44 protein-coding genes and 1 rRNA gene are annotated in these 52352 nt (G+C 38.7%); 20 read left to right on the top strand and 25 right to left on the bottom strand.

All coding sequences use genetic code 11. The features are described 5' to 3' along the window. Positions 1-18: 18 nt before the first annotated feature. Positions 19-130: ribosomal RNA gene (gene rrf / locus H7U17_RS12090) — 5S ribosomal RNA — on the top strand. A gap of 188 nt (positions 131-318) precedes the next feature. Here rrf and H7U17_RS12085 read toward each other — a convergent pair. Genes H7U17_RS12085 through H7U17_RS12075 form a run of 3 tightly spaced genes read right to left on the bottom strand, consistent with a single transcriptional unit; the run spans position 319 to position 3692 of the window. Beyond that, on the bottom strand, positions 319-897 hold the full coding sequence (locus H7U17_RS12085; protein ID WP_222439194.1) for a Maf family nucleotide pyrophosphatase: 579 nt from the start codon (positions 895-897) through the stop codon (positions 319-321). Position 898: 1 nt separating this feature from the next. Then, a complete protein-coding gene (locus H7U17_RS12080) occupies positions 899-2197 on the bottom strand; it encodes a DUF1015 domain-containing protein (RefSeq protein WP_186756980.1) in 1299 nt (432 codons plus the stop codon). Then, positions 2190-3692, bottom strand: a complete 1503-nt coding sequence (locus H7U17_RS12075) for an acetyl-CoA carboxylase biotin carboxylase subunit (RefSeq protein WP_186756979.1) — start codon at positions 3690-3692, stop codon at positions 2190-2192. Before H7U17_RS12075 ends, H7U17_RS12080 begins: the two co-directional genes overlap by 8 nt. Before the next feature lie 176 nt (positions 3693-3868). Here H7U17_RS12075 and H7U17_RS12070 point away from each other — a divergent pair, with 176 nt between their 5' ends. Together H7U17_RS12070 and H7U17_RS12065 are read left to right on the top strand one after the other, a co-directional pair. Beyond that, positions 3869-5119, top strand: coding sequence for an aminotransferase class I/II-fold pyridoxal phosphate-dependent enzyme (locus tag H7U17_RS12070; RefSeq protein WP_186756978.1), 1251 nt, complete (start codon positions 3869-3871; stop codon positions 5117-5119). A 97-nt stretch (positions 5120-5216) separates the two neighbouring features. Further along, positions 5217-5393: a histone H1 gene (locus tag H7U17_RS12065; RefSeq protein WP_186756977.1), complete on the top strand. Its 177-nt coding sequence runs from the start codon at positions 5217-5219 to the stop codon at positions 5391-5393. A gap of 51 nt (positions 5394-5444) precedes the next feature. Here H7U17_RS12065 and dapA read toward each other — a convergent pair whose 3' ends face one another. The 3 genes from dapA to ligA are packed head-to-tail and all read right to left on the bottom strand — an operon-like array spanning position 5445 to position 9279. Continuing rightward, on the bottom strand, positions 5445-6305 hold the full coding sequence (gene dapA, locus H7U17_RS12060) for a 4-hydroxy-tetrahydrodipicolinate synthase (RefSeq protein WP_186756976.1): 861 nt from the start codon (positions 6303-6305) through the stop codon (positions 5445-5447). Between the two features lie 2 nt (positions 6306-6307). Further along, positions 6308-6799, bottom strand: coding sequence for a DUF6913 domain-containing protein (locus H7U17_RS12055; RefSeq protein ID WP_186756975.1), 492 nt, complete (start codon positions 6797-6799; stop codon positions 6308-6310). A gap of 17 nt (positions 6800-6816) precedes the next feature. Then, entirely contained in the window at positions 6817-9279 is a 2463-nt protein-coding gene (gene ligA, locus H7U17_RS12050) for an NAD-dependent DNA ligase LigA (RefSeq protein WP_186756974.1), read from the bottom strand. Positions 9280-9437: 158 nt separating this feature from the next. On the opposite strand from ligA, the gene H7U17_RS12045 reads away from it, so the two are divergent. Further along, entirely contained in the window at positions 9438-10073 is a 636-nt protein-coding gene (locus H7U17_RS12045) for a TetR/AcrR family transcriptional regulator (RefSeq protein ID WP_186756973.1), read from the top strand. A gap of 156 nt (positions 10074-10229) precedes the next feature. Here H7U17_RS12045 and xseB read toward each other — a convergent pair whose 3' ends face one another. The 7 genes from xseB to serA all read right to left on the bottom strand — a co-directional run bounded on the left by xseB (position 10230) and on the right by serA (position 17065). After that, positions 10230-10433: an exodeoxyribonuclease VII small subunit gene (xseB, locus tag H7U17_RS12040; RefSeq protein WP_186756972.1), complete on the bottom strand. Its 204-nt coding sequence runs from the start codon at positions 10431-10433 to the stop codon at positions 10230-10232. Next, positions 10423-11739: an exodeoxyribonuclease VII large subunit gene (gene xseA, locus H7U17_RS12035; protein WP_186756971.1), complete on the bottom strand. Its 1317-nt coding sequence runs from the start codon at positions 11737-11739 to the stop codon at positions 10423-10425. Before xseA ends, xseB begins: the two co-directional genes overlap by 11 nt. 79 nt (positions 11740-11818) lie before the next feature. Next, positions 11819-12274 carry a Spy/CpxP family protein refolding chaperone gene (locus tag H7U17_RS12030; RefSeq protein WP_186756970.1) on the bottom strand — a complete coding sequence of 152 codons (456 nt, stop codon included), beginning with the start codon at positions 12272-12274 and terminating at the stop codon, positions 11819-11821. Between the two features lie 11 nt (positions 12275-12285). Beyond that, positions 12286-12663, bottom strand: a complete 378-nt coding sequence (locus H7U17_RS12025) for a hypothetical protein (RefSeq protein ID WP_186756969.1) — start codon at positions 12661-12663, stop codon at positions 12286-12288. Between the two features lie 35 nt (positions 12664-12698). Further along, positions 12699-13247 carry an RNA polymerase sigma factor gene (locus H7U17_RS12020; RefSeq protein WP_186756968.1) on the bottom strand — a complete coding sequence of 183 codons (549 nt, stop codon included), beginning with the start codon at positions 13245-13247 and terminating at the stop codon, positions 12699-12701. Between the two features lie 242 nt (positions 13248-13489). Next, complete coding sequence (locus H7U17_RS12015; RefSeq protein WP_186756967.1) at positions 13490-14416, bottom strand: universal stress protein; 927 nt, start codon at positions 14414-14416, stop codon at positions 13490-13492. A 756-nt stretch (positions 14417-15172) separates the two neighbouring features. Beyond that, a complete protein-coding gene (gene serA / locus H7U17_RS12010; RefSeq protein WP_186756966.1) occupies positions 15173-17065 on the bottom strand; it encodes a phosphoglycerate dehydrogenase in 1893 nt (630 codons plus the stop codon). Positions 17066-17427: 362 nt separating this feature from the next. On the opposite strand from serA, the gene H7U17_RS12005 reads away from it, so the two are divergent. From H7U17_RS12005 to H7U17_RS11990, 4 genes are all read left to right on the top strand, one after another. After that, entirely contained in the window at positions 17428-17631 is a 204-nt protein-coding gene (locus H7U17_RS12005; protein ID WP_186756965.1) for a hypothetical protein, read from the top strand. An 875-nt stretch (positions 17632-18506) separates the two neighbouring features. Next, positions 18507-19538: an efflux RND transporter periplasmic adaptor subunit gene (locus H7U17_RS12000; protein ID WP_230981378.1), complete on the top strand. Its 1032-nt coding sequence runs from the start codon at positions 18507-18509 to the stop codon at positions 19536-19538. Between the two features lie 32 nt (positions 19539-19570). Next, a complete protein-coding gene (locus tag H7U17_RS11995) occupies positions 19571-22720 on the top strand; it encodes an efflux RND transporter permease subunit (protein ID WP_186756963.1) in 3150 nt (1049 codons plus the stop codon). After that, positions 22717-24183 (top strand): TolC family protein, encoded by a 1467-nt coding sequence (locus H7U17_RS11990; protein WP_186756962.1) that lies wholly within the window; start codon positions 22717-22719, stop codon positions 24181-24183. The genes H7U17_RS11995 and H7U17_RS11990 overlap by 4 nt, the downstream gene beginning before the upstream one ends. Positions 24184-24525: 342 nt before the next feature. Here H7U17_RS11990 and sppA read toward each other — a convergent pair whose 3' ends face one another. Continuing rightward, positions 24526-26283 (bottom strand): signal peptide peptidase SppA, encoded by a 1758-nt coding sequence (sppA, locus tag H7U17_RS11985; protein WP_186756961.1) that lies wholly within the window; start codon positions 26281-26283, stop codon positions 24526-24528. Positions 26284-26363: 80 nt separating this feature from the next. Here sppA and folK point away from each other — a divergent pair, with 80 nt between their 5' ends. Both folK and H7U17_RS11975 read left to right on the top strand, forming a co-directional pair. Beyond that, positions 26364-26855, top strand: coding sequence for a 2-amino-4-hydroxy-6-hydroxymethyldihydropteridine diphosphokinase (folK, locus tag H7U17_RS11980; protein WP_186756960.1), 492 nt, complete (start codon positions 26364-26366; stop codon positions 26853-26855). 163 nt (positions 26856-27018) lie between these two features. Then, positions 27019-28410, top strand: coding sequence for an MATE family efflux transporter (locus tag H7U17_RS11975; RefSeq protein ID WP_186756959.1), 1392 nt, complete (start codon positions 27019-27021; stop codon positions 28408-28410). Between the two features lie 23 nt (positions 28411-28433). Here the strand turns inward: H7U17_RS11975 and H7U17_RS11970 are convergent, their stop codons facing one another. The 7 genes from H7U17_RS11970 to H7U17_RS11940 form a co-directional block, all read right to left on the bottom strand. Further along, the gene (locus tag H7U17_RS11970; RefSeq protein ID WP_186756958.1) at positions 28434-28886 is read right to left on the bottom strand and encodes a hypothetical protein; all 453 of its coding nucleotides are present in this window, start codon (positions 28884-28886) and stop codon (positions 28434-28436) included. A 14-nt stretch (positions 28887-28900) separates the two neighbouring features. Further along, positions 28901-30472: a hypothetical protein gene (locus tag H7U17_RS11965; RefSeq protein WP_186756957.1), complete on the bottom strand. Its 1572-nt coding sequence runs from the start codon at positions 30470-30472 to the stop codon at positions 28901-28903. Between the two features lie 156 nt (positions 30473-30628). Further along, positions 30629-30964, bottom strand: coding sequence for a HopJ type III effector protein (locus H7U17_RS11960; RefSeq protein WP_186756956.1), 336 nt, complete (start codon positions 30962-30964; stop codon positions 30629-30631). Positions 30965-31036: 72 nt separating this feature from the next. Then, positions 31037-32338 (bottom strand): adenosylmethionine--8-amino-7-oxononanoate transaminase, encoded by a 1302-nt coding sequence (gene bioA, locus H7U17_RS11955; protein WP_186756955.1) that lies wholly within the window; start codon positions 32336-32338, stop codon positions 31037-31039. A gap of 183 nt (positions 32339-32521) precedes the next feature. Then, positions 32522-33397: an ACP S-malonyltransferase gene (gene fabD / locus H7U17_RS11950; RefSeq protein WP_186756954.1), complete on the bottom strand. Its 876-nt coding sequence runs from the start codon at positions 33395-33397 to the stop codon at positions 32522-32524. Positions 33398-33591: 194 nt separating this feature from the next. Then, positions 33592-34026 carry a thiol-disulfide oxidoreductase DCC family protein gene (locus H7U17_RS11945; RefSeq protein ID WP_186756953.1) on the bottom strand — a complete coding sequence of 145 codons (435 nt, stop codon included), beginning with the start codon at positions 34024-34026 and terminating at the stop codon, positions 33592-33594. Beyond that, positions 34023-36809 carry a T9SS type B sorting domain-containing protein gene (locus H7U17_RS11940; RefSeq protein WP_186756952.1) on the bottom strand — a complete coding sequence of 929 codons (2787 nt, stop codon included), beginning with the start codon at positions 36807-36809 and terminating at the stop codon, positions 34023-34025. The genes H7U17_RS11945 and H7U17_RS11940 overlap by 4 nt, the downstream gene beginning before the upstream one ends. Positions 36810-37177: 368 nt before the next feature. Here H7U17_RS11940 and H7U17_RS11935 point away from each other — a divergent pair, with 368 nt between their 5' ends. The 10 genes from H7U17_RS11935 (at position 37178) to H7U17_RS11890 (ending at position 46603) form a co-directional block, all read left to right on the top strand. Then, on the top strand, positions 37178-37864 hold the full coding sequence (locus H7U17_RS11935) for a succinate dehydrogenase cytochrome b subunit (RefSeq protein ID WP_186756951.1): 687 nt from the start codon (positions 37178-37180) through the stop codon (positions 37862-37864). 12 nt (positions 37865-37876) lie between these two features. Next, complete coding sequence (locus H7U17_RS11930; protein ID WP_186756950.1) at positions 37877-39811, top strand: fumarate reductase/succinate dehydrogenase flavoprotein subunit; 1935 nt, start codon at positions 37877-37879, stop codon at positions 39809-39811. Positions 39812-39841: 30 nt separating this feature from the next. After that, positions 39842-40591, top strand: a complete 750-nt coding sequence (locus H7U17_RS11925; RefSeq protein WP_186756949.1) for a succinate dehydrogenase/fumarate reductase iron-sulfur subunit — start codon at positions 39842-39844, stop codon at positions 40589-40591. Positions 40592-40786: 195 nt separating this feature from the next. Then, the gene (locus H7U17_RS11920) at positions 40787-42193 is read left to right on the top strand and encodes a sodium:solute symporter family protein (protein WP_186756948.1); all 1407 of its coding nucleotides are present in this window, start codon (positions 40787-40789) and stop codon (positions 42191-42193) included. Between the two features lie 43 nt (positions 42194-42236). Next, positions 42237-42674 carry a GNAT family N-acetyltransferase gene (locus tag H7U17_RS11915; protein WP_186756947.1) on the top strand — a complete coding sequence of 146 codons (438 nt, stop codon included), beginning with the start codon at positions 42237-42239 and terminating at the stop codon, positions 42672-42674. Position 42675: 1 nt separating this feature from the next. Next, positions 42676-43746, top strand: coding sequence for an alanine racemase (locus tag H7U17_RS11910; protein ID WP_186756946.1), 1071 nt, complete (start codon positions 42676-42678; stop codon positions 43744-43746). A 116-nt stretch (positions 43747-43862) separates the two neighbouring features. Then, on the top strand, positions 43863-44468 hold the full coding sequence (locus H7U17_RS11905; protein WP_186756945.1) for a porin family protein: 606 nt from the start codon (positions 43863-43865) through the stop codon (positions 44466-44468). 31 nt (positions 44469-44499) lie between these two features. Further along, a complete protein-coding gene (locus H7U17_RS11900) occupies positions 44500-44751 on the top strand; it encodes a hypothetical protein (protein WP_186756944.1) in 252 nt (83 codons plus the stop codon). 134 nt (positions 44752-44885) lie between these two features. Continuing rightward, on the top strand, positions 44886-45434 hold the full coding sequence (locus H7U17_RS11895; RefSeq protein WP_186756943.1) for a porin family protein: 549 nt from the start codon (positions 44886-44888) through the stop codon (positions 45432-45434). Positions 45435-45529: 95 nt separating this feature from the next. Further along, entirely contained in the window at positions 45530-46603 is a 1074-nt protein-coding gene (locus H7U17_RS11890; RefSeq protein ID WP_186756942.1) for a Gfo/Idh/MocA family protein, read from the top strand. A 141-nt stretch (positions 46604-46744) separates the two neighbouring features. Here the strand turns inward: H7U17_RS11890 and H7U17_RS11885 are convergent, their stop codons facing one another. The 4 genes from H7U17_RS11885 to H7U17_RS11870 all read right to left on the bottom strand — a co-directional run bounded on the left by H7U17_RS11885 (position 46745) and on the right by H7U17_RS11870 (position 52296). Continuing rightward, positions 46745-47629 (bottom strand): carbohydrate kinase family protein, encoded by an 885-nt coding sequence (locus H7U17_RS11885; RefSeq protein ID WP_186756941.1) that lies wholly within the window; start codon positions 47627-47629, stop codon positions 46745-46747. Next, positions 47622-48965, bottom strand: a complete 1344-nt coding sequence (locus H7U17_RS11880; RefSeq protein ID WP_186756940.1) for a sugar porter family MFS transporter — start codon at positions 48963-48965, stop codon at positions 47622-47624. The genes H7U17_RS11885 and H7U17_RS11880 overlap by 8 nt, the downstream gene beginning before the upstream one ends. 81 nt (positions 48966-49046) lie before the next feature. Further along, positions 49047-50552 carry a glycoside hydrolase family 32 protein gene (locus H7U17_RS11875; RefSeq protein ID WP_186756939.1) on the bottom strand — a complete coding sequence of 502 codons (1506 nt, stop codon included), beginning with the start codon at positions 50550-50552 and terminating at the stop codon, positions 49047-49049. Positions 50553-50646: 94 nt separating this feature from the next. Next, entirely contained in the window at positions 50647-52296 is a 1650-nt protein-coding gene (locus H7U17_RS11870; RefSeq protein ID WP_230981377.1) for a glycoside hydrolase family 32 protein, read from the bottom strand. Positions 52297-52352 lie beyond the last annotated feature (56 nt).

Below are 52352 nucleotides of genomic sequence, written 5' to 3'. Positions count from 1 at the left end.
CGACCTAGCCAGAAGAATTTGGGCGGTACGGCGCAGGGGATCCACCTCTTCCCATCCCGAACAGAGAAGTTAAGCCCTGTCGCGCCGATGGTACTGGGGTTACACCCGGGAGAGTAGGTCGCCGCCCTCACTTATCATGGGCCCTTTCACATCACGTGGAAGGGCCTTTTTGCGTTTTATAGGGTTTAAGTTTTTACTGGGGGGGAAACTAGTGTGCAAAGGTCTTCCATGGAAGCAGTGTAACGTAGGTTTCAAAAGGGGGGAATAAAAGCCAATAACTAGCATTAACTAATGGCTTTGCTCATATGGTATCTTTGATTACCATTTTTTTAGCTCTTCATAGATTCTATGTACCGGAAGTCCCATAACGGTGTAGAAAGAACCCACGAGTTTGTGAACTGCAGCTAAGCCTATCCATTCTTGGACACCATAAGCTCCAGCCTTATCGAAAGGTTGGCATTTGTCAATATAGTATTCAATTTCCTGATCGTCCAGTGTATTAAAATGGACTTCTGTAATGTCCGAAAAGACTGTTTTTTTATTATTGTCCATCATACAAACTCCAGAGATAACTTGATGGGGTTTACCAGATAATAGTTTTAGCATACTAGTAGCCTCTTCCTTGTTCATCGGCTTATTAAGGACTTTGCCATTTACAAGAACAGTGGTATCCGATGTGATTAATAATTCATCAGGGGCCAAGTCTGATTCAAAGGCTTTTGCTTTTTTTTCTGCCAAATAGGCTGCGACCTCGTTGTCCTTTAAATTTTCAGGGAAATCCTCGTTGACATCCTTGGTACGTACTTCAAAGGGAATAAATAAGCCTTGCATTAATTCCTGTCTCCTTGGGGATTTGGAGGCTAGTATGATTCTTTTTGTCTTTAAGATGGGGAACAATTTACTGGAAATTATGATATGGTAATTTAAATTCTTTTTCTCTTATAGAACCAAATAATAGGCCTGATAAAAGTTTGGGATAAAAATAGGTTGATTTTTGTGGTAAGGTATATCCAGAATCACAAACATTTAATATTTCATCCATTTTTAGCGCTCTTGTAAGTATGGCTAAATTTACTTCATTAGTATTTAATTTTTCTTGGCAAATTTTTACATTGCTTTCGTATTCAATAGAACCTGAAAATCTTTGCTGCTCAAGAGGAATTCCTAATACTTTCTCAACAAAGAAAAAGTGTAATACGGATAAATCCAATTCTTTGACGATTTGCGGAATAGAATTAGCAAATTCATGAAAAAGTTCTGTTTTGAAGGTAAGATGATAAGCAGAATTTTTGGTGATTAGTATATATTGCCATTTGGATTTAATTAGTTCTACGTTAGCATCTTCATATTTATTAAGTTTACTAATATTAAAGTATTTTTTTGCCTGATTCAGTAAATCCTCTTTGTTGAGATTTAGATTTTTAAATAATCTATGCGTAGGTAATATCTTAATATTATCGGAGCTTGAATTACTGAAATACATCATATGATAATTGTAAGCCTCAGTTCCGTCATGGTTTGGGTTCTGTGATTTGCATAGGTTTTTATATTCAATGGCTGCTTGTAATCTATGGTGCCCATCAGCTAGAATTATGCTTTTTGAATCGATTAGGTTTATGAATTTGCTGATAATTTTATGATCTGTTATTCTGGTGAGGACTTCTCTTACACCTTGATAATCTTCTATATCGTATAGTGGTGTTTGGATAGCTTCATCCATGTAAGATTCTAATTGAAAACTATCATCATGATACAGTCCATGTGTTGGGCTAGATTGGATTTGGGTTTCTCTCAAAATTTTGATTCTGTCTTCTACTGAAGAAGCAATGGTGTCTTCATGTCTTAATATCGCTTTTTCTTTCCAATCATAGGCTTTTATTTGTGCGATAAAACCCTTTCTACAATATTCTTTATGGCTATTTTGGAGTTTAAAGAATTGATAATAAACATATATTCCAGGTTCTTCATCCTGAAGGATGATTTCTTTAATTTTCCAAGCATTCAAAACTTTACTTGGTTCAGTGCCTTCTAGTTCCTTTCCTGGTAATGTTAAGTGTATACTATTATAAGGTTTTAGATAAAGTTTCTTCAATTGATCTGGCTTAGCTACATCAAATAAAGGAGAAACCAACTCCTCCATGGGGATATTAAGTTTGTCACTATATCGCCAAGCACGCAGAGGTAAAATTTCAGCCACGTTTTTTTCTTTTATTCCAATTTGACTTTTTAATTAATTGATGGTTGGATTTAGAATGATTTTCAGGAGATGACTGTTTGAAAATGTACGAACTCAAAGCTGCCAATATATCTTTTTCATCCCTTGAAAAATCAGTTTTTAAGTTCTCTGGTTCAAAATATTTCTCTATAAACTTCGTGTCAAATTTTCCCGATCTAAAGGAATCGTGCTTCATTACGTACCTGGCAAACTGGAGAGTATTTTCAATTCCAGTGATATTATATCCATCGATTGCTCTTATCATTTTCTCGATACACTTTTTTCTATCTTCAGCAAAACAAATCAATTTAGCAATCATAGGGTCATAATATATGGGTATGTCCATTCCTTCTTCAAACCCATCATCTACCCTTATTCCGGGGCCTTGGGGTCTTTTATAAGTTTGTAGTTTTCCGATGTCAGGCAAGAAGTTGTTTTTAGGATCTTCTGCATATACCCTTGTCTCGATCGCATGTCCCAATATATTTAATTCTTCTTGTTTAAAGCTCAGGGGCTTACCTTCGGCGATAAGTACTTGTACACGGACTAGGTCTTTTCCAGTAATGAATTCGGTTACCGGATGTTCTACTTGGAGTCTGGTATTCATTTCTAGGAAATAGAAATTAAGCTTTTCATCCACAATAAACTCCACTGTTCCTGCTCCAAAATAATTACAGGCTTTGGCTACATTGATAGCTGCTTGACCCATTTCTTGACGCATCTGAGGGCTAACTACTGCAGAAGGGGCTTCTTCTATCACTTTTTGATGTCTTCTTTGTATTGAGCATTCCCTTTCAAAAAGGTGCACGATATTTCCATGTTGGTCTCCAAGGATTTGGATTTCTATGTGTCTTGGGGAATTGATATACTTCTCTATAAAGACTGCCCCATCTCCAAATGAACTTTGGGCTTCACTTACAGCTCTTTGTAATTGTTCATCAAATTGTTTTTCCTCTTCCACAATTCGCATACCTTTTCCTCCTCCTCCAGCACTGGCTTTGATAAGAATGGGGTAGCCTATTTCATGAGCTATATTTTTTGCTTCAGTTAAATCTGATATTGGCTCATCGGTACCAGGAACCAAGGGGATATTATATTTTCCTACTGCTTTTTTTGCGGCCAATTTACTGCCCATGACCTCTATAGAAGTAGGTGAGGGCCCTATGAATATAATTCCGTTTTCTTGGACTTTCCTTGCAAAATCTGCATTTTCCGATAAAAAACCGTAGCCAGGATGTATGGCATCTACCTTTAAAGTTTTGGAGAGTTCAATGATTTTATCTTGTAAAAGATAAGACTGCTTGGAAGGGGGAGGGCCGAGGTAAATGGCCTCTTTTGCAAAACTTACATGAGGCCCCCCCCTATCAGCATCACTGTAAATTGCAACAGTCATTATTCCCATTTCATGCAGGGTTCTCATAATCCTCAAGGCAATCTCTCCTCTGTTGGCAATTAGGATTTTATTAATCTTTGGCATTGGTTATTGGAGTTATTATGCTGTCTAAAAAAATGGTTTTTAATAATATAACAATTAATATAGGAATAGTGAAATGTGATAGGTTTTTTGCACATAACTTGAAAATATGCTATTTTTGGGGGTTTTAACGAATAATATAAGAAGTAAGCAGTAAGTACTCTAAACGATTATAAGTTTTGGATATATTTGAAAAACTACAAACAAATCTAGGACCACTTGGCAAGCACTCAGACTTGTCAGAAGGATATTTTATGTTCCCGAAATTGGAGGGTGAAATAGCTCCTAGAATGAAATTTAAGGGAAAGGAAGTTTTGACCTGGAGTTTGAATAACTACCTTGGTTTAGCTAACCACCCAGAGGTAAGAAAGGCTGATGCAGAGGCTGCAGAAAAGTGGGGAGCTGCATATCCTATGGGAGCAAGGATGATGTCCGGTAATACTGATTTACACGAGAAGTTGGAGAGAGAGCTGGCTGAGTTTGTTGGAAAAGAAAAAGCTTATTTGCTCAATTTCGGTTATCAGGGTATTATGTCTGTAATCGATTCATTGGTGGATCGTAAGGATGTAATTGTATATGATAGCGAATGTCATGCTTGTATTATTGATGCCTTGAGAATGCATATGGGTAAACGTTTTGTTTTCCCACATAATGACATGGAGAATTTCGAAAAGCAGTTGGTAAGGGCAGAAAAGCTGACCAATGAAACTGGCGGCGGGATCCTTGTGATTACTGAAGGTGTTTTCGGAATGACTGGTAATATGGGAGACTTGAAAGGCATTGTGAAGTTGAAGGAGAAATTCCAATTCAGGTTATTGGTGGATGATGCACATGGTTTTGGTACCATGGGGGCTACAGGTGCCGGAGCTGGAGAGGAGCAAGGCGTTCAGGATCAAATTGACCTTTACTTCTCTACTTTCGCTAAATCCATGGCCGGTATAGGTGCGTTTATTGCAGGAGATGAAAAGGCAGTTCATTACCTTAAATATAATATGCGTTCTCAGATCTTTGCCAAATCACTTCCTATGGTGTTTGTAGAGGGGGGATTGAAGAGACTGGAATTACTGAGAAGTAATCCTGAGCATAAGGCTAATCTTTGGAAAGTGGTTAATGCACTGCAAAATGGCCTAAAAGAAAAAGGGTTTAGCATTGGTACTACTACTACCCCAGTTACCCCAGTGGTATTGAACGGAACAGTAGGAGAGGCTGCGACCTTAAGTAAGGATCTTCGTGAGAATTATAATATTTTCTGCTCAGTAGTTATTTATCCAGTAGTGCCTAAAGGGATGATTATCTTAAGGTTGATACCTACTGCTGTCCATTCTTTGGAGGATGTGGCTGAAACCATTTCTGCTTTTGAAGCCATCAAGGATAAATTGTCCAGTGGCTACTATAAGACTACAGAACTAGCGACTTCATTTGGTGAATAAAGTTTCAAAAAATATGGCTGATCTGTTGTTTTATAAACATTTTGACTATATTGAATGAAAAATAAACTTATCATCAACCTAAAAATTAATTTTTACTATGAGTAAATTTAGTGAAATCAAAGATCTAGTGATGTCTTTGGAAGCTGACTTTGAAAAGTTTTATGAAAAGAAAAATTCAGCAGCTGGTACCAGAGTTAGAAAAGGTATGCAAGAGATGAAAAATATGGCCCAAGAAATTCGTAAAGAAGTTCAGGACATTAAAAATAAAGGTTAATATAAGCTTTAAAAACAAAAAAGCTGGCCAACTTAGTTGGCCAGCTTTTTTTTATACTGTTTGAGCAACCTCTTTGATTTTTGCATCTAAGCTTTCTGTAGCTCGAAGTAGTGGGAGCCTTACTTGGTCTCCACAGATACCCAAATGTTTTAAAAGGTTTTTAACCCCCACGGGATTGCTTTCTGCGTACATTAAAGGATTGATCTCCAATAAACGGAAAGCAGCATTCTTGGCCTCTAAAGGACTTCCGTGACATATGGTTTTAAAGATATCTGGATAGCAATTGGCTAGAACTGAAATAGCTCCTTCACATCCAATGGCAATCATGGAAGCAGTAAGCATGTCATCACCTGAAATCAATAGAAAATCTTCAGGTTTGTTCTTGCAAATTTCCATGCACTGTACCAAATCACCACTAGCCTCTTTTACACCAATAATATTGGCATGTTTGGAAAGGGCTAAGGTCGTCTGTGAAGCCATATTGGACATGGTCCTTCCTGGTACATTATAAAGAATTACGGGTACCGGGCAAGCATCGGCAATTTTTTCGAAGTGAATTTGGATACCTGTTTGGGTAGGCTTGTTATAATAGGGGCTTACAGAGAGGATAGCATCTACATTGCTAAGGTCAGTGTCGTTGATTTCATCAATGGCAGCCTGTGTGTTATTAGCCCCGATTCCATAAACAATGGGTAGTCTTCCGCTATTAATTTTAATGGCTTCAGCAAGGACAGAACGTTTTTCCTCTCTGGATAAGGTTGATGCTTCTCCAGTAGTTCCTTGTACGACTAGATAATCAGCACCACCTTTGATAACATGTTCAACAACCTTTTCTAACCCACCAAAATCAACGTTTCCTTCTTCATCAAAAGGCGTAACCAAAGCTACTCCCGTCCCAATAAATTTTTTCATTTCTAAATTATCTTCTTTAGGTACTTAAGTAAATTTTTAATGTTAAGATCCAAATCCGTATTTTCCTTAGCTAACATTAAATCGAATTGATTAGAAGCAGATTGATCATAAAAACCAATTTTGCAACGTGCAACTTTTTGATTAACGACCAATTTTTGGAAGTCATTAAAATCAGTAAGCGTAGATATAAACAAATCTGCAGGGCTTTTTAAGAAATCTTGTAAGTGATCTTTGGGCTTGCCAAACAAAGAAAACCCTTTGCTTGAAAAACCTTTCTCCTCAGACGATTTATCTGTATAAAATACGGTTTGAATTTCCAGCTTTGCTGGCCATTCATTTTGGATAGTTTTTTCAGCTATTTCCAACTCTTCATAAGAATCTGCTAAAATATGAATTGATTTAATATCATCCATTGATTTTAACCAATTCTCTTCGGTAATGCCTTTATTTTTTTTGAGTTGAAGGGAAACGAAGAATTTTTTAATCCATTTCATGTCTTTTTCGAAGCGGGTTAATCCTGAATCATTTGAATAAATTCTTCTTCAGAAATAAGTTTAACACCTAATTTCTCTGCTTTTTGTTTTTTGCTAGGTCCCATATCAGCTCCCTCAATGATAAAGTCCAGACTTTTAGAAACCGATTTAACATAGGTTCCTCCATGGGCATTTATGGTATCTATTATTTCATCTCTTTTAAAATGCAAAAGTTTGCCAGAAGCCAAGATTTTCAATCCTTCCAAGGCGTTACTTTTTTGACTTGGCATATCTTCCTCTTTGATCTCAAAATGCAAACCTTGGGCTTTTAATCTGTCAATAATATGAAGATGCTCTTCCTGTTTGAAAAAGTCTTTTAGGCTATATACTAAGGTTTCTCCAATGCCATTGATTTCCAATAGTTTTTCGGTTGAGCTCTTCATGAGCTGATCAATATTGCCAAAGTGCTGGGCTAAAATTTGGGCCGTATTTTCCCCTATGTTTCTTATGCCCAACGCAAAGAGTACTTTCTCGAAGGGCTGATCTTTGGAAGCTTCTATTCCTTGAAACATGTTTGATATTACTCCTTCTTGGAAGGTGTTGCCTTTCAGTCTTTTGATTTTGTCTTCCTGTTCTGAAGTCAACTCAAAGTCAAAGGCTAATACAATGTCGTGGACGGTGTTTTTCTCCTGAGAAAGCTGATGAAGTTTGTCCAAGCTGATCTGTTTGCCTACAAAAAGGGATAAGACTACTGAGCACGGCAAAAAGTCCTCAATTTGGTCATGAGGAAGTTCATCCAGTCGCTCCAGTAGGATCTCAAGCGAACCTAAGTTTTGAGCTTTATTGGATTTTTGGCTTTCAATGAAGCTCTTGAATTTCTTTAATTTTGGCTGTAGCTCGAGTGTTTCATTATCCTGAAGAAATTGGTTTATGGCAGTAAGAGAAATGCCATGAGTAATGGAAAAAAGAGCTTTTTTAAGGGTAACATATAAATATCCCTCACTGCTCTTGTCATATTGGTCATTATTGATTTCAAGACCAAGTAGCATTTCCTTTTGCCCGTGAAGTTCATAAAGGTCCGCTGGATTGGCCACATAGCCTTGGTTGATCAGGGCCCTTATCCTTTCTGTTCCCAATGAGTCAATATTCATGGCCCGCTTAGATACGAAATGTTCTATTCTTCCTAATATTTGAGGGGGGCATGATTGGGAGTTTGGACAGAAATGCTTGGCTTCACCTTCTTTTCTTTCCAACAAGGTACCACATTCTGGACAGTGGGTAATGTATTGTACTGGTTGAGCAGTGGGCTTTCTCTTTTCTATAGCAACTCCAGTGATTTTAGGGATGATTTCACCACCTTTCTCCACAAAGACCGTGTCACCATTATGCAATCCCAATCTTTCAATTTCATTGGCATTATGCAATGAGGCCCGTTTGACTGTTGTACCGGCTAGTGAGACAGGGGAGAGGTTAGCGACAGGAGTGATTGCTCCCGTCCTTCCTACCTGATAGGTGACAGACATTAGCTCACTTTCAGCACTTTCAGCTTTGTACTTATAGGCAATGGCCCAACGGGGAATTTTGGCTGTGAAACCTAACTCTTCCCTTTGTGCATAATCATTGATCTTTAAAACTACACCATCAGTTTCCAAGGGGAGTTCGTGACGTTTTTCCCTCCAGGATTCGATATAGTCCAATACAGAGTTGATGTCTGTACAGTTTTTATAGGTGGGAGAAATATTAAAGCCCCATTTCTCCAGTAACTTAATGGCATCAAAATGATTTTCTACTTCTAGCTCGTCTCCAAGAAGCTGATAGCAGTAGCAATTGAGCCTTCTTTTGGCTACGATACTACTATCTTGCATTTTAAGGGTACCAGAAGCCGTGTTTCTTGGATTGGCCAATAAAGCTTCATCATTGGCAGCCCTTTCTGCATTGATCTTTTCAAATTCTTTGATTCCCAAAAATATTTCACCCCTGACTTCAAACTTGGCAGGAACATCTTTTCCTTCCAGAAATAAGGGAATACTTTGGATGGTCTTTACATTTTCAGTGACATTATCACCTCTGAATCCATCTCCACGAGTAACCGCTCTAACCAGTTTTCCTTGTTCGTAAACTAAGCTAATGGCAACACCATCGAATTTTAGCTCACAAAAATAGGAATAGTTCTTATGCCCCAGTCCTTTGACCACACGCTCATCAAAAGCTTCTAAATCTTCCTTGGAATAGGTGTTCCCCAAAGAGAGCATTCTTGTTTCATGCTCAACAGTCTCAAATTCCTTGGTGATCGTTCCTCCTACACGTAGGCTAGGGCTGTTTTTGTCCTGAAATTCAGGGTATTCATTTTCTAATTCGGTAAGCTCTTTTAAAAGTTGGTCAAACTCGTAATCAGAGATTTCTATACGATCTTCCTGATAATAGAGCTGGTTATGGTGGTTGATCGCAGCGGTAAGTTCTGCGATCCTTTTTTTTGCTTCAGATTTAGGAATGGTATTCATTTAGATCCTTTGAGGTTCTGTTTTTTTGTTGTTCAAATCTACATCTTTTGAGTGAAAATTTCTGTCTAATAGGGCTGCTATTATTTTTTTCTCAAAGTATGGGATTTGAGGGTGATATTAAATCGAAATAATTATATTTGAAATCCAGTTTTACCGAAATGAATAAGAGCAAAAAAGTAGAAGAGAATATAATGGAAATGGCAAATAAGCTGTTTTTCCAAAATGGGTACAAGAATACTACCATGGATGATATATCCAAAAAGCTAGGGATGAGTAAAAAAACAGTTTATATGTATTTCCCTGGTAAACTAGAATTGTTGGAAGCTTCTTTTAATCTCCTCAGAACGAGGTTGTCCATTAAGGTGGAGACTATTTTACAAGATGACAACCTTTCCTTTTTAATGAAGTTAAAATCGATGCTTTCAGCAATTGCTTCAGATTTAGCTCCTATAAATCCTCAATTAATATCAGATTTGAGAGAGCAGGTGCCTGAGGTATGGGCAGCATTGGAGGATTATATCAGGACGTCAGCTTATTTAAGGTTTCAAAGATTGGTACAATATGGAATTGACCAGGGCTTGGTGTCTTCCAAGGTGAATAAGAGCATGGTGGTATTGATATATGCTTCTGCCATTCAAAATTTGATAGATCCAAAGTTTTTGGGACAGTTTCCTGCCGAAATGATTGATGGACTGGAGTTGAAACCAGCAAATATATATGATCAGGCTATTTCTATCATTTTTGAAGGGATACTCACAGATGAAGCTAAAAAAGAGTATACTAGCCAAGTTTAGTCCAAAAAGCTATTCAAGAATAGATTTTTGAAAAACAAGGGGGCAAACGGAGTGAATACCTATTATTGATATATTATAATTCAAGTTAAATTTTCGCTCCGTTTTCGTGTGGGTAACCTAAAGTTGGTGTAATACATTTACTTTGATTTTTTGAACCTACTGTTCCTCATCTCCAAAGGCTTTAAGAATATCTTCTTCAGTCATTCTTAATTTTGATTTGCAGGCTTTTACCAATGTACTAGCCTCTTTTACTAAGGATGAGAGTTCATCGATGCTTTTGTCATCTTTTTCTAGCTGGCTTACAATTTCTTCAATTCTGCTAATGGATTTGTCGTAGCTAAAGTTGTCTTTATTGCTCATTTTCTTCTATACTGTTTACGGTACTTTTGATTTTTTTGGAAAGCGTATAGGTGATCAATTCATCACCATCTTTAAGCGTTAAATTATTGATTGGCTTTCCTTTGATTTCTGTCCTGGTAAACCCCTTTTTCAAAAAGGTATATGGGTCCAGTCTTTGTAAATCTTTATTCAGTGTGTTTAACCTTGATTGTTCGTTGTTAAGAATATTGGCAACCGACTTTTTGATGCCGGAATCTAAGTGCAATAATTCTTTATATTTAAGTTTTAGAATATGCTGGGACTGCGAGGTGATTCTTTGTTCAAGCATTCTGGTCATATCCTTGCCTCGTTGAATTTCATTTTGGGCTATGCTTTTTAAAAAATGCTCTAAATTTGAAATTTTTCGGTCTTCCTTTTGCAGTTGGTAGGCGACATGCCTTTCAATTTGTTTGAAATATGTTTCCAGTAATTCCTCATAATTTCTGAATCCTGACAGAATGAATTCAGCTACCGCAGTAGGTGTTTTCATTTTAGTATGGGCGACCATGTCTGCGATGGATTCATCTCTTTCATGACCAATTCCTGTCACTACAGGCAAGGAAGTACAAGCGATGGTTTTAGCCAGTTGGTAATCATCAAAACAGTCCAAGTCAAGTTGTGCCCCGCCACCTCTAATAATCACCATTAAGTCAAAATTTTCCTTTATTAAGTCAGCCTCGACCTGTTCAATAGCCATTATTAAGCTTTGAACTGCTTGGTCACCCTGCATAGTGGCTTGGTAAAGTTTGCCATGGACTTTATAGTCGTTCCTGTTATGCGCTACCTGATTAATGAAATCTCCATATCCCGCTGCATTGGCAGAGCTGATGATGGCTACTTTTTGTGGGACTTTTGGTAGTAAGAATTGCTTATTGAGATCCATCAGGCCTTCTTTGGTGAGTAGGTCAATGGTTTCTTGTCGTTTTCTGGCTTTTTCTCCTAGGGTGAAATTGGGGTCTATATCCTTGATATTAACGCTTAACCCATAAACTTCATGAAATTGTACACTTACCTGTGCCATGACTTTCATGCCTGCTTTTAGGTTCTGACCAGTGATAGAGGAAAACCTTGAAGCAATGCCTCTATAGGTATATGACCAAATATTAGCCCTGATTTTGGCAATAATACTTTTGTCAGATTTTTCTACCAGCTCTAGGTAAGCATGTCCACGAGGGGAGTCTCTGAATTCACCAATTTCAGCAATGATCCAATAGGAGGGAGCCAAGTTGGTATCAAGGCTTTGTTGGATTAGTTGGTTAAGTTCTAAGAGTGAAAGTGGACTTTGCATAGAACAAAATAAATAAAAAATAGCCAGCGTAACCGGCTATTCAATTTCTTTTTTGATGATTTTTTACCCTAGAATATGCTCAGGGCATATCAGGGCCTCTTTTTCCCCTTTCTCTAGTAGATCGGTATAAGTGTCTTAAGAATTCCCTTTCTATTTCTCCTAATTTAAATACTTGTACTGGATTTAAAATTTCTGAGATTTCCTGTGTAAAATCTTTTTCTGAGTCTAATAGCTTTTGTTGTAATTCGAATTTTTTATTGATCAGTTCAGTAGCCTTTTCAGAGCTTATGTTTTCATCTTTTTGATGCATTACCTTTCGTAAATCGGTATGGATTTCTTTTCTTTTTTTATCAAATAGATTGTAAATAGGCCAAAATTCAGTGGCTTGTTCAGGAGTGATGTCCAGTCGCTGGCTCAAAAAAGCGATTTTTGCCGCTTCAAATTTTTCCATGTCAAATCTTCTGCCGGGCTCCCTTTGAGCAAAAACCGACATAGAAGTTATACAAGTGAATATTATGATTAGTAGGGGTTTCATTTTTTCTTTTTTTAGTAAATCCAAATTTCCTGTTCTAGCTCCGTTTCACTTATTTCATATGCACCCCATTCTTCCTCAATAATCTCATCTAAAATGGCATTAGGGTCATCGCTGAGCGAAAGTATGTCTTCAGCATACCAATCTCCTTGGTCAATCATTAGTTCCATTTCTTGGTCGAGCGCATAAGTGTTGGTAAGGTTGCTAGACGGATTTATAAATGTTTTAAATATAGATAGACTAAAGGCAATTAACAAAACGGCTGCCGCTGCCCAGCGTATATAATGCATCTGGGTAGTCTTTTTTTGCTTTTTCTCAAGGATATTATCAGCTAGATGGTCAAAATATCCTTCTGGAGTTTTGAATACGTTATTTTTTGGTAATCCTTTCATAGCTTATTACTTAGACAATGAAAATCTATAAAGGTTTATTCTCCTTTGATTTCCTTTTCAATTTTTTTTACTGCATGATGATAGGAGGCTTTTAACGCTCCTACTGAAGTCTCGGTAATGGTACTGATATCATCATAACTTAATTCCTCAAAATATTTGAGGTTGAAAACCAGTCTTTGTTTTTCTGGTAGTTTTAGTAAAATCTTTTGTAATAATATTTCAATCTTGCTGCCATCTATGTGTGGGGATTGATCCAGGTAGTTTTCCATTTTTTCTTCATGGTCATTTATTTGGAGGAAAATCCTTTTCTTCTTTTTATTCAAAAAATTTAGGCTTTCATTGGTAGCGATACGGTAAAGCCATGTGAAAAGGCTTGAATTGCCTTTGAATTTGTTGATGTTTTTGAAAGCTTTGATAAAGGTGTTCTGAGTGATATCATCTGCGTCATCATGAATCAAAACCATTTTTCTGATAATTCCATATACTCTTGCCTGATATTGCTCTACCAATATTCGGTAGCCCTTTTCCTGGGTGGAAGGGTTTTTTATTAATGATAAAATGGCTGAGTCATCCAAAGGCTTCATACTTTGCTTAGACTTCTAATCTATGCATAAGTTTAATATTGTGTTGGAAAAATAGATTAATTAGCCATTTAATAGATTGTGGATTTTGAGGATTTTTTTTTAATGTGTTGAAAAACAGGTCTTTGTGGTTTGTTGGTTCTTTTATAAAAAAGATAAGGCCGTCAAATATTTGACGGCCTTATCTTGGTTATGGCTAAAATAAGTCCATTAACGGAAATGAGAATTTCCGTATTATTTAATGATTATATTTCTAAGATATAGTCTAATATTCCCGCATTTTTACCTTTAGGTCTGGTTACCACCAGTGGGAATTTGTCATTTAGCTGAATAAGGCGCTCAGCTATACTACCAATAAATAGGGCAGTGGCAGCTGTTCTTCCTTTGGCTCCAATAATAATTCCATCTACATTGGCCTCTTTTGCTTTTAGGAATATATCTTCTACTGGGTCGTCATTATTGTCAACGGTGTATTCTGGATGTATGGTGACATTTTTAGTGTCTATTTTCCTAATGAATTTTTTGAAATTGACTTCAGCGTTGGTCTTCATGATTGCTGCAAACTCCTCATAGGATTTTCCAGTGAGGTGATACCCTGAAGGGACTGAAAATACATTTTGGCAAATAATTTCCACATGCCTTCCATGTCTTTCGGCAATCATAATAGCTTCTTCCAAAGCATCTTTGGAATAATCGGAAAAATCAGATGGCACCAATAGTTTCTCTACTTTAGGACTTGTGCAGCTCTCTGGAACAATCATCAATGAGCAGGAAGCTCTTCTGGCCAAACGTTGGGAGACGACACCGCTACCCGATAAAGTGGATTTTCTACCTACCAATATCATATCAGCAGATTTTTCATGGGCTAGTTTGAGGATCTTTTTCGAAAGTTGTCCTTCCTTAACGATATAGCTCAACTCCGTTTTAAGTTCCTTTTCAAAATGCTTGTCAACCAAAGTTTTCATTTGCCCTTTTCGTTCCTCCACCATATTCTCCACCAGGTTAGGGAATTCTTTCAAAATGTCTTTTGGAACCTGAAGGTTTCTGATCACATTGGTGAAATAGATCTTCTTGGTTTGGTTAATCTTCGCGATAAAAGAAGCGAATTTCACCAAGGTTTCATCCATTTCTGTGTGGTCAAGGCAAACAATGAGTTTCTTAATTGTGTACATTTCTTAAACTGCTAAATTTGGTGCGAAGTTATGATTTTAAATGAAGTGAAAATAATTAAAAATGAATAAAATAGTTGAATTTTAATTCGTCTATTGAGGACTCAAATTTTCATTCTAATATAGGCTTAATCCTTATAATTTAACAAAAAAAACATGTATTAACCTAATTGCAGATCAGTAAGTCTTCATGTGGTTTGAATTTTTATTTGAGCCTTTTGTCAAGCCCGATGTTCTATTTTATTGTTTCTAATCTTTACTATATGATTTGGGATTTATAAAATATCCTGTTTTACCTTTTAGTTTTATATAGGAATGCCATATTTATTTTGGTGTTTTTACAGCATTGTTTGTTTTTGTAACTATTTGATTTATAGTGTTATGTGTCTTGGTGATAAAATTTAATATCTCTGCATATAATTTTATCATTCCTCAATCTTATTTGTATATTTGCAGAAGGTTCGGGTCGCCGACATGTTCAAACTTCACAATTAACAAAAATACCGAGTGAAGCCTTTTTTCAAAACCAGGCCTCATCCCGATAGCTTTCGGGACCTCGTTTCTTTTGAAGCAGGATAACAGTGGAAGGTTGCGAAATTCTGGCAGCTCAAATCTTGTCTATAAAGAGGTTTGTAACACTCTAAGACCCGTTCCTTTTTTTATTAGCTCTCTTCGACTTTTTATCCATAAAAAAAGAGAGCAATACCAATGATTGACTCTCCTTTATAGTTGTATAGGTTAATTGTTTGTTTATCTCTGTTAGTATAGGATACGGAATCTAATTGTTCCTTCTATCTCCTTCAGGGCATCAATGACCTCTGGAGCATAAGCTTTATCGATGTCAGTAATTACATAACCGATCTTTTCATTGGTTTTTAGATACTGACCAACAATATTGATTTTGTAGCTTGCCAATACTTGGTTGATTTTTGCCAATACCCCTGGTTCATTGTGGTGAATGTGGATCAGCCTGTGCGCATCTCTCAAGAAAGGTAATTGGATATTCGGGAAGTTTACACTATTGAAAGTATTACCAGTATTGATATATTCAATGATCTTGTTAGGAACGAACTGAGCGATGTTTTGCTGGGCTTCCAGTGTGCTACCTCCGATATGCGGGGTAAGTATAGTGTTTGGGCATCCCTTTAATTCAGATTCAAATGGTTCACTATTGTTTTTAGGCTCAGAGGGGAATACATCCACTGCTGCTCCTGCTAGCTTGCCAGAATCCAAGGCTTCTTTAAGTGCCGGAACATCTACTACGTGGCCACGACTTAGGTTGACTAAGATGGCACCCTTTTTCATTTTAGCAATCTTATCCTTATCGAGGATATTTTTGTTCTCCTTGCGTCCATCTACGTGAAGGGAAATGATGTCACATGTTTCTAGTAACTCATCCAAAGAGTCTATTTTGGTTGCATTTCCGAGTGCTAATCTTTCTACTATGTCATAATAGAAAACGTTCATTCCCATGTTTTCTGCCAAAACAGAAAGTTGGGCACCGATATTTCCATAACCGATTATACCGAGCTTTTTGCCTCTTACCTCAAAGCTTCCAGTAGCAGATTTATTCCAAATTCCCTGGTGCATCTTCAATGAATTGTCATGAAGATTTCTCATTAAAAAGATGATTTCAGAAATGGCCAATTCCACCACGGATCGGGTATTACTGAAAGGGGCATTGAATACTGCTATACCTTTTTCTTGACAAGTTTCAAGGTCTATTTGGTTAGTTCCAATGCAGAAGGCACCTACTGCGATCAATCTGTTTGCGTTTTCCAAAACCTTTTTGGTGATCTGAGTTTTTGATCGGATACCAATGATAGATACCGTTTTGATTTTTTCGCAGAGCTCCTCTTCAGACATCGCAGAACTTACAACTTCTACGTTGTAACCTTCTTGCTTCATTAATTCTACCCCTATAGGGTGGACGTTTTCAAGCAGGAGTACATTGATCCGGCTTTTAGGGTAAGAGTATTTTTTATTCATTTTGTTAACATACAAAATTTCGTCAAGACTTGGGGCTATATGGTCAGCCTTGGAAGAAACTTTAGGACGGTTGATGTTTTCTGTAAATGCGTAAAACTTATTGGCTAGGCCTGAAGCCTTGATTTCATAATCTGTATAACCATCACCAATTACATAAACATCTCCTTCAAGGTTTAATGTTTTTATGGTCTCAGGCTTTCCGTTGTTTTTGGAGAGCAAGTTGTCTCGGTTGAAGTCAACAATATTTCCATCCGAATCGTAAACAAATTCGTTAGCAAATACATTGTTTTCATCAACACCATATTTAGCTACTACAGGAGTGATGAAATCTTTGAAGCCATTGGAGATAATGTATATGTTTTCCGCATTATCCTGAATGAACTCTTTGTTCCTTTGGAAGGATTTGGAAATTTTCTTGCTTAGCTCTTCAACTAATTCTTGAATTTGGCCTTTATTGGCACAAAGGATTTCAATTCTCTTTTCTAGGCTCTCTCTGAGGGAAACTTTGCCCTCCATGCCCAAGTCAGTGATGTCTTTTATCGCTTGTAATTTTTCATCTCTTTTTGGATCATTTCGCAAGCTGATTTCCCCAAGAATATCCAAGGCTTCAACTTGAGTAAATGTACTGTCAAAATCGATGATAAACTTTTTAATCATGGTCATTTTGTGGTGAACTTTTAATGATTAGGCTGTAAATTTAGTATTTTATCAAAATATTTGCGAGTTTGTTACGAAAAATACTTTTAATTTTTTGTTTCGATTTTGCTGTTTAGGTCCTGTTTTTATCGGTAATCTGCGAAATAGAGAAGATAGGGGGGGTAATTGTTAAAGGAGGGATATTATATGTTTTCTTGAACAAAAAATTATCCAGCTTATTTCTTGTGAAAGTTCCTTAATTATGGACTAATTTTGGCTGTTCAATTGTTCTTTTTGAAGGAATAACTAATTCATATTCTAAATAAACCAAGTTGGAAATGTTGGGGGTGAAAAAGAGCAATTATCACTGTATTCAGAAAATATTTACTATGGCAATATCATTGGATAATTTAAGAGTAGGAAGAGTTTATTGTTTGACCAATTATGGTGAAAAAAGAGAGTTGGAAGTCTTGGCCAAGTTGGGAAGAGATAACTTTAAAGTGAAGGATAGGGATACATTGGAAATTTATGAAATGGAAGAACTCCTTAGGTGGGGGGTAGGGAAAGACTATGATTTGGACGAACTAAGGTGATTGATGGGTTTGAGCCAAAAAGTATTGTTTTTAACATAATAACGGTGAAAAATAATAGGTGTTAAGCCCTAATTTTGAGGTGTTAAAATAAAAATATCAAAATTTGATTTAATATTTTGCGTTAAAACGAAACCATATGTGGATATTGATTATGTAGTCCCGTTTTTTTATGTGTTTTCTATTGTTTTGTTCTTGAAGGGTTTTAGTGTTGTTTTTTTTGGTATAAATTTTGATGTTCGTTAAAAGTGTGGAATTTTTGGACAAAATTATAACCGATCATGTAATAATATGACCGTCGAATCGCAAAAAATATATTTTTGCAATTACTGATCGAAAAGTGGGCAAAGTTCTCGTTTATGATAAAACATAAATCTTGCTAGCCTTTAAGTTTTATATTCCACACTCATTGAAGTAGTGTCCTGTGAGGTATAAGATCTCAAGGCATTTCTTCATTAATCACTCGGTTGAGGTTGGTAGAATGAAAATGGATTGCAGGTAAATTTAAAAGAGTCCAAATTACGGATTTCTTGCTTCTAAATTTCCCTCCATTTTAATCAATCTTCAACAGAAAACCGGTTAAACGATCGGTCAGTAAAATAATCTCCAAAATAGCCATTGGATTACCTTTTAGGCATGATATGATCATGGTGAAGGGGAATTGTTTGGCATTTTGAAATAAGTTTTTAAACGAATAAAGCTATTTGCTACCATATAACAAGATTAGATTTATGATACCACTGTTGAATCGACGAATTTCATTCAGAAGATGTTCACATGCATTCTTTGTCCTATTAGTGTGTTTACCACTAGTGTTCTCATGCAATGAGGGAAATACTAAGGAATTCAAAAGGAACAAGCCTTTGAAGATTCCTACCATGAAATTATCGACACATAAAATTGAAGTGCCTCAAACGTATGTTTGCGATATTCAGGCGGTTCAATTTGTTGAAGTTCGTGCAAAGGTAGAGGGTTTTGTGGACGGTATTTTTGTGGACGAGGGAGCCTATGTAAAGAAAGGGCAGCCATTGTTTAAACTAAGTTCAGCAGAGTTATACGAAGAAGTTAACAGTAATCAAGCAAGGTTGATGCAAGCCAAAGCAGAAGCTCAGGCAGCCAAACTGGAGATGGAGCGTTTACAGACTTTGGTGGATAAAAAGATCATTACATCTTCCGAACTGGAATTGGCCCAGGCCAAATTTGAAATGGCCCAGTCTGGCATTATGGAGGCAGAATCAATGCTTAAAAATGCTAAAACTGGACTTTCTTATACTACCATTAAAGCTCCTTTTGATGGTATTGTGGATAGGATTCCGTTTAAAACCGGTAGTTTGGTGACCACTGGAGACCTGATGACTCACATAACGGATATCTCTGAAATCTTTGCCTATTATAAGGTGAATGAGAATGAGTATTTGAGATTTATGCGTGAAAAATTGGAGTCAGGAGAAGAAGAGGTGATTGAAAAAGAGTTAACGCTAGTATTGTCTGATGGTCAGGAATATCCATATAAAGGTAAATTGGAAACAATGGAGGCAGATTTTGAGAAGGGGACTGGCTCCATTGCATTCAGGGTAAGGTTCCCTAACCCTGATGGTCTGATCAAACATGGGGCTAGTGGTAAGATCAAGATGACCAATGAAATGGATAATGTATTCCTAATCCCACAAAAATCAAGTTTTGAGATTCAGGACTTCAATTATGTATATGTATTGAATGAGGAAAATAAGGTTCAGGTAAGAAGTTTCAGACCTATCAAAAGGTTCGGATTGTTTTATGTAGCTGAAGGTTTCAAAAATGGTGATAGAATCATCTTTGAAGGTATACAACAAGTGAAAGACGGAAGTGTCATTGAACCTGTTAATGTTTCCGATGAGGAAGCCTATGATACCTTATTTAATTCCTTATAAGCATCCAATAGCATAATTTGATTTAGTACAGTATGTTTGAAATATTTATTAGGCGGCCAATTCTTTCAACGGTCATTTCGGTGATCATTACATTGGTCGGATTATTATCATTGACTTCATTGCCAGTGACCCAGTTCCCTGAGATTGTACCTCCTTCAGTGACGGTTACGGCACAGTATACAGGTGCCAATGCAGAAGTATTGGCAAAAGCAGTGGCTACTCCTTTGGAAAGAGCCATTAACGGGGTTCCGGGTATGACCTATATGAACTCAGTAAACACCAATGATGGTGTTTCGGTAATTACGGTAGTATTTAAAGTAGGAACAGACCCGGATCAAGCGGCTGTAAATGTTCAGAATAGGGTTTCGACTGTAATTGATGAGCTTCCAGAGGAGGTGATCAGGGCAGGGGTGATGACGGAAAAAGAGGTGAACAGTATGTTGCTTTACCTTAATCTGATGAGTTCTGATTCCACCCAAGATGAAAAGTTTGTATACAACTTTGCCGATATCAATGTACTTAAGGAACTGAAGCGTATTGATGGGGTTGGTTTTTGTGAAATTATGGGGGTAAGGGATTATGCCATGAGAATATGGATGAATCCTGATAGAATGGTGGCTTATGACATTTCTCCTCAGGACATTACTGATGCTATTAGAAGTCAAAACGTGGAAGCAGCTCCAGGTAAGTCAGGAATCAGTTCCGATAAAGACCCACAAATGTTACAGTATGTCCTTCGTTATACTGGTAAGTTTAACAAAGAAGAGGATTACGAAAATATAACCATAAAGGCACTTCCCGATGGTTCCTTGCTGAAAATTAAGGATGTTGCCGAGGTAGAGTTTGATTCGGAGGATTATAATATGGTTTCCATCACTGATGGAAGTCCTTCAGCTTCTATCATGATCAAACAACGTCCAGGCTCCAATGCGCGTGACGTTATTAATTCCATCAAGACAAAAATGGAGGAGTTAAAGGAAAGTTCATTCCCTCCAGGCATGTCCTATAACGTTTCCTATGATGTTTCTAGGTTCTTAGATGCCTCTATCGCTGGAGTGATCAAGACCTTGCTTGAGGCGTTTATATTGGTATCTATAGTGGTATTTATTTTCCTTCAGGATTTTAGATCAACTTTGATTCCAGCCATCGCTGTACCGGTATCTTTGATTGGAACCTTCTTCTTTATGGATCTCTTTGGGTTCTCCATCAATCTATTGACACTATTTGCACTCGTTCTCGCGATCGGTATTGTTGTGGATAATGCCATTGTAGTAGTAGAAGCGGTCCATGTGAAGATGCATGAAGATAAAATGAGTGCCAAGGATGCCACGATCTCTGCGATGAGTGAAATTGGTGGGGCTATTATAGCCATTACCATGGTAATGTCAGCCGTATTTATCCCTGTTGGTTTTATGTCTGGTCCAGTGGGTATTTTCTATAGACAATTCTCTCTGACCTTGGCAATTGCCATTGTGATTTCCGGGGTGAACGCTCTGACCTTGTCTCCAGCATTATGTAGTTTGTTATTAAAAGCCAATCACCATGATGAGGATAAGCCTAAAGGTTTTACGCAGAAGTTCTTTGATGGCTTTAACAATAAATATGATAAATTGTCTGGAAGGTATGCTGGCGTGTTGAAAGCCATTGTAGGAAGAAAGTCGGTTACCTTCGGGATTTTGGCTGTGTTCTTCCTTGCTACTTTTGGAATCAATAGTGTACTGCCAACCGGCTTTATTCCTACGGAAGACCAAGGTATGGTCTATGTGAACGTAACTACTCCTCCTGGTGCAACGGTAGAAAGAACCAAAGTGATTTTGGATGATGTTCAAGCAGCCTTATTGCCTTTGGATGAAGTCGAAACCATTTCTACCCTTGCAGGTTACAGTTTATTGACTGAAACGGCTGGTGCCTCTTATGGTATGGGTATGATCAACCTTGTGGCCTGGGAAGACAGGGACAAGAGTGTTGCAGAACTTATTCGTGAATATGAGGGTAGGGTAAGCCATATTACTGGTGCAGAAATCCAGTTTTTCCCTCCTCCGAGTGTGCCAGGTTTTGGTAATGCTTCAGGTTTTGAAATGAGGCTTTTGGATAAAACAGGTGGACCTTTGGATATCACTGCTAAGACAACACAGGATTTTGTGGCGGCATTGAATGAAAAGCCAGAGCTGAATGGAGTGTTTACCAACTTTGATCCAAATTTCCCTCAGTATATTCTTCATGTAGACCATGATAAGGCATCTAAACTGGGCGTTTCAGTAGAGGATGCCATGCAGACCTTACAGAGTTTTATAGGTAGTTTTTATGCTTCAAACTTCATTCGCTTTGGGCAGATGTATAAGGTGATGATCCAAGCGGCTCCTGAATACAGAACCAATCCAGAATCCTTGCTTAAGATGTATGCAAAAAGCTCTCATGGTGATATGGTGCCCTATTCCAACTTTGTGACTTTGGAGCGTGTATACGGTCCGGAACAGTTGACCAGGTACAATATGTATACTTCCGCTATGATCAATGGTGAAGCTGCTGAAGGCTTTAGTAGTGGTGATGCTATTCAATCAGTAGAAGCTGCTGCCTTAGAATTTTTGCCTAGAGGATTTGATATTGACTGGTCCGGTATTACGCGAGAGCAAATTGCATCAGGCAATCAGGCTTTATATATTTTCGCTATTTGTTTGATCTTTGTTTACCTATTGTTGGCAGCCCAGTATGAAAGTTATATGCTGCCAATGCCAGTAATCTTATCGCTTCCTGCGGGTATATTTGGGGCCTTCCTACTGCTGAAGTTGACCGGTTTAGAGAACAATATTTATGCGCAGGTTTCCTTGGTGATGTTGATTGGTCTTTTGGGTAAAAATGCCATTCTGATTATTGAGATCGCTATTCAAAATAGAAATAAAGGCTTGGGAATTATTGAGTCAGCTATCAAGGGTGGAGTAGAAAGATTACGTCCTATTTTGATGACTTCCTTTGCTTTTGTTTGTGGTTTGATTCCATTGACAATTGCGACTGGTGCAGGTGCCATTGGTAACCGTACAATAGGTACAGCCGCTGCAGGAGGAATGTTTATCGGAACTATAGTGGGGATTTTCTTGATTCCAGGTCTTTATGTGGTCTTTGAATCTATCGGTACGCATTTTAAGAATAAGTCAAAAGAAGCAGAAGAGAAAGTAAAAGCATGATGAATAATAGAATAATATTTACCGGTCTTTTTACCTTATTGCTGGCTTGGTCCTGTAAAACTGGGGAGATCGCGCAGGATCAAGAATTGACCATCCCAGAAGATTATGGGGTGATTCAGGATTCGGTGGAAACGCTTGCTGAAGAGAATTGGAAGATGTTTTTTGAGGATGAGCGTTTAAAAAGGTTAATCTCAAAAGCACTTGAAAATAACCAAGATGTCCTCAAGACACTTGAAAGAATACGTATTGCGAATTCTCAAATGAGAGTAGGTAAGTTAGGAGCTTTGCCTGAAATTAGTGCCATGGCTGGGGCTAGCAGAAAAAAATTCGGAGATTATACCATGGATGGAGTAGGTAATTATGATACCAACTTTTCTGATAATCTTTCTGAAGATCAAAAAATACCATCCCCGTATAAGGATTTTGTGCTTGGGGCCCAGTTTGCTTGGGAATTGGATGTTTGGGGAAAGTTTGCTAATAGAAAGAAGGCTGCGGTTGCCCGTTGGTTAGCTACTGAACAAGCTGCCAATATGGTCAAGACCCAGTTGATAGCAAATGTCGCTAAACTCTATTATGAAATGGTTGGCTTGGATGAAGAGGTAATCATCTTGTCCAAAAATATTTCCCATCAAGAGACAGCGTTTAATCTATCTAAAGACCTAAAGGAATCAGGAAAAGAAACTCAACTAGCAGTCGATCAGTTTGAGGCTCAGTTATTGAATTCAAAATCCCTTTTAGTTCAAAAACAAAGGGAATTGAGATCGGTTGAAATAGCTTTGATGGGCCTTTTGGGTACTTATGAGGATGGGCTGCAAAGAACCACCTTGTCCCAGGTAAACTTTGTGCCTGAAATTATCCAAATTGGAATTCCAGCTGATTTGCTTCAGAGGAGGCCTGATATTAGACAGGCGGAGATGGAATTAGAAGCTTCCAAGGCAGATGTAAAAGTGGCTAGGGCGGCATTCTTCCCTTCTTTAAATCTGGTAGGTGGAGTAGGTTTCAATGCCTTTGATATCAGTAAGTTGTTCTTAAGCCCTGCATCTACCTTTTATCAAGCAGGGGCCAACTTAATGGCTCCTATATTCAATAAAGGGAGGATTAAAGCATCTTTTAACCAGGCTAAGGCTTCACAGAAAATTGCCTTCTTGGATTACGAACAAACCGTTCTAAATGCTTATTTGGAGGTATTGGATATGGTCAATGTATATTCAACCTTGGATGAGCAACTGTCCTTGAAAACAGATGAGGTATTGGTGTTGAGAAGATCGATTTCGAATGCGAATACCATGTTCTCCGTTGGTTATGCTAATTATTTAGATGTGATCAATTCCCAAAACAGGGCATTGGAGGCTGAGCTTGATTATGTAGGTTTGAAAACCCAAAAGCTAAAAAGCATAGTTAACCTCTATAGGGCTTTGGGTGGATCCATGAACCAAGTGCAAGATATTGAAGGAACTTCCTGAATAATTAATGATAAATGAGTTAAGAAGGGGCTGTCCACAGGGAAGTCCTTTTTTTATTGCTGAAACTACAAAGTGAGTGAAGGAAATAGACAATTAGAAAATCAAGAATTGGAAAGTGGAGGAGGGTATGTCAATGTTTATTATCTCTTTGCTAATTATTGAAAGGCAATCAGTAGCTACCATTTAAGGTCTGCTCAAATCAATTATTTATCATTAGCCTAAGCGGAGTCGAAGGATGTCTTAGTTTCAATCAGTTGATAGACTTTCTATTAAAATATAATGGGTAAAAAAAGAGGAGTATTATAAACACTCCTCTTTCAATCTATTGGTTAGTTTTAGTTTCTACTCGATTATCATATCAAATGGCATACGGGCCATCACACCCTGCATATCTTTGACTTTCTCCATTTTTTGAAGCGTTTGATAAGTGGCTCCAAAACGGTAGTTCATATATTTGGCTTCAATATCAGTTCCCAACTCACTCATGATTTGCTCAATGAAGGACTTTTGTTTTGGAAAGTAGAGTACTCTATATTCATCTTCTATATTAGCTTTCTTAGCGGCAATTTCTATAGCATCCTCAAGGCCTCCCAAGACATCTACTAAGCCTTTTTCCTTGGCTTGCATTCCACTCCAAACTCTACCACTGGCCACTTCTAGAACTGCCTCTTTGCTCATGTCACGACCGTCAGCTACCCTTTGGATAAAAGTATCATAGCCATCTTCAATTTGGTTTTGGATAATATTCTTTTCTAGGTCGGTTAATTCTCTAGTTGGATTCATAAAGTCGGAGAATTCACCTGTTTTAGCAACGTCAGTGGTGATCCCCAGTTTATTGTTTAACAGGCCTTTTGCATTGAACCACATACCGAAAATTCCTATAGAACCAGTAATGGTGTTGGGTTGGGCTACAATGGTGTCTGCAGGAGCAGAGATATAATACCCTCCAGATGCTGCCAATTCAGACATGGAAGCAATTACTGGTTTGACTTTTCTTGCTTCATTCATTTCCCTCCAAATGACATCAGAGGCTAAGATGGATCCGCCCGGAGAATTGACTCTTAAGACAATGGCCTTGATATTATCGTCCATTCTTGCATTCTTGATTTCTTTGGCAATAATCTCTGAACTCAATGCATTCTCGACTTTTCCGCTCACAATCTCTCCCTGCGCTATGATTACTGCTACTCGGTCTGAGGCAGTGATATTTTCTGTTTTTGCAGTGGTATTGATTCCACTAATATTGATGGTTTTGATTTTTCCGTTTTCGGAAATACCCATCTTATTCCTTAGTAAATCTTTAACTTGATCATCATACCATATGCCATCAATTAAGCCTAAATCGACTGCATCTTGAGGCTTTCTTACTAGCATTTGGTCGTTAATCTCTTCAAGTTTTTCTCTGTTTATATCACGGCTTTCTGATATGGCTTTAATAGCAAAACGGTTAATGTCACCCAAAAATTCCTCAGTTTGTCTTCTGTTGGCTTCACTCATTTGGTCAAGAATAAATGGCTCTACAGCACTTTTGTATTCACCTACTCTGAAAATAACCGGTTCAATTTCCAGCTTCTCCAATAATCCTTTGAAGAATAATGCTTCCGATGAAAGACCATTAAATTCCAGGCCGCCCATAGGATTCATATAAATTTCATCTGAGATACTGGAAAGGAAATATCCATTTTCTGAAAAGTACTCTGAATAGGCAATGATGAATTTCCCTGAAGATTTGAAGTCTTCTAGTGAATTTCTAAGCTCCAATAGCATAGCAGGGTTGGCCATGACAGTACCAGCTTGTAAGTAAATTCCTTTTATCTTTTCATTATTCTTTGCCGTTTTAATAGCTTTTTTCAAGTTGGTCAAGCCAATTTTATTGGGAGTTGGCACCATACCCAAGCTGGACAAATTCATGTTTTCCTCTGAACTGCGCTCCACCAGAACAACATTATTAAGGTTCATATGCAGCAGAGTATTGTCCTCAATGGTCACTTTGTCTTCAGCAGTAGTAAGGCTTATCAGTCCTGCCAGAAAGAAGAACCCAAACAGGGAAAAGATAAATAAGCCTATTAATACGGCGAATACATTGCTTAAAAATTTCATAGAAATACTTTTTTGTAATGTTCGAAATTAAGTCTTTTTTCTTATTTCTGTTAGTTTTGAACTTTGAAATTAACCCACTTATGGAGAAAGTAGTTTTATTGATTGGCGGGAATTTAGGTGATAGGCAAGCGCTATTGAAGGAAGCTGTTTTAGAGTTGGGCAAACAGTTTGAGATCCTTAAGCTTTCTGGAATTTATGAAACTGCGGCTTGGGGAGGTAAGTCTTCAGGGAATTATCTCAATATGGCTGTTTTGCTTTCAACAGATAAAAGTCCAATGGAGGTTTTAAATATCGGACTGGAAATAGAAAACGCTCTGGGAAGGAAACGTGAAGTAAAGTGGGGGGATAGGACAATGGATATTGATATTATTTATTTTGGGGAGCAGGTGATGCAGACAGAAAGATTAAAGGTGCCTCATCCTATGATGTCCAACCGGAGGTTTGTCTTAGTACCACTTTCGGAGATTTTACCTCATTTTATACATCCACAATTAAAAATGTCAAGTCAGGATTTATTGGAGAAGTGCTCTGATAAATCTGAGGTCAAGCGCTTCGCTTCGTCTCTCTTTTAATCAAAAATTAGAAATATATTGCTTCTGTTCATTTGATTTGCCAAATTTGAAGTCTTATGAAGTCATAATTTTTCAATACCGGAAATATCAACCTCGCAAGAGGTTCATTTCTCTGTCCTGTTTTTGGGATGGATTTTTTTACTATTGATATATCAGAAATAACATGACTTTAAAGCATATCATAGAACATATTAAAAAAGCGCTTAGCGGCACTGAAGAAGATTATACCGTAGGTAGTATCAGAAAGGCTATATTTTACCTTTCCATTCCTATGATTTTGGAGATGTTGATGGAGTCACTCTTTGCAGTGGTAGATATTTTTTTTGTTGGGAAGCTTGGTGTACAGGCAGTAGCTACTGTAGGACTTACAGAGTCTGTTTTAACTATCGTATATTCTGTGGCCATTGGTTTGAGTATGGCTGCGACAGCTGTGGTGGCTCGGAGGATAGGAGAGAAAGATCGTCGTGCAGCTTCGGAAGCGGCTTTTCAGGCTATCGTCATCTGTACTACCTTAGCTCTTTTAATAGGCGGAATAGGGTTTTATTTTGCCAAAGAATTGCTTCAGTTGATGGGAGGGGAGGAGGCCTTGGTAGAAAGTGGCTATGGTTATACCAAAGTTATATTTGCTGGTAATATCAGTGTAATGCTTCTTTTTCTAATTAATGGGGTATTTCGTGGAGCGGGAAATGCAGTGATAGCTATGCGTACACTTTGGTTGGCAAATGGCATCAATATACTACTAGATCCACTTTTGATTTTTGGTATCGGTTTTTTCCCTGAACTGGGTTTGGAAGGCGCTGCTTGGGCCACAACCATAGGCCGTTCGATTGGGGTATTATACCAATTTTCAGTTTTACTCAGAGGGAAGGCTGTTATTAGCTTTCACTGGGAAGTCATGCGCTTCAAGTGGCGCATGGTGCAAAATATTCTGAAAATTGCCCTTGGGGGGATGGGACAGTTTTTGATAGAATCAGCCAGTTGGATCATTTTGATGCGGATAGTTTCTATCAGTGGGAGTGTTGCTTTAGCAGGATTTACCATTGCCATAAGACTGATTATTTTTGCCTTACTGCCTGCAATGGGCTTTTCGAATGCAGCAGCCACCTTGGTTGGCCAAAATTTGGGAGCAGGACACCCTTATAGGGCTGAAGAATCTGCTTGGAAGGCTGCCCACTATACAGCAGTGTTTTTAGGGATCTGTGGTTTGGTTTTTTTCTTCGGTGGAGATTGGGTTATCAGTTGGTTCAATGAAAACCCTGAAGTGGTGAATATAGGAGGGACTGGCTTGGGTATTATTTGCTTGGGCTATGTTTTTTTCGCCTATGGTATGGTAATGAGCCAATCATTGAATGGTGCAGGGGATACCCGAACTCCCACACTGATTAATATATCGGTGCTTTGGCTTTTTCAATTACCATTGGCTTATGCTTTATCCCACTTTTTTGAATTGGGCGCAAATGGCGTGTTTATAGCCATTGCAGTTGGCCACTCTTTACATGCTGTAGTAAGCAGCTGGATCTTTAATAAGGGGAAATGGAAATTGGTAAAGGTCTAATGATAAATACCATTTTGATATTATTATGATTTTCTTTTTAAAGAACTACTCCTTAAAAACCAAGCTATGATGATTCCTTCAGCAAGAGACCCTAAAAGAAGAATGGACAGTTCAAGTAGATTTAAAAGAATGGGTTCCATCAATAATGTATGGTATATAAACCATTCCTGAAATACCCAGTACAACAGCCAAATAGTAAATCCCCAGAAAAGTCCTTTTTTTATCCATGTTTTTCCTGGAATGGAAGGCATGAAAACCCAGAAAAGCCAAGCATGGGCAATGCTCAAAATTACCATTCCGATTATGGAAACCATGAGGTTTCGCTCCGGGGTGATTTGAAGGAAAAGTTCACTTTGAATTTGTGGGTTGTACAAAATAGAGTGGACGGGTTGACTCATAAAAAGCCCTCCCATGATCCCCTCGCCGATAAATCCACCCAATAGGCCAGCAGCTATTATTCTTAAAGTTAGTTTCATTCTTCCTTTACATTTTATTTATTCCCATGATAAAGATACAATGCACCATATGACCAGTTGGGTCCAGTTAGCCCAGGGTAGTTATAGCGGTCCATCATTAATGCAATATAGGGAAAAGGATAACCTTCAGGCAACTGGACAATATTTGGCCATACTCTTGTGCCGGAATTACTGTCCCAAGGTGGGAGGTCCATTTTTAAAGTACCAACTTCTTTGAGGTCTGGATAGCTGTAAATAAAAATTTCCCTTTCTGAGCTGCCAGAGAAACAATAACGCCTGTCGTCGATTTTTTGAATAGAAGTACCAGTAGAATTAGGAGCTACTGGTCCAGATATTTTAGTATATCCCTTGTTCCAATGGTCAGACTCCAAAACGATGGCTTTATAACCTTTGCCTTGGTTTTCACAGGTCAACATCCGCCACTTGTTAACTTCCTCATCAAATAGAATATGAGGATCTTCAATATCACCTACCATTCCAAATGGAACAGCATCCATTACTGAAAAACCAAAGCGGGGATCCCTTTTGCTTTCAATGGCCAGTAATTGCTTTTTCTCTTTGTCAGGAAAGGCATAAGCGCTGAAACCAGTGGTTAGCCCTCGCCATATCTGCTCATTTCTGTCATAAAATAAATGGGAAGCAATCTCATTTCTAAGTAGGCCATCTTTACGGTCAAATAGGATAACACCTTCCAGTTTGATGTCGAAGACAGTTGGATCCATGCTGAATACTCCTTGGATATGATGTGGAAGGGCCCGTCCTCGAATGGACATGGAATACCAAAGACGTCCTTGGTCGAGCATTGGATCCCCATTTTCATAGGTGATGGCCCTGATATCAGCCAATCCAACACCTGTGGTCAATGCCATTTCCACTTTATTGATTTGAACCTGACCGTTCATCAGGTGAATATAAAGTTGAGATTGTAGGGAGTTGATATGTTCTTTTTTTCGTAAGTCAAGATACTTGTTGAAGTCACTTTGTCCGATCACCTTGGGTAGGCCTTGGTCTTGTAGATATAAGCTTAAACCACTGCCAAGCATTTGAAGGATGATTTTACCTTTTAATGTTTTTGTTTCCTCTTTATTTACTGCAATGGACTTTTCTACTATTGTTTTATTGTCCAAAACCACTTTAAGTTTTGTATCTGTCAGTAAGCTATCTTTAAAGCCTATTTTGACAATGAATTGCTTTTGGGACGTTGCAGATAAAAATTGAAAACCAATTTCACCATCACCTGAGAGAGAATTTAGATCAATGCTATAGGTGGCGAAGGGATTAAAGCCTCCAAACCAAATTCCAGTCTCCGTGTCTTTTTCTGATTGGATATTTAGTATTCCTTTTGAGGTATTTATAGCTGCGGAAGCCTCTGTATATGACTTTATGGGATACATGGATGAAAACCCAATAACTTCTTTGGGGTTGAGACTGGCCAGAGGAATGGCTTGTTTTTCGTCAAAGATCAATCTCTGTACACCTTGCCTGACAAAATTGATTTTTTCAGGAGACGTTTGGGATGATACTTCCTTAGAGAGGGTACTAATGATAATAGTAAATAAGAATGACTTAAAAATAGTCTTAAGCATGGTTTAATAGGTATTAGGGTTATATGTTAAAGGAAAATAAAAATTCAATTTATAGAAAATAAGCTTAATAAAGACTAGCCTTAGTCTCTTGTTTAAAAGTGGACTGGTCGCAGGATAAGCTACGACCAGTTTTATATTAGCAATAAATGAATGTTATTATTTTGCTTGAAGAGCTTCTCCATCAAATAGAATGCCTTCCCAACCGCTCTTTATAAAGTTGCGAATGTTTTGATGGCCAGTGCCTTCAGGGTCTCCTAAAACTTCCTCTCTATAAAAATCTCCAAAAAGATGAAGTGTCTGCTCAGGGCTTAGCCCCTGTAGTTTGGCGAAACTGAAAATTTTGCATGAACCATTGTTTTGGTTGGGCTCGTTGGTGGTGTCACCATTCGTAAACCTAGTAGGGATGAAGTCGTAATTTGCTTCTATATAGGTGATCACTTCTGGAAAAGTAATGGATTCAGGATTGGTTTTGATTTTTTCTAGTAATGTCATATTTATTGTTTTTTCAAAAATAATTGAAATGTTGGTGCGATAAAGTCTGATTTTTTATTAGTAGCTTTTCTTTTATTTGGTAATAAGTTCTTTGGAATATTCCTCAATTGCTAAGACCATTCCAGAACAAAGTTTGGATAATTCTTCTTCAGAGATACTAAAAGGGGGCATGGTATAGATCAATTTTCCAAAAGGCCTTAACCATATACCCCTTTCCAATAATTTTTCCTGGATTTTGGGCATATCCACGGCTTCTTTCATTTCCACTACACCGATAGCTCCCAATACCCGTACATCGCTTACTTCATTTAAGTTAGCCAGCGGAGATAAACTTTGCCTTAAACATTTTTCGATATCTTGGATTTCTTGTTTCCAATTTTTTGATAATAAGAGATCAAGACTGGCAATGGCCGTTGCACAGGCCAAAGGGTTGCCCATAAATGTTGGGCCGTGCATAAATACCCCTGGATTGCCATCGGAGATGGTTTGGGCTACAACTGTACTGCAAAGTGTTGCTGCAAAGGACATATAGCCTCCTGTTAAGGCTTTTCCGAGACACATGATATCTGGACTGATCCCTGAATGCTCACAGGCAAAGAGTTTTCCCGTTCTTCCAAATCCAGTGGCGATTTCATCAGCGATTAGCAGGATATTGTATTTTTCACAAAGCTGTTTGACCGCCTTTAAATATTCAGGATGGTAAAATCGCATTCCACCAGCTCCCTGGACAATGGGTTCTAAAATAAAAGCAGCGATTTCCTCGTGCCTCTGAGAAAGCACTTCTTCCATCTCAAGGATTTCTTTTTTAATGAGTGGACCATCAAATTTTGATTGGGGAGCTGGAAGAAAGATTTGAGGGGAAAGCCGGTTATTGAAAATACTGTGCATGCCAGTAACTGGGTCACAAACGGACATATCATGCCAAGTGTCCCCGTGGTAACCATTTTTTACTGTAATAAAACAGTTTTTGTTTCCCTGATCTTTAGAGTGCCAGTATTGCAAAGCCATTTTCATGGCTACTTCCACTGCAACTGAACCCGAATCACTGAAAAAAATATGCTCCAGTCCTGAAGGGACTATTTCCAGTAGTTTTTTAGTTAGCAATGCTGCTGGTTCATGGGTAATTCCTCCAAACATCACATGAGCCATTTTTTCCAACTGCTTTTGGATAGCTTGGTTAAGCTCAGGAACATTATAGCCATGGATCGTAGACCACCAGCTGGACATGCCATCGATTACTTTTTTGCCTTCATCAAGTTCCAGATAAACACCTTTTGCACCTTGGACCACAAGGTTGTCAATAGCTCTATTTGCAGAGGTATAAGGGTGCCAGATGTGCTTATTATCTACAGATAGGATTTCTTGCTGTGTCATATGGCTGCTTGCTCGTTTTTGATTTTGAGACAAATGTAGAATTTTAGGAATTGAATATATAGATCATACAATTCATCTAATAAACAAAGGGGATTGAAAATCCCCCTTATTTTAAGTTCAAGATTTTAAATCTAGAACAGCTTTAAGTCTTTTATCTAATGTCTAAAGTCTTTCGTCTTTAGATTACAGTCCAGAAACTTCAGCTTCTCGGTGGATTTTCTTCACCAAGCCTTGAAGCACTTTTCCAGGGCCACATTCTACAAATTCAGCACCGCCATCGGCTACCATATTTTGTACCGATTGGGTCCATTTTACTGGAGCAGTCAGTTGGGCAATTAGGTTCTTTTTAATGGTCTCCACATCTGTTTCTCCTTTTGTGCTTACGTTTTGGTAAACAGGGCAAATAGGAGAGTTGAAAGAGGTAGCTTCAATGGCCTTTTCTAATTTTTCCCTAGCGGGTTCCATTAATGGAGAGTGAAATGCTCCCCCCACAGGAAGGGGAAGGGCTCTTTTCGCACCAGCTTCTTTGGCCTTTTCACAGGCGATTTCAATGCCTTTATTTGAGCCAGAAATCACCAACTGTCCAGGACAGTTATAGTTTGCAGCTACAACCACTTCATCATTAATGCTGGCACAGATTTCTTCTACCTTTGCATCTTCAAGGCCTAGGATGGCAGCCATGGTGGAAGGGTTGATTTCGCAAGCTTCTTGCATGGCCAAAGCTCTTTCGTAAACTAATTTTAAGCCATCCTCAAAAGAAAGGGCTCCAGTAGCTACCAAGGCAGAAAGTTCACCCAAAGAGTGACCTGCAGCCATTTCAGGCTTAAAATCTGCCGTAGTTTTGGCTAAAATAACAGAGTGAAGAAAAACGGCTGGCTGGGTTACTTTGGTTTGCTTAAGCTCATCAGCGGTACCGTTGAACATGATTTCACTGATCTTGAAACCCAATATTTCATCAGCCTGATCAAAAAGCTTTTTGGCTTCAGTATTGGTTTCATATAATTCTTTACCCATTCCCGGGAACTGTGCCCCTTGACCGGGGAAAACATAAGCTTTCATGCGTTTTTGTTTTTTATGAATCCACTTTTCTATTTGATAAATGTCTCAAAGAGATCACTTTAAGATTTCAAAGTGGCTTTGGTAAATTCAAAATGTTAATTGTGGGCACAAATATATCAAAAAATTAAGCAAAGCAGATAAAGCGATGAAACGGAATTATTGAAAGTTCGGAAAGCCTTTATTGATTTTTTACCTCATCTTATAAAATCATCAGTGGAGAGAAATTTCATTTTTTCACTCTCATTAGGTAATCGACAAGTGTCTCTTTTCCCAAACCATTTGTAGCGATTTTTGGCTATCCAATCATAAACAGGGTCTCTCAAAAATCTTGGTACAATGATGAAACCATAAAAAAGGGGCCAAAGCCCCTTAAGTTTTTTTGCAATTTCTAAGGCAGCCCGGCTCTTGTAATATACCTTGTTCTTTCTTAATAATACTAAAGAGTCAAGGTAGCCTTCATCAATGGATTTTCCTTTTAAGAGCGCTTTGCCAGGTTCATCCTGCAAAGAGGCCAACTTGAAATGATTTTTTGAATCATGCTGAATGATAAAGTCCACAGCCTGATTGCACAGGTTGCAGACTCCATCGAATAGCACGATATCAAAATCTTGATAGCTTAATCTGCTCATTTAATAATTTGAACATTTCCTTTTAATTCTTCAGAATTAATGCTTTCATCATTCGTGTTGAATAATACCGTTCCAGAGTAGAAATAGGTGCCTGCAGGTAACTCATTGCCATTTTTGTCTGTGCCATCCCAACGGATATAAATATCATTTTCATTAGATGTTGCACTATTGTATTCGAATACCAATACTCCCCAACGGTTATATATTTTTATATCCACCGCCTCAACAAATCTTGGGCATCTTACAAAAGGATTATCAAAAGCCTGGAAGGTATCATTGATGCCGTCACCATCAGGAGTGAAAGCATTGGGTAGTTCATAGTTTGGACAATTGTCTACACAGACGATATTGCTCGGCTCACTTTCATTTCCAGAGCGGTCCACAGCAGTTATATAATAACAGCCTTTCAGTTCAGTCAGTCCTGTTATTCTGGTATCCAAATCCAATGCATTCAAGGTACTTACCAATTCGAAAGTGCCTTCATTGCCCGTTTCAGAGAAGTAAATTTTATAGCTCCCCAATTCATCATCACAGTCTCCAGTGAAGTTGGGCTCCCAGCTGAGGTCATGGTAGAAAGCATCAAAATTACAAGCCTTGTCCGCTAGGAATTCTTCACAGTTTGGACCTTCATATGTCAGTACGGGAGGACAGGGAAGTCTGTTGTCATCTGGTCTTGCACAAATGATCTGAGATTTATTTTCCAGAGGATAGGTCAATATGTCTACATTATAGGCACCTTTGGTAATTACATAATAACAATACTCTGTGTCCCTGCTGAGTGGTACTCCATTATGGCTGCCATCATCCAAGAAGGTAAAGCCATTAGCAGTGACATCTACTTCAGCAATCAGTTCAAAAGTGTCCACTTCACTGGCATCTGGATCCGTACGGTTTCGGTAAACTTCATGAGTATATTCGCTGATGCCATTATTCCACGGTACATCAAATTGCCAATTGAGTTCAATGGCTTCATTAATGATGGTAGGTTGCAGCCAAACTGAAGAGGCTTTGCTTGAGGTATCAATCCTGACTCCGCCATCAAGTAATACTACTTCATAATTATAAACCAGTCCCTCAGTATTTAATCCGGTATCAGTATATAGTGTATCACTTGTGGTGATTACTGTAGTATTGTTATTGTCTCCTCTGAAACCCTCAGAACGGATAAGTTGGTATTCATAAGGTCCAGGATATTGAGTTTGATCAATATCATATGGCGGGGTCCACTTGATGAACATTTCTCCATTTGTAGGGTCTGTCTCTTCAACACTGACATTGGTGATAATCGGCACGTCTACATCAATGGTTACACAAAACTCTTCAGAGACAATGCTTTCTCCTCCTCTTGGTTGGGGATAAACGGCCACTAATCTGTAACAGTAGGTATTGCCTGGAGACAATCCGTCATCACCATTGGTATCAGTGAATTCAAAGGTGTTCATGTCCGTAGTGCCAATTAATTCATAACCATCTCTGATACCTGTCTCACAGGAGTCTGGTTCATAAGCATTGCTATTGATACTTCTCCATATTTGCATGGTTTCGGCACTATTTCCACAAGAATATGGATCCCATGAAATTTCAGCTGTCCTACCTGGCATTTGCTCTACATTTTGAATAACAGGAGGAGGGCCGACGACTTTTATATTCCAAGTTTTGATGTCTACCAATGCAGGACCAGACTCAGGATCATCGGTGATTCGAATCCTGACTTGATATTCTCTTGCCCTGACATGTCCGCAGACTGTCTGCCAATCAAAATTGATAATTCCGGGTGAAGATTGGAATGTCGCTACTGGATCATAGGCAGCAGGGGAAGAGGTGATTTCGATTGGATCTCCAAACACCTCAATTTTGATATCATCTCCATCCGGATCAGTACCTTGTATGATTTCTTCAATATTAGTTCCGGCCACCACACATATATCAGGTGGTACCTCTAAAACTGGCCTTTGGTTATCGGAATTCTCAATGATGATTTGCATATCCCGGACCACATAGCCGATTTTTTGATATTCTCCGTTGATTTTTCTCCACTCTTCAATATGGAATGCTACATTGTATTGCCCAGCCACTCCAGGTGCGTCCCAGATTAAATCACCAGTTAAGGGATCCATAGAGATATATGGATTGGGGCTGCCATCTTCTCTGTTGAAGCTGAATTCATCAGAGGCAGGGCTTCTATAGTTGTTTACGGGTCTTTGGAAATCTTGAAGTGGGACAATATCATCAAATCGATAAGCCAAACTGTCTCCATCAGGATCATATGCTCCAGGATTATGGATATAGCGCGTATTGATCTGGCCATTATCCACTGGGGGAATGGTCAGCACAGGTGAGTTGTTGACACCTATAAATGGATCAATGGTGATCATGGTCTCAATATAGAAAGGTGTTTCTACTGAGTTGTCCATGTTAAGCGTAAGGTCGTTACGGTTAAATTCCTGAAACCGGATGGTGTATTGACCAGGGCCTTGATAGGTGTGGGTGATCACAAAGGTGTTTTTTTCAATTTGGTTTCCCAGTGATTCCACCATTTCAAAGTCACTCTCCGTATTGAGGTTTTCTACAACCCGACCATCTCCAAACTCAATTCGTCCTGGGCCAAATATAACCGAGGAGCGGGTGTCTGTATAACCTACCACTGTGATCCTATAGGTGAGGGATTGAACAGAAATTCTCTCCGCAATGATTTCACCTGCCCGGATGTGTGTAGCTAATGTCTCTTGAAGTCCTATAAACAATAGTGACAGGGTGAATAAGAGAAAAGCTTTACATTTCATATATCTCATAAGTTTTACTACTTCACCTAAATCTAACCAGTTTATCTAGGTGGATTACTTAAAAATTTACAGTATTTATACTTAAAAAACTTCTAAGTATAAAATATCGCATTTACCTTAATTAATAAATATATACGAATTAAAGTTAAGGAAGTGTACCATATTACCGAAATCCAACAGAAAAATTAAGCGATATCGGAGCAAAAAGTTTAAAAATAACTGAAAAATAGCTTTTAGAAGTTTATTTAGAACCTTTTAAAATAAGCGCAATACGTAGGGATAGATTGTTTGATAAACTTTCGGCGTGTAAATTTGTTAACCAATTTGAACATTTTAAATAACCATCTTCACTAATAAAGAGAAATTTTATGAGTTGGGTAACCAAAACCTTTAGTAGCACTTTGGGACGAAAGTTGCTAATGGCCCTGACAGGCTTATTCCTGATCCTGTTTTTGATAGGACACGTCTCCGGAAACATGCTTTTATTTAAAGATGACGGTGGACAGGCATTTAATGAATATGCCAAGTTTATGACAACGAACCCGGCAGTGAAAATTCTTTCCTATCTTACTTACATTTCCATTATTGGACATGTGATTGTTTCGATCATTCTTTCTTCAAAAAATAAGAAGGCTAGACCAGTAAATTATGCAGACAGTAAAGCTGCAACGAACAGTACATGGAATTCCAGAAATATGGGTGTTTTAGGTACTATAGTATTTATTTTTATTGTAGTTCACCTTCAAAATTTTTGGGCTCAGATGCATTGGGGAGCTATTCCAATGGTCACTTATGAAAGTGGTGAGTTCAAGGATCTTTATGCAGTTGTAAACCTTGCCTTCTCAAATATTGGATTGGTAGCACTTTATGTAGTGTCCATGATTTTATTAGGCTTCCACTTGTACCATGGTTTTGCCAGTGCATTCCAGACATTGGGACTTAATCACAAAAAGTATACTCCGGCGATCAAGTTTATCGGTAGTGCTTTTTCAATCATTGTTCCGGCCATGTTTGCCTCAATGCCTATTTTCATCTATTTATCAACTTTGAAATAATACAAAGCCAATATGATACTTGATTCTAAAATACCAGCAGGTTCATTAGCTGAAAAGTGGACTAAACATAAATTTAATATGAAGTTGGTCAACCCGGCCAACAAAAGGAAATATGAGGTAATTGTAGTAGGGACTGGTCTGGCAGGTGCTTCGGCAGCAGCTTCTTTGGCTGAGTTGGGCTATAATGTAAAAGCTTTTTGTTTCCAGGATAGCCCTAGGAGAGCGCACTCTATTGCAGCTCAGGGGGGTATCAATGCAGCAAAGAACTATCAGAATGATGGTGACTCTGTCTACAGGTTATTTTATGACACCATCAAAGGTGGGGATTACCGTTCCAGAGAAGCCAATGTACACAGACTAGCAGAAGTTTCTGTAAATATTATTGATCAATGTGTGGCACAAGGTGTCCCTTTTGCCCGTGAATATGGTGGATTACTTGCCAACCGTTCATTTGGTGGTGCCCAGGTATCACGTACTTTCTACGCCAGGGGCCAAACGGGACAGCAGTTGCTTTTGGGTGCTTATTCAGCATTGAGCCGTCAGGTAGCCAATGGTAAGGTGAAACTTTATCCAAGAACTGAGATGATGGATGTAGTAACCATCGATGGCAAAGCCAGAGGTATTGTTACCAGAAACCTGATCACCGGAGCTATTGAATCTCACAGTGCGCATGCGGTATTGCTTTGTACTGGTGGATATGGTAATGTATTCTTCCTTTCTACCAACGCAATGGGATCAAATGTGACTGCTGCTTGGAGAGCGCACAAGAAAGGGGCTTATTTTGCTAACCCTTGCTATACACAAATTCACCCAACTTGTATCCCGGTTTCGGGAGACCATCAGTCCAAATTGACTTTGATGTCAGAGTCATTGAGAAACGATGGTAGGGTATGGGTACCCAAAACGAAAGAATTGGCTGAGAAACTTCGTAAGAAGGAAATTATGCCTAAAGATATTAAGGACGAGGATAGGGATTACTATTTGGAAAGAAGGTATCCTTCTTTCGGTAACTTGGTTCCTCGTGATGTGGCTTCTAGAAATGCCAAGTATGTTTGTGATGAAGGCAGAGGGGTAAACGAAACCGGTGAAGCGGTATTTTTGGATTTCCGTGATGCTATCATCAGGGACGGAGAAGATACTATCAGCGCCAAGTATGGTAACTTGTTTGATATGTATCAGCAGATCACTGGGGAAAACCCTTATCAGACGCCAATGAAGATTTATCCAGCCGTTCACTATACCATGGGTGGACTTTGGGTAGATTACCATTTGATGACTACTGTACCTGGTCTTTATGCCCTAGGAGAAGCCAACTTCTCTGATCACGGTGCCAACAGATTGGGAGCTTCTGCATTGATGCAGGGCCTTGCTGATGGTTATTTTGTGATTCCTTACACTATCGGAGATTATTTGGCTGGTATGCCATATGAGAAAGTGGGAACGGACCATGAGGCTTTCAAACAGTCAGAAAAAGAAATCAAGGATAAAATCCAAAAACTACTTTCCATCAATGGTAAGAAAACAGTAGATGATTTCCATAAGCGATTAGGTAAAATCATGTGGGAATACTGTGGTATGGCCAGAACTGCTGAAGGGCTTCAGAAGGCTATCGGTATGATCCAGGAGCTGAGAAAGGAATTTTGGTCTGATGTCAAAGTATTGGGAACAGGTGATGAGTTGAACCTATCCTTGGAAAAAGCACACAGAGTGGCTGATTTCCTTGAGTTGGGAGAGCTTATGGTAAGGGATGCACTGCACAGAAATGAGTCTTGTGGTGGTCACTTCCGCGAAGAGTATCAAACCGAAGAGGGTGAAGCCCTTCGTGATGATGAGAATTTTGCTTACGTGGGTGCTTGGAAACACATGGGAGACAATGTGGAGGAAGAGCTGAACAAAGAGCCGCTTGTGTTCGAAAACGTGAAGTTGACCCAAAGAAGTTACAAGTAATCATTTGACAACCAAAAATTCATAATTATTATGAACTTAACACTTAAAGTTTGGAGACAAAAAAACAGCTCGGACAAGGGCGGTTTTGTTAATTATAGTATTGCTGATATTTCTGAAGACATGTCTTTCTTGGAAATGTTGGACGTTTTGAATGAGGAGCTTTCTGAAAAAGGAGAGGACCCTGTTCACTTTGATCATGACTGTAGAGAGGGTATTTGCGGGATGTGTTCATTGCATATCAATGGTAAGCCCCATGGACCTCAGCAAACAACTACCTGTCAGCTGCATATGAGATCTTTTAAAGATGGTGATACCATTACCATTGAACCTTGGAGAGCAGCCGCTTTCCCTGTGGTTAAAGATTTGGTCGTGGATAGAGGTTCCTTTGACCGTATCATCCAAGCGGGTGGTTATGTATCTGTAAACACTGGAGGTGTTCCTGATGCCAATGAGATACCTATTCCAAAGAAAATTGCAGACGAGGCTTTTGATGCTGCGACTTGTATTGGTTGTGGGGCTTGTGTAGCTGCTTGTAAGAATGCTTCTGCTATGCTGTTTACTTCTGCTAAAATCTCCCAATTGGCTATGTTGCCTCAGGGTAAGGTAGAAAGAAAAGAGAGAGCTGAGAAGATGATTGCCCAAATGGATGAAGAAGGATTTGGTGCATGTACCAATACTGGGGCATGTTCAATTGAATGTCCAAAAGGTATCAGCTTGACCAATATAGCTAGAATGAACAGGGAATATTTCTCTGCCATTGTAAGCAGTGAGAATGTATAATTGAGATCATATATCATAAAGTGAAAGGCCGGTATTTCCGGCCTTTTTTATTGCTAGATTTTTTGACCATTATTGTAAAACCGGGTTTTTATAGATCATTTCCTAAATATGTGTTCCTCAAATTGGAAAAAACAGGGAAAACTATAACTTCAGTATTTTGTTAGTAAGAGGAGTAGACGAAAAGAACCGCTTTTAATGGAATGGATAGATATAGGTATTTTTATATTGTACATGATCATCATGCTTGGAGTAGGTCTTTACTTCATGCGAAACAATCAGGGACAGGAGGATTATTATGTAGGCGGTAGATCCATCGGTCACTGGCATATTGGACTTTCAGTGGTGGCTACTGATGTAGGCGGCGGTTTTAGTATTGGCTTGGGAGGTTTGGGATTTGCGATGGGGCTTTCTGGGAGCTGGATGTTATTTACTGGGTTGATTGGAGCTTGGCTGGCAGCAGTATTTTTAATTCCTAAGGTAAAGTCCAATCCTGCTTTTGCTAAATTTTATACATTTCCCCAGATTTTTCAGTACCTCTTTAATCGCTCTGTGGGCATTGCTGCTGGTATAATTTGTTTTGTGGGCTATTTGGGATTTACTTCTTCTCAGTTACTAGCTGGTGCAAAATTGGCTTCAGGAACTTTCAAGGGCTTGGATTTAAACCTTGCACTTTTGATTATGGGAATTATTGCAGTAGTCTATACCGTTATGGGCGGGTTGAAGGCAGTCATTTATACCGATACCATTCAATGGGTGATTTTATTGTTGGGCTTTAGTTTAATAGGTCTGCCTATTTCCTATCACCATGTTGGAGGTTGGGAAGCCATTCATGAGAGCCTGCCCAAGGAATTTTTCAGTCTTTCGAACTTGACCTGGCAGGATATGGCCAATTGGGGAATAACCATTTTGCCCATTTGGTTTGTAGGGATGACCCTTTATCAGCGGATTTTTGCGAGTAGGGATGTTGAATCTGCAAAACTGGCTTGGTATATCGCTGGTCTTTTTGAGTGGCCTATAATGGCGTTTATGGGCGTCTCTTTGGGGTTATTGGCGAGGGTAGCTTTTGAACAAGGCATGATCGCTGGTGCAATTGAAAGTTTGGACCCTGAGATGGGCTTGCCTATTCTATTAAGTACTGTTTTGCCAGCTGGAATCATGGGGCTGATGATGTCAGCTTATTTCTCCGCAGTGCTTTCCACAGCAGATTCCTGCCTAATGGCTGCATCAGGGAACCTGACCACAGACCTTTTTGGAAGATGGTTTGACCAACAGCCTGAAAAGAAATCCATGTATTTTAGCCAACTCTTTACCTTGGTGATTGGTACGCTTGCCCTGATAATAGCCATGCAAATGACCAATGTTCTGGAGCTTATGTTGTACTCATATGCCTTTATGGTTTCGGGACTTCTAGTGCCTATTTTAGCAGGTTTGTTTTGGAATAAAAGAAACCCAAAAGCGGCTTTGTCCTCTATGGTCATTGGAGGAGGGGTAACGGCTGGTTTGGCGCTGAGTGGAATAGGACTTCCCTTGGGCTTGGATGCCAATTTATTTGGTCTGGCAGCTTCTTTAGCAGTGTTTTTGCTTGTAGATAAGTTAGGCTGAATTAAATAATTAGTGAGTATATACAGAATAAATATCCAATAAGATGAAAATAGAGACACTTTCAACCATTGATAATGCCACCTTTTTACAAAAAACCGAAATTGCAGATTTTCTGTTTGAGCATTTGGAAGAATATGGAGATCCTCATGAAGACATCATGAAATGCTTGGACTATGCTTTGGACATGGCTGGAGATAAAGGAGGTTTTGTTGTTATGGGGCGCGAAAAAGGAAAAATTGTTGGAGCGGTAGTGGTGAATAAAACAGGAATGTCTGGATATATTCCAGAAAATATTTTAGTTTATATAGCTGTTAATGCCAACCAAAGAGGTAAAGGAGTGGGTAAAAAATTAATGAATACCGCTATTAATATGTCCAGCGGTGATATTGCACTACATGTAGAACCGGATAATCCAGCAAGAAAACTCTATGAAAAACTGGGTTTTACCAATAAATACCTCGAAATGAGGTTGAAAAAATAAAATGGCATTTCTAAATCTTTACAAGGATAACCTGAAAAGGAATTACGAATTTCTACGTCAGAAATTTAAGGAAAATAATGTGGCTTGGGGAGCAGTTTCCAAATTACTATGTGGAAATGAGATTTATATCCAAGAGCTTATAGACTTAGGCATAGATGAAATTCATGATTCCAGGATCAGTAATCTGGCTAAGGTGAAGGAAATCAATGAAAACATAAAAACTGTTTATATTAAACCTCCTTCTAAGCGTAACCTGGCCGATGTAGTTACCTATGCAGATGTCAGTTTAAACAGTGAATTAAATACCATAAAGTGGATAAGTGAGGAGGCCGTCAAGCAGCAAAAGAAACACCAAATCATAATCATGGTGGAGACTGGAGACTTGCGTGAAGGGGTAATGGGAGAAGATTTGGTGGAGTTTTATGCAAAGATTTTTAGGTTACCCAATCTGGAGGTGATTGGTTTGGGAACCAATTTGAATTGCCTAAATGGCGTCATGCCTTCTACGGATAAACTCATCCAATTATCACTTTATAAGCAGATCATAGAATTGAAGTTCAATAAAGAAATCCCATGGGTATCTGCAGGGACATCCGTCACTATTCCTTTAATGTTGAATCACCAATTGCCCAAAGGCGTCAATCATTTTAGAGTGGGAGAGACCCTTTATTTTGGGGCCAATCTTTTTGATGATTCCACTATTGAAGGTATGAATGATGGTGTGTTTGAATTATGTGCAGAGATCATTGAATTGCAGGAGAAACCACTTTTGCCTACTGGGACTTTAGCGGCCAATCCCCAAGGGGAGGTTACTGAGATTGATGAGTCCTTATATGGCCAATCATCCTTTAGGGGTATTTTGGATTTAGGACTGTTGGATGTCGACCCTAAGTATTTGATTTATGACAAGGAGGAATTTGAAGTACTTGGAGGAAGTTCAGATATGTTGATTCTTGATTTGGGAAAAAATCCTAAAAATTACCAAGTTGGGGACCTTATTCGCTTTAAGCTCAAATATATGGGGGCATTGGCGGTACTCAATTCTTATTATATCGAGAAAAGAGTTAAGTAGTTATTTTAAAGGCGCTTTGTGGTGATATTATGTGGAGCTAATAATTAAGTCTTGATTTTTTAGTCTTTTTGGCATGGAATTCGTGTAGGTATGGTCGAACCAACTATATAAACAACATGAAAAAGGTGATTTTTGCTTTTATCGCAGTAACATTATTTGTTTGGGATGCCAATGCACAAAGGAGGACACCGGCAAGTGCTCAGTTAAGTAATTTTGGTATCCGTGGAGGGGCAAGTTTCTTTAATTGGGGCGGAGATGATGGCTCTAATAATGATTATACCAATAGGGCCGGTTTTCATGCAGGTATTTATGGGAATATGTTCGTAACGGATAATTTTGCCATTGAACCTGGAGCTTATTATTCTCAAAAAGGAACTGCAGCAGATAATTTTGCTGATTCAAGGACTGTTCTTAGTTATGTGGATGTTCCCATATTATTGAGATTTTATGCCAGTGATGGCTTTAACATTTTTGCAGGGCTTCAAGGGTCTATCTTAGTAGATTCAAAGTTTGAAGGAGATGCTTTTGGATCAACTTTTGAGTGGGAGAGAGATGATATCAATGACTTAGATGCCGGTTTGGTTTTTGGTCTTGGTTATAATCTACCAGTTGGATTAAATGTACAAGGAAGCTATGATTTGGGACTTACACCAGTTTTCAAAAACTCCGATGCTGAGGTTTATAATAGGGGCTTCAAAGTTTCCTTGGGATATAGTTTCTAACAGAAATAGCTAGCCTTAAATAATATAATAAATGGATAGCATCGCGGGTAACCTCGGTGCTATTTTTAGTTTTATCGAGTTATTCGATCTGAACCCGGAATATGCATTAGTTTATCTGTTACGGCCTGAAAATGCTTTAAAATCAGTCGCTATGCTACTATTTTCGACTCTACCTGGCGGAAGACAGGTTCACCAAATCGGTGCTATGCCCCAGTCTCCAAACAGCCTGGTTTTCTTTCATTTTCTTGCCTCACTGGGATCACTAATGAATAACCTGAGTTAAACCGCTGCGTTCTAATACTTTTGAATATAAATTTTTCGTTTGCCTATTGATCAATATTCTTTATAAGAATTAGCTAAAATATTGTTATAACAATGAATTTGTCTTTTTAGCGTAAAAATTAAACCAACTAAATCATGAAAACACGGTTAATCATTATTCTACTTTTCTTGCTGGTAGGATACCAGGAGGTGAAGGCTCAAACGGGGATTAGGCTTGGATGGAACTATCCTGAAATGCATGATATCAGTTCCGATAGGAATTCAGGATTTCATGCCGGATTTTATAAAAAGATTAAATTATTGGGATTATTAGGTGTTGAGCCTGGCATACAATATTCCCAAAAAGGTGGTGAGATTGATGATATGGGGACAAAAGGCGTGGAAAGATTGCATTATATCGATGTGCCAGTTTTGGTCCGTTTGGGTTTTTTGCCATTGATCAATGTTTTTGCAGGGCCACAAGCATCCTTTCTTGTCGCAAGAAAATATGAGGGTGTGACAGATATATCTTCAATAAATGAACTGTCAAAGGTTGATTTTGGAGGGGTGGTAGGAGTAGGGGTAAATCTTCCTTTAGGTTTTAATGTGCAAGGAAGCTATGATTTTGCTTTCTCTGATTTGAATTATAATGATATGGATACTAAAAATAGGCTGTTTAAGCTGTCTATAGGAAAGACATTTTAGTTTTAAACCGAATTTAATTGAACCTGTTCTTTATTTTGAGCAGGTTTTTTTACATTTTTTGTAACTTATATCCTCACCATCAGATTCTTAAATAGATGCATCGTCGACAATTTATCCAAAAAACAAGTTTAGCAACAGCAGCTATGTCATTTCCGAATATTTCAATAGGCAAAGCAAAAGACAAGTTGGGAGTGGCGCTAGTAGGCTTGGGGGGCTATAGCACTGGACAGCTTGCGCCAGCACTTGAAATGACAGCGCATTGCTATTTGGCAGGAATAGTCACGGGAACTCCATCAAAAGCTGTCACTTGGCAAGAAAAGTATAAAATACCAGATAAGAACATCTATAATTATGAGAACTTTGAATCGATAGCTGACAATGCAGCTATCGATGTGGTTTATGTGGTATTACCCAATAGTATGCATACGGAATTTGCTATAAAAGCTGCGAAGGCGGGAAAGCATGTCTGGTGCGAAAAGCCCATGGCCAAAACAGTTAAAGAATGTCAGGCAATTATTGATGCATGTAATAAAAATAATGTCAAGTTAAGTATTGGCTACCGTATGCAGCATGAGCCTAATACCCAGCAGTTAAGAGCGTTTGTTAAAAATCAAAAGTATGGGGATATAAGAATGATGGAGGCTGTAGCAGGATTTAATATGAGGAGTACTGGGATATGGAGATTGGACAAGGAAATGGGAGGAGGAGCGATGTATGATATGGGTGTTTATCCAATCAACGCAGTGAGGTATTTGAGTGGTCTGGAACCCATTTCAGTTATGGCTTATGAAAGCAAGCGCCGACCTGAAATGTTTTCTGAAGTGGATGAGACGATGAACTATATTTTAGAATTCCCGGAGGGGTTAATGGCTAATTGTGCGACCAGTTTTGGAATGAATATGGGCAGGCTAACGGTAACCTGTGGCCGAGGTAATTTTAGGTTGGAGCCCTTTCAGTCATATAGGGGAATTAAGGGCTATACCAGTGATGGGATACAATTTTCAGATCAGGTCAAAAGCCAACAAGCAGTGCAGATGGACGATGACGCCTTGGCAATAATTAATAATCAACAAGTGATGGTTCCTGGTGAAGAGGGACTAAAGGATATAAAAGTCGTGGAGGCTGCCTTTCAATCAGCTAAGGAAGGCCGAAGGATAAAAATAGGATAGTTTGAAAAAGTTTGCCCTGGCGGGCAACTATGGAAATGAACTGATTTGTTTGAATTGTATATTATTGATAAAGGGCTTGTTTTTAATTGAAAAACAAGCCCTTTGAATTTTTTGAAGCCGAATAGATTGGTTTTTGATTGCCTATTGGGCTTTTTGTATGGAAGCAATATCTTCCAGTTCATATTGCGGAGTCCCACCCTTATTGGTGGCAACCAAAGCTCCAAGGGCACAAGCAAAATCTAATATCTCTTTGGGTGAATCACCTGAAAGAGACTTATAGATAAAACCGCTCAAAAAAGCATCACCAGAACCAACTGTATCTTCCACTTTAACTTTATAACCTGGATGAGAATAATTTTTTTCACCATCAAAAATGATGGCTCCGGCACTTCCCTTGGTTACGCATACCATTTTTAGTTCAAAGATTTCAGTTAGTTTTTCTATGGCTTTTCCCCAGTCTTTATCCAGCTTAAAGAAGTCAATGAGCAAGTTTAACTCATCATCATTGATTTTAACAATATCGGCTTTCTCCAATAATTTTTTAAGTAGAGAAGCTTCGTAATAGGGAGCTCTCAGGTTAATATCAAGGATTTTTAAAACAGGTGTTTCCAAAAGTTTAAAGAGCGTGTTGCGACTATCTTCACTTCGTGCAGCTAAACTGCCAAAGATAAAGGCATCGGCTTTATCCACCGTTTGCTGCATATCTTTTGACCATTGGATAAAATCCCAAGCCACAGGTTCCACAATTTCATATTTGATATTTTCCTTATCAGTATCATCTACCAATACACGACTGGTGTCATAATTTTCATCCACTTGAACCAGATCAGTATTTAAGGATTTTGATTCAACAAAGCCAATAAGTTCTTTGCCCCAATTATCATTGCCAATGCGTGAGATAAAAGAAGTTTCCAGACCTAGATATTGGGTGTGCAGGGCTACATTCATTGGAGCCCCGCCAGGAATGCTTTTATCGGAAAAGCAATCCCAAAGCATTTCACCGAAGATTACAATTTTTTTATGCATTGCTTGTTATCATGTCTTGTTGAATTTCTTCTAAAGATCGTCCTTTTGTTTCTGGCATTTTGGTTAATACCCAAATCAGTTGTAAGCCCATCATCAAAGCAAAGAAGCCGAAAATGCTTACAGCACCAAAGGTGTTAGCAAAGAAAGGGAAGATATTGGCTATGATGGCTGCTAAGATCCAATGGGTAAAGCAGCCTATAGACTGACCATATGCTCTTGTTTCATTGGGAAATACTTCTGCAATAAACACCCAGATGACACTACCTTGGCCCACAGCATGGGAGGCGATGAATATAAAAACAAATATAGGCAAATAGGATGGAGGGATGGCTCCTCCCGAGAAGGAATAGGCAATCAAAATCAAGGAGATGATATAGCCTATAGAGCCTATAAGCATCAGCTTTTTTCTGCCAATTCTATCGATAAGATAAAGTCCTAGCATAGTGGCCACCATATTGACTGCTCCGATACCAATAGTGGATAACAGGGCACTTTCTGCATCTATTCCAGCCATTTCAAATACCCTAGGAGCAAAATAGATGATGGCATTGATGCCTGAAAGTTGGTTGAACATTGCGATCATGATTGCCAGCATGGTCGTTTTGATGTGGCCATGTTTAAAAAGGGCAGAAAAGCCTACTTTTATCTTTTCTCGGTTCCTTTCTTCTATGGCTAGTCTAATGGCCTCATCGACACCCTCTGGGTCAGTTTTGGTCAGTATTTCAGTGGCTTCTTGCACATTGTTTTGATGGGCAATAAGCCATCTTGGACTTTTGGGAACCCGTATGGTCAGAATGGTGTAAATCAGTGCAGGAATTGCTTCCATACCCATCATCCATCTCCAGCTTTCATTGAGATTGGCTGTTTCTATCAAGTAATTGGAGAAATAAGCCATCAAGATACCGAACACAATATTGAATTGGAAGAGTGCTACCAGCACTCCTCTGTTTTTTGCAGGGGCGATCTCACTGATATACATGGGAGCAACTACAGAAGAGGCGCCTACCCCTAAGCCGCCAATAAATCTAAGAATCATAAAAGTGATGACATCAGGCGCCAGCGCTGAGCCAAGGGCAGAGACAAAGTAGAGTAAGCCAATCCATAATAAGGATTTTTTACGTCCATATTTGTCAGCAGGAATACCTCCGAAAAGAGCCCCGATTACTGTACCATAAAGGGCAATGGCCACTGCCATACCGTGGGTCCAATCACTGAGTTGCCATTTTTCCTGAATGAACCTTTCGGCTCCAGATATTACTGCTGTATCAAAGCCAAATAAAAAACCTCCCAATGCGGCTACTATTGAGAGAAAAATCACATACTTCTTACTATTCATTTTAGGTTTGTTTTGGGCTGCATGCTAAAACTAGCGACAAGATCGCTGAATTGAAACATTTTTATTGCCTTATTTTTTTTCTTACCATGTACTATTCAAATAATGGATTTCACCATTGTTTTCTATTCCTTCCAAATCCAGTTTTAATAGAGGAGCATTAGGGAATATTATCTCTGTTAATACCAATTCACCTTCATTGAAAAAGATTTCCAATGAGGATTTGTCGGAATAAATGTCGATATCATAGATTTCTAGGCCATTTAATGGAGCTTCATGTATGGCTTGGAATTCTTTATTGAATTTGACCTTGCCCGATTTACTTCTATCAAAAACTATTTTGTCTTCTTCAACACTGAGGATAACCTCTTCTCCCAATTCATTGCTAAGCTTGATTGATGCCAAACTTTCTTCCTTTTTTTTCAAATCCAGATGAAAAAGTTCATCCCTCAATAAATGGCTTTTTGCTTCAATTTTCTCTGAATTATCGTACAGCGTTTTGATTTCTTGTACAGGTCTGGAGGCCAATAGGTTCTTCCCGTCAAAATGATAAAGTTCCAGTTTTCTAGGTAAGGTCATGGCAGATCTCCATACTGTAGTGGGGACAATATTGGCATATTGCCAGTTACTCATCCAACCTAAAAACAACCTTCTTCCATCAGCTTTAGGTATGTCAGACCATGTGACACCTGCGTAATTATCGGCTCCGTAATCTATCCATTTGACTTCTTTTCCATCTGCATTAAAGCTGTTTCCATCAAAATTACCTGTAAAATATTGTGTGGCTGAACCTCCATTTGGTCCTCCTGGGTTAATACTGACCAATAAGACCCATTTTTCATGCCCCTCCTGATCTATTAAAGGAAATAAATCTGGACATTCCCATACACCGCCATAGGATGCCCATGAGGGATTGAAGTCACTTTCATGTTTCCAGTCTATGAGGTTAGGGGAGGAGTAAAAGCTTATTTTATCCTTTACCGCCAAAGTCATGATCCATTTCCCCGTACCGTCCCCATGATCATACCAGCTGACTTTAGGATCCCTGAAGTCTGGTATTCCTGGATTTTCAAGAACAGGATTGTTTTCATATTTAGTCCAGGTTCTTCCTTTATCATTGCTATAGGCTATTCCTTGCGTTTGGCTCTTTTCGGGATGATGATAAGTGAAAATGGCTACCATTGGGTTTACCCCCCCTTTTCCTAATCCGCTGGTATTGCCCTTATCAATAACCGCACTTCCAGAAAAGATAGTGCCTAAGCTATCAGGATAAAGAGCAATGGGGAGGTGTTTCCAATGGAGCATATCAGTGGAAACAGCATGGCCCCAGTGCATTGGGCCCCAAACATTACTGTCTGGATTATGCTGGTAGAAAAGGTGGTATTCCCCGTCCAAATAGACCATTCCATTCGGGTCATTCATCCAGTTTTCTGCAGGAGTGAAATGATATTGAGGCCGGTAAACCTCGTCAAAAACAGGTCCGGAATCAGGTATTTCTATTTCAGCTTTCTGCTCTTTTTTGTTTTCAGAACAAGCAGAAAACGCGAATGTGATGAGCAGATAAGCGATGGGTTTGAATGAATTTTTCATGGTATTTAGTCATTTTGGATTTCTTCTAAACTTATGTTGTGCAAAAGCACTACCGTATAATTTTAGGAATAGGGTCTAGGAAGTATATATAGGTTTATTTCCATATTGAATTAGCATTATAAACCTCTAAATTTTTTATTTCAATATTATTTCCCCAGAAATAGAAGCCTTCTTTATTGTTGGTTTCGGGAGTTTTTGGCATAACCAAAGTAAGGGCTCCACCATCAATAAATACCTCTATACTGGTTCTGTCGATATAGATATCTGCAGAAATTTCCATACTTGTCGGATCATTAGGTGAATAAAAGACTCCGTTGAGTTTGTTGAAGTTGAGATCATAATCTAGCATGCCTTGACCATTAAGTTTTAGACCGGCACCGGTTGCATGAGAAAGCTTGATGGTGGTTTTGATTCTTAATTCCTCATGTTTAGAAAATTGTTTTAAAGCTTCATTTGCTTTTTCAGCCGTAAGTGTCTCCCATTGCTTTATAGGAGAAAACAACTGCTCTGTTTCTTTTACAGGAAGATTGAAGAGTCTCGGGCCGTCTTTTGTGTTCCTGAGACTGAGTTCTGTAGGCAGCATCATCATGCCTTTGAAAGGCATTTCTGGATGAGTAATTCTTCCCCATCCCATTTGTACGCGTCTACCATTCTGCATATTGGTGAAGGTTTGAGCCGCATATATAGGTCCGGAGGTGTATAGGTACTTTCCTGCTATCGGAGTAAATACTTTACCATCAAAATCTCCAAGCATATAGGTTCCAGAAGCTCCATACATTACCCATAAAGTATTACTGGGATCACCGTCTACCGGTAGTTCAAATAATTCAGGGCACTCCCAAAATCCAGTGGTATGGCTTTGGTATTCCCAGTTCTTTAGGTCTTCAGAGTTATAGATGGAATGACCATCCCGTTCATTCAGTACCATTACCCAATGATCTCCTGGCTCGTACCAAAATACTTTAGGATCACGTGTGTCTTTGCTGTTCCATACTTTTTTTGAATCTATTATTGGATTTCCTTCATACTTGGTGAAGGTTCTCCCGTTATCTAGGCTATAAGCTATGCATTGTACCTGTTTTTCTTTACTGTCTGCTGTGTAGGCAGCGATTAATGCGGGCGTGTTTCCTTTATTAAACCCAGCTGAATTTTTATAGTCAATTACTGCAGAGCCGGAAAACATGGTCCCATGTTTATCAGGAAAAAGGGCAAGTGGAAGTTCATTCCAATGAATGAGATCCGTGCTAACAGCATGTCCCCAGTGCATGTTCTCCCATTCTCTTTCAAAAGGGTTGTGCTGATAAAAAAGGTGGTATTCCCCATCATGGTATAGTAGCCCATTAGGGTCATTGATCCAGCCCCTTTGTGTTGTGAAGTGGAATTGTGGCCTGTTTTTTTCCGTGTATAAGCTTGCATTACCCTCTATTTTGTCTGCTTGATAGATTTTGGAAAGTCCGGCTTCATCTCCATCATAACTGATTTTTAGGGTTTGGCCCTTTAGGTTTGAAACGTCCTTAAAGACCCAGTAGTCGGGTGCATTGGATGAAAGCCGGATGACCACTGTCAGGTCTTCATGACCGGCAGCTTGGAAGGTCATTTTATGTCTGTCTTCCTTATGGCTAATAGGGAAGTTGAGGTACTTTTTGGTAATCTTAAGCTCGATTTCGCCCGCAAATGTGGAAATACTTGTAAGGAGCAAAATGATAGTGCTAAATAATAGGCTTTTTAAAAGTGATAACATCATGGGTTAATCGATTTAGTTGACCTCTTAAAGGTTTTAAATAATTATGTATAAAAAAA

The organism is Echinicola salinicaeni, assembly GCF_014280965.1.
Lineage (GTDB): Bacteria > Bacteroidota > Bacteroidia > Cytophagales > Cyclobacteriaceae > Echinicola > Echinicola salinicaeni.
Note: the sequence above shows the minus strand (reverse complement) of the source record. Positions and strands in the feature narration are given on the sequence as shown.

What these genes read in the sequence shown, in the direction of transcription:
- H7U17_RS12075 (WP_186756979.1), bottom strand. Translation starts at nt 3,692, where the DNA reads ATGCCAAAGATTAATAAAATCCTAATTGCCAACAGAGGAGAGATTGCC.
- H7U17_RS12065 (WP_186756977.1), top strand. Translation starts at nt 5,217, where the DNA reads ATGAGTAAATTTAGTGAAATCAAAGATCTAGTGATGTCTTTGGAAGCT.
- dapA (WP_186756976.1), bottom strand. Translation starts at nt 6,305, where the DNA reads ATGAAAAAATTTATTGGGACGGGAGTAGCTTTGGTTACGCCTTTTGAT.
- H7U17_RS12055 (WP_186756975.1), bottom strand. Translation starts at nt 6,799, where the DNA reads ATGAAATGGATTAAAAAATTCTTCGTTTCCCTTCAACTCAAAAAAAAT.
- ligA (WP_186756974.1), bottom strand. Translation starts at nt 9,279, where the DNA reads ATGAATACCATTCCTAAATCTGAAGCAAAAAAAAGGATCGCAGAACTT.
- H7U17_RS12045 (WP_186756973.1), top strand. Translation starts at nt 9,438, where the DNA reads ATGAATAAGAGCAAAAAAGTAGAAGAGAATATAATGGAAATGGCAAAT.
- xseB (WP_186756972.1), bottom strand. Translation starts at nt 10,433, where the DNA reads ATGAGCAATAAAGACAACTTTAGCTACGACAAATCCATTAGCAGAATT.
- xseA (WP_186756971.1), bottom strand. Translation starts at nt 11,739, where the DNA reads ATGCAAAGTCCACTTTCACTCTTAGAACTTAACCAACTAATCCAACAA.
- H7U17_RS12030 (WP_186756970.1), bottom strand. Translation starts at nt 12,274, where the DNA reads ATGAAACCCCTACTAATCATAATATTCACTTGTATAACTTCTATGTCG.
- H7U17_RS12025 (WP_186756969.1), bottom strand. Translation starts at nt 12,663, where the DNA reads ATGAAAGGATTACCAAAAAATAACGTATTCAAAACTCCAGAAGGATAT.
- H7U17_RS12020 (WP_186756968.1), bottom strand. Translation starts at nt 13,247, where the DNA reads ATGAAGCCTTTGGATGACTCAGCCATTTTATCATTAATAAAAAACCCT.
- H7U17_RS12015 (WP_186756967.1), bottom strand. Translation starts at nt 14,416, where the DNA reads ATGTACACAATTAAGAAACTCATTGTTTGCCTTGACCACACAGAAATG.
- serA (WP_186756966.1), bottom strand. Translation starts at nt 17,065, where the DNA reads ATGACCATGATTAAAAAGTTTATCATCGATTTTGACAGTACATTTACT.
- H7U17_RS12005 (WP_186756965.1), top strand. Translation starts at nt 17,428, where the DNA reads ATGGCAATATCATTGGATAATTTAAGAGTAGGAAGAGTTTATTGTTTG.
- H7U17_RS12000 (WP_230981378.1), top strand. Translation starts at nt 18,507, where the DNA reads ATGAAATTATCGACACATAAAATTGAAGTGCCTCAAACGTATGTTTGC.
- H7U17_RS11995 (WP_186756963.1), top strand. Translation starts at nt 19,571, where the DNA reads ATGTTTGAAATATTTATTAGGCGGCCAATTCTTTCAACGGTCATTTCG.
- H7U17_RS11990 (WP_186756962.1), top strand. Translation starts at nt 22,717, where the DNA reads ATGATGAATAATAGAATAATATTTACCGGTCTTTTTACCTTATTGCTG.
- sppA (WP_186756961.1), bottom strand. Translation starts at nt 26,283, where the DNA reads ATGAAATTTTTAAGCAATGTATTCGCCGTATTAATAGGCTTATTTATC.
- folK (WP_186756960.1), top strand. Translation starts at nt 26,364, where the DNA reads ATGGAGAAAGTAGTTTTATTGATTGGCGGGAATTTAGGTGATAGGCAA.
- H7U17_RS11975 (WP_186756959.1), top strand. Translation starts at nt 27,019, where the DNA reads ATGACTTTAAAGCATATCATAGAACATATTAAAAAAGCGCTTAGCGGC.
- H7U17_RS11970 (WP_186756958.1), bottom strand. Translation starts at nt 28,886, where the DNA reads ATGAAACTAACTTTAAGAATAATAGCTGCTGGCCTATTGGGTGGATTT.
- H7U17_RS11965 (WP_186756957.1), bottom strand. Translation starts at nt 30,472, where the DNA reads ATGCTTAAGACTATTTTTAAGTCATTCTTATTTACTATTATCATTAGT.
- H7U17_RS11960 (WP_186756956.1), bottom strand. Translation starts at nt 30,964, where the DNA reads ATGACATTACTAGAAAAAATCAAAACCAATCCTGAATCCATTACTTTT.
- bioA (WP_186756955.1), bottom strand. Translation starts at nt 32,338, where the DNA reads ATGACACAGCAAGAAATCCTATCTGTAGATAATAAGCACATCTGGCAC.
- fabD (WP_186756954.1), bottom strand. Translation starts at nt 33,397, where the DNA reads ATGAAAGCTTATGTTTTCCCCGGTCAAGGGGCACAGTTCCCGGGAATG.
- H7U17_RS11945 (WP_186756953.1), bottom strand. Translation starts at nt 34,026, where the DNA reads ATGAGCAGATTAAGCTATCAAGATTTTGATATCGTGCTATTCGATGGA.
- H7U17_RS11940 (WP_186756952.1), bottom strand. Translation starts at nt 36,809, where the DNA reads ATGAAATGTAAAGCTTTTCTCTTATTCACCCTGTCACTATTGTTTATA.
- H7U17_RS11935 (WP_186756951.1), top strand. Translation starts at nt 37,178, where the DNA reads ATGAGTTGGGTAACCAAAACCTTTAGTAGCACTTTGGGACGAAAGTTG.
- H7U17_RS11930 (WP_186756950.1), top strand. Translation starts at nt 37,877, where the DNA reads ATGATACTTGATTCTAAAATACCAGCAGGTTCATTAGCTGAAAAGTGG.
- H7U17_RS11925 (WP_186756949.1), top strand. Translation starts at nt 39,842, where the DNA reads ATGAACTTAACACTTAAAGTTTGGAGACAAAAAAACAGCTCGGACAAG.
- H7U17_RS11920 (WP_186756948.1), top strand. Translation starts at nt 40,787, where the DNA reads ATGGAATGGATAGATATAGGTATTTTTATATTGTACATGATCATCATG.
- H7U17_RS11915 (WP_186756947.1), top strand. Translation starts at nt 42,237, where the DNA reads ATGAAAATAGAGACACTTTCAACCATTGATAATGCCACCTTTTTACAA.
- H7U17_RS11910 (WP_186756946.1), top strand. Translation starts at nt 42,676, where the DNA reads ATGGCATTTCTAAATCTTTACAAGGATAACCTGAAAAGGAATTACGAA.
- H7U17_RS11905 (WP_186756945.1), top strand. Translation starts at nt 43,863, where the DNA reads ATGAAAAAGGTGATTTTTGCTTTTATCGCAGTAACATTATTTGTTTGG.
- H7U17_RS11900 (WP_186756944.1), top strand. Translation starts at nt 44,500, where the DNA reads ATGGATAGCATCGCGGGTAACCTCGGTGCTATTTTTAGTTTTATCGAG.
- H7U17_RS11895 (WP_186756943.1), top strand. Translation starts at nt 44,886, where the DNA reads ATGAAAACACGGTTAATCATTATTCTACTTTTCTTGCTGGTAGGATAC.
- H7U17_RS11890 (WP_186756942.1), top strand. Translation starts at nt 45,530, where the DNA reads ATGCATCGTCGACAATTTATCCAAAAAACAAGTTTAGCAACAGCAGCT.
- H7U17_RS11885 (WP_186756941.1), bottom strand. Translation starts at nt 47,629, where the DNA reads ATGCATAAAAAAATTGTAATCTTCGGTGAAATGCTTTGGGATTGCTTT.
- H7U17_RS11880 (WP_186756940.1), bottom strand. Translation starts at nt 48,965, where the DNA reads ATGAATAGTAAGAAGTATGTGATTTTTCTCTCAATAGTAGCCGCATTG.
- H7U17_RS11875 (WP_186756939.1), bottom strand. Translation starts at nt 50,552, where the DNA reads ATGAAAAATTCATTCAAACCCATCGCTTATCTGCTCATCACATTCGCG.
- H7U17_RS11870 (WP_230981377.1), bottom strand. Translation starts at nt 52,296, where the DNA reads ATGATGTTATCACTTTTAAAAAGCCTATTATTTAGCACTATCATTTTG.